This window comes from Pusillimonas sp. (assembly GCF_029263785.1).
Taxonomy (GTDB): Bacteria; Pseudomonadota; Gammaproteobacteria; order Burkholderiales; family Burkholderiaceae_B; genus Pusillimonas.
In genome coordinates this window covers 1-44,361 of sequence record NZ_JAJUFE010000017.1, presented here as the reverse complement: position 1 = coordinate 44,361, position 44,361 = coordinate 1, and the positions used below count along the sequence as shown (strand labels likewise).

At 58.4% G+C, this 44,361-nt stretch carries 38 protein-coding genes; 27 read left to right on the top strand and 11 right to left on the bottom strand.

The window, feature by feature from the left end; all coding sequences use genetic code 11:
• From Q1J88_RS06645 to Q1J88_RS06630, 4 genes are all read left to right on the top strand, one after another.
• Positions 1-231 (top strand): hypothetical protein (locus Q1J88_RS06645; protein ID WP_301116802.1); only part of this gene is annotated, 231 nt, incomplete at its 5' end.
• A 12-nt stretch (positions 232-243) separates the two neighbouring features.
• Positions 244-447, top strand: coding sequence for a hypothetical protein (locus Q1J88_RS06640; RefSeq protein ID WP_301116801.1), 204 nt, complete (start codon positions 244-246; stop codon positions 445-447).
• A 225-nt stretch (positions 448-672) separates the two neighbouring features.
• Positions 673-1,059: a 50S ribosomal protein L19 gene (gene rplS / locus Q1J88_RS06635; protein WP_301116800.1), complete on the top strand. Its 387-nt coding sequence runs from the start codon at positions 673-675 to the stop codon at positions 1,057-1,059.
• A gap of 129 nt (positions 1,060-1,188) precedes the next feature.
• Complete coding sequence (locus Q1J88_RS06630) at positions 1,189-1,926, top strand: CoA pyrophosphatase (protein ID WP_301116799.1); 738 nt, start codon at positions 1,189-1,191, stop codon at positions 1,924-1,926.
• A 57-nt stretch (positions 1,927-1,983) separates the two neighbouring features.
• On the opposite strand, the gene rsgA is transcribed toward Q1J88_RS06630, so the two are convergent.
• Together rsgA and Q1J88_RS06620 are read right to left on the bottom strand one after the other, a co-directional pair.
• The gene (gene rsgA / locus Q1J88_RS06625; protein WP_301116798.1) at positions 1,984-2,901 is read right to left on the bottom strand and encodes a ribosome small subunit-dependent GTPase A; all 918 of its coding nucleotides are present in this window, start codon (positions 2,899-2,901) and stop codon (positions 1,984-1,986) included.
• Positions 2,891-4,138: a M48 family metallopeptidase gene (locus Q1J88_RS06620; protein WP_301116797.1), complete on the bottom strand. Its 1,248-nt coding sequence runs from the start codon at positions 4,136-4,138 to the stop codon at positions 2,891-2,893. Before Q1J88_RS06620 ends, rsgA begins: the two co-directional genes overlap by 11 nt.
• A gap of 49 nt (positions 4,139-4,187) precedes the next feature.
• Between Q1J88_RS06620 and orn the strand changes: the two genes are divergently transcribed.
• The 7 genes from orn to Q1J88_RS06585 are packed head-to-tail and all read left to right on the top strand — an operon-like array spanning position 4,188 to position 10,774.
• Positions 4,188-4,733 (top strand): oligoribonuclease, encoded by a 546-nt coding sequence (gene orn, locus Q1J88_RS06615; protein WP_301116796.1) that lies wholly within the window; start codon positions 4,188-4,190, stop codon positions 4,731-4,733.
• Complete coding sequence (gene paaG / locus Q1J88_RS06610) at positions 4,730-5,518, top strand: 2-(1,2-epoxy-1,2-dihydrophenyl)acetyl-CoA isomerase PaaG (protein WP_301116795.1); 789 nt, start codon at positions 4,730-4,732, stop codon at positions 5,516-5,518. The genes orn and paaG overlap by 4 nt, the downstream gene beginning before the upstream one ends.
• A 7-nt stretch (positions 5,519-5,525) precedes the next feature.
• A complete protein-coding gene (acpS, locus tag Q1J88_RS06605; protein ID WP_301116793.1) occupies positions 5,526-5,972 on the top strand; it encodes a holo-ACP synthase in 447 nt (148 codons plus the stop codon).
• An 8-nt stretch (positions 5,973-5,980) separates the two neighbouring features.
• Positions 5,981-7,042, top strand: coding sequence for a beta-N-acetylhexosaminidase (gene nagZ, locus Q1J88_RS06600; protein ID WP_301116792.1), 1,062 nt, complete (start codon positions 5,981-5,983; stop codon positions 7,040-7,042).
• Entirely contained in the window at positions 7,005-8,831 is a 1,827-nt protein-coding gene (gene uvrC / locus Q1J88_RS06595) for an excinuclease ABC subunit UvrC (protein WP_301116805.1), read from the top strand. The genes nagZ and uvrC overlap by 38 nt, the downstream gene beginning before the upstream one ends.
• 19 nt (positions 8,832-8,850) lie before the next feature.
• Positions 8,851-9,432: a CDP-diacylglycerol--glycerol-3-phosphate 3-phosphatidyltransferase gene (gene pgsA, locus Q1J88_RS06590; RefSeq protein ID WP_301116791.1), complete on the top strand. Its 582-nt coding sequence runs from the start codon at positions 8,851-8,853 to the stop codon at positions 9,430-9,432.
• 19 nt (positions 9,433-9,451) lie between these two features.
• Positions 9,452-10,774, top strand: a complete 1,323-nt coding sequence (locus Q1J88_RS06585; protein WP_301116789.1) for an MFS transporter — start codon at positions 9,452-9,454, stop codon at positions 10,772-10,774.
• A 160-nt stretch (positions 10,775-10,934) separates the two neighbouring features.
• Here the strand turns inward: Q1J88_RS06585 and queF are convergent, their stop codons facing one another.
• Positions 10,935-11,756: an NADPH-dependent 7-cyano-7-deazaguanine reductase QueF gene (queF, locus tag Q1J88_RS06580; RefSeq protein WP_301116788.1), complete on the bottom strand. Its 822-nt coding sequence runs from the start codon at positions 11,754-11,756 to the stop codon at positions 10,935-10,937.
• Between the two features lie 286 nt (positions 11,757-12,042).
• Here queF and aceA point away from each other — a divergent pair, with 286 nt between their 5' ends.
• The 10 genes from aceA (at position 12,043) to Q1J88_RS06530 (ending at position 20,111) form a co-directional block, all read left to right on the top strand.
• Positions 12,043-13,344 (top strand): isocitrate lyase, encoded by a 1,302-nt coding sequence (aceA, locus tag Q1J88_RS06575; RefSeq protein ID WP_301116787.1) that lies wholly within the window; start codon positions 12,043-12,045, stop codon positions 13,342-13,344.
• 190 nt (positions 13,345-13,534) lie between these two features.
• On the top strand, positions 13,535-14,494 hold the full coding sequence (locus tag Q1J88_RS06570; protein WP_301116804.1) for a hypothetical protein: 960 nt from the start codon (positions 13,535-13,537) through the stop codon (positions 14,492-14,494).
• 15 nt (positions 14,495-14,509) lie between these two features.
• Positions 14,510-14,686, top strand: coding sequence for a cbb3-type cytochrome oxidase assembly protein CcoS (gene ccoS, locus Q1J88_RS06565; RefSeq protein ID WP_324215698.1), 177 nt, complete (start codon positions 14,510-14,512; stop codon positions 14,684-14,686).
• A gap of 82 nt (positions 14,687-14,768) precedes the next feature.
• Positions 14,769-16,280: a cytochrome-c oxidase, cbb3-type subunit I gene (gene ccoN / locus Q1J88_RS06560; RefSeq protein WP_301116785.1), complete on the top strand. Its 1,512-nt coding sequence runs from the start codon at positions 14,769-14,771 to the stop codon at positions 16,278-16,280.
• A gap of 13 nt (positions 16,281-16,293) precedes the next feature.
• The gene (gene ccoO, locus Q1J88_RS06555; RefSeq protein ID WP_301116783.1) at positions 16,294-16,950 is read left to right on the top strand and encodes a cytochrome-c oxidase, cbb3-type subunit II; all 657 of its coding nucleotides are present in this window, start codon (positions 16,294-16,296) and stop codon (positions 16,948-16,950) included.
• Complete coding sequence (locus Q1J88_RS06550) at positions 16,950-17,168, top strand: cbb3-type cytochrome c oxidase subunit 3 (RefSeq protein WP_301116782.1); 219 nt, start codon at positions 16,950-16,952, stop codon at positions 17,166-17,168. The genes ccoO and Q1J88_RS06550 overlap by 1 nt, the downstream gene beginning before the upstream one ends.
• Positions 17,161-18,078 carry a cytochrome-c oxidase, cbb3-type subunit III gene (ccoP, locus tag Q1J88_RS06545; protein ID WP_301116780.1) on the top strand — a complete coding sequence of 306 codons (918 nt, stop codon included), beginning with the start codon at positions 17,161-17,163 and terminating at the stop codon, positions 18,076-18,078. The genes Q1J88_RS06550 and ccoP overlap by 8 nt, the downstream gene beginning before the upstream one ends.
• A 10-nt stretch (positions 18,079-18,088) precedes the next feature.
• Positions 18,089-19,597: a cytochrome c oxidase accessory protein CcoG gene (ccoG, locus tag Q1J88_RS06540; protein WP_301116779.1), complete on the top strand. Its 1,509-nt coding sequence runs from the start codon at positions 18,089-18,091 to the stop codon at positions 19,595-19,597.
• 47 nt (positions 19,598-19,644) lie between these two features.
• On the top strand, positions 19,645-19,869 hold the full coding sequence (locus Q1J88_RS06535) for a FixH family protein (protein WP_301116778.1): 225 nt from the start codon (positions 19,645-19,647) through the stop codon (positions 19,867-19,869).
• The gene (locus Q1J88_RS06530; RefSeq protein ID WP_301116777.1) at positions 19,866-20,111 is read left to right on the top strand and encodes a hypothetical protein; all 246 of its coding nucleotides are present in this window, start codon (positions 19,866-19,868) and stop codon (positions 20,109-20,111) included. Before Q1J88_RS06535 ends, Q1J88_RS06530 begins: the two co-directional genes overlap by 4 nt.
• Before the next feature lie 5 nt (positions 20,112-20,116).
• Here Q1J88_RS06530 and Q1J88_RS06525 read toward each other — a convergent pair whose 3' ends face one another.
• Both Q1J88_RS06525 and Q1J88_RS06520 read right to left on the bottom strand, forming a co-directional pair.
• Entirely contained in the window at positions 20,117-20,845 is a 729-nt protein-coding gene (locus tag Q1J88_RS06525; RefSeq protein ID WP_301116776.1) for a helix-turn-helix domain-containing protein, read from the bottom strand.
• A gap of 205 nt (positions 20,846-21,050) precedes the next feature.
• Positions 21,051-21,965, bottom strand: coding sequence for a LysR family transcriptional regulator (locus Q1J88_RS06520; protein ID WP_301116775.1), 915 nt, complete (start codon positions 21,963-21,965; stop codon positions 21,051-21,053).
• 234 nt (positions 21,966-22,199) lie between these two features.
• Here Q1J88_RS06520 and clpB point away from each other — a divergent pair, with 234 nt between their 5' ends.
• Entirely contained in the window at positions 22,200-24,791 is a 2,592-nt protein-coding gene (gene clpB / locus Q1J88_RS06515; protein WP_301116774.1) for an ATP-dependent chaperone ClpB, read from the top strand.
• Positions 24,792-25,253: 462 nt separating this feature from the next.
• Here the strand turns inward: clpB and Q1J88_RS06510 are convergent, their stop codons facing one another.
• The 3 genes from Q1J88_RS06510 to glnE all read right to left on the bottom strand — a co-directional run bounded on the left by Q1J88_RS06510 (position 25,254) and on the right by glnE (position 30,367).
• Complete coding sequence (locus Q1J88_RS06510) at positions 25,254-25,907, bottom strand: epoxyqueuosine reductase QueH (protein WP_301116773.1); 654 nt, start codon at positions 25,905-25,907, stop codon at positions 25,254-25,256.
• Between the two features lie 246 nt (positions 25,908-26,153).
• Entirely contained in the window at positions 26,154-27,503 is a 1,350-nt protein-coding gene (gene gorA, locus Q1J88_RS06505; RefSeq protein WP_301116772.1) for a glutathione-disulfide reductase, read from the bottom strand.
• 89 nt (positions 27,504-27,592) lie between these two features.
• On the bottom strand, positions 27,593-30,367 hold the full coding sequence (glnE, locus tag Q1J88_RS06500; RefSeq protein ID WP_301116771.1) for a bifunctional [glutamate--ammonia ligase]-adenylyl-L-tyrosine phosphorylase/[glutamate--ammonia-ligase] adenylyltransferase: 2,775 nt from the start codon (positions 30,365-30,367) through the stop codon (positions 27,593-27,595).
• A 90-nt stretch (positions 30,368-30,457) separates the two neighbouring features.
• Here glnE and Q1J88_RS06495 point away from each other — a divergent pair, with 90 nt between their 5' ends.
• On the top strand, positions 30,458-34,258 hold the full coding sequence (locus tag Q1J88_RS06495) for a YhdP family protein (RefSeq protein ID WP_301116770.1): 3,801 nt from the start codon (positions 30,458-30,460) through the stop codon (positions 34,256-34,258).
• A gap of 89 nt (positions 34,259-34,347) precedes the next feature.
• Here Q1J88_RS06495 and gdhA read toward each other — a convergent pair whose 3' ends face one another.
• The 3 genes from gdhA to trxA all read right to left on the bottom strand — a co-directional run bounded on the left by gdhA (position 34,348) and on the right by trxA (position 37,421).
• Positions 34,348-35,694, bottom strand: a complete 1,347-nt coding sequence (gene gdhA / locus Q1J88_RS06490; RefSeq protein WP_301116769.1) for an NADP-specific glutamate dehydrogenase — start codon at positions 35,692-35,694, stop codon at positions 34,348-34,350.
• Between the two features lie 68 nt (positions 35,695-35,762).
• Entirely contained in the window at positions 35,763-37,019 is a 1,257-nt protein-coding gene (rho, locus tag Q1J88_RS06485) for a transcription termination factor Rho (protein WP_301116768.1), read from the bottom strand.
• Between the two features lie 75 nt (positions 37,020-37,094).
• Positions 37,095-37,421 (bottom strand): thioredoxin TrxA, encoded by a 327-nt coding sequence (trxA, locus tag Q1J88_RS06480; RefSeq protein ID WP_301116767.1) that lies wholly within the window; start codon positions 37,419-37,421, stop codon positions 37,095-37,097.
• Positions 37,422-37,815: 394 nt separating this feature from the next.
• Here trxA and parE point away from each other — a divergent pair, with 394 nt between their 5' ends.
• The 4 genes from parE to Q1J88_RS06460 form a co-directional block, all read left to right on the top strand.
• A complete protein-coding gene (gene parE, locus Q1J88_RS06475) occupies positions 37,816-39,780 on the top strand; it encodes a DNA topoisomerase IV subunit B (protein WP_324215703.1) in 1,965 nt (654 codons plus the stop codon).
• A gap of 9 nt (positions 39,781-39,789) precedes the next feature.
• Positions 39,790-42,093, top strand: coding sequence for a DNA topoisomerase IV subunit A (parC, locus tag Q1J88_RS06470; RefSeq protein ID WP_301116765.1), 2,304 nt, complete (start codon positions 39,790-39,792; stop codon positions 42,091-42,093).
• Between the two features lie 62 nt (positions 42,094-42,155).
• Positions 42,156-43,190 carry a CDP-6-deoxy-delta-3,4-glucoseen reductase gene (locus Q1J88_RS06465; protein ID WP_301116764.1) on the top strand — a complete coding sequence of 345 codons (1,035 nt, stop codon included), beginning with the start codon at positions 42,156-42,158 and terminating at the stop codon, positions 43,188-43,190.
• Between the two features lie 100 nt (positions 43,191-43,290).
• The coding region (locus Q1J88_RS06460; RefSeq protein WP_301116763.1) for a D-amino acid dehydrogenase at positions 43,291-44,361 on the top strand (1,071 nt) is incomplete at its 3' end.

The following is a 44,361-nucleotide window of genomic DNA, read 5'->3' as shown; positions in this document are numbered from 1 at the left end:
GTTGGCGCACGATGCGAGCAGGGGTGCTGTTTATGCTTCCGGGGTGGCGTTCAGGGGCGCGGCGGGGATGTTGTTCTTGCAAATAAATGCTTGCCAAAAACACTGTTGTTTCGTACAGTATCGAATACAGCTGTTCAAATAAACAGTGGTTTTAAAAACAGTGGTGTGCCGGGTTTTTCAAGCGGCCTGTGTCATGCGGGCTACGGCTTTGCGCACACCATGCAATCATAGCGAGACGACACCATGAATTCACCGCAAACTCCTGCAAAATGGCCTTTTCCTCCCGTTCAGCAGCCGCGCCGGTCGCGCTCCGGCAAGGTCGGCTCATCGTCAAGCACCAAAAAAAGCCTTAGCCGTGGCGCCATGCTGGCCGATGTTTGTCTGGTGGCCATCTGGGGCGCGACAATCCCCGGGCTCATGTGGCTGGGTTCGGCTGGCGGGTTTTAGGCATTTTTTTCTGCCTTCACCCGGCGTGGTATCCAAGGCACAGGCAAGGGTGTATAATGCTGGGTTTTGCAACGTCATCTTCTGGCGACCTAAAGTAGTACTTTCCAAGCTTATAGCCTGCAACACAGGGGCTTTTCAGCTTGGGCAGAACAAAAGCAGGGCTTTATGTAAGGCCGCTTGCTTGCAGTAATAAAAGGTCGTTTTCGATGAAATCAGGAGCCCACCGTGGACTTAATCGCAACACTCGAGCAGGAAGAAATCAACCGCCTTACCGGCGGCGAGCCCAAGCCTGAATTTGGCCCCGGCGACACCGTCGTCGTCAACGTCAACGTAGTCGAAGGTACACGCAAGCGTGTCCAGGCATACGAAGGCGTCGTCATTGCCAAGCGCAATCGCGGTCTTAATTCGTCGTTCATCGTTCGCAAGATCTCTTCTGGCGAAGCTATCGAACGTACCTTCCAGCTTTACTCACCGCAAATCGCGTCTATCGAAGTCAAGCGCCGTGGCGATGTCCGCCGTGCTAAACTTTATTACCTGCGTAGCCGTTCGGGTAAATCTGCACGCATCAAAGAGAAACTGGTTCGCCGGGCCGACAAAAAAGCAGAAGCATAAGCTCTGTTTCGCCCGTATCCAGTCACAAAGGCACCCGAGCGGTGCCTTTGTTTTTGCCGCTTTCCGTATAAATGCGTTAAATGCGGCAAAATCAGGTAAGCGCAGTCAGGGGTACTTACGATTGGAGCTATGGAGCGAAACCTACCGCATTCCCGGTCCGTCAAACGCACGGTAGTAGTACCGGGGTTCGATCCTCAAACCCAGCCCATTGTGCCGCTGTCCGATATTTTGTTGCCTTTAAACAACGCAACGTTGGAGCTGGACTTTATCCAGAAAGCGTTTACAAGCCCGGTCGATTGGCAAGTCGAACCCGTTTTCACGGAAAGTTTTCAGGCAGACACCCTCGATCTCATTGGTATCGTCCAGGCGGCTGTGTTTGTTCCTCTGGTCCAGCGCCCTGACGGCTTGCATCTTCTGTTTACCCGGCGCGCCTCGCATCTGTACGACCATGCCGGTCAGATCTGTTTTCCGGGCGGTCGAATCGAATCCACTGACCAGGACGCTGTGGCTGCGGCCTTGCGAGAAACACAAGAAGAAATCGGCGTTACATCCGACTACATACAACTTATAGGTACACAGCCAGGCTTTTTGACTTCCACCCGCTTTACCATGAAGCCGGTAATAGGGTACGTGCGGCCCGGATTCACCATCAGGCCCGACCTGACCGAAGTGGCCGAGGTGTTCGAGGTACCCCTTTCTTTTCTGATGGATCCGGCGAACCATTTTCTGCATCGCGCTCATCTGCCTGACGGAGGCCATCGGTTTTATTTTTCGATGCCCTGGAAGAACTATTTCATCTGGGGCGCTACCGCCGCCCTGATCCGTAACTTCTACCACTTCCTGTCTGCCGCCCAAAGCAAACTGTAATGCTGCGCACAAGTGGCCCCGCTGCAGATCGATCGGCCATGCGGCAGTTCAAGCATGTCAATAGCGATCTTTCTCTTCGATTTCAGACAGAATGCGCTGGTACAGTTCATGCCTTTCCGCATGTATCGTGCCCTGCTTGAGTGCCGCCAGTACGGCGCATCCGGGCTCGTGCCTGTGCGAGCAGTTGTAGAAGCGACATTGCCCGGCGTGGCGTACAAACTCGGGAAATCCGCGCTCGATATCGGCCGGGGTCAGATGATACAGGCCGAAATTCTGGAAACCCGGCGAATCGATGATGGATCCGTCTGCATTGGGCAGGTGATACAAACGGGTTGAAGTTGTCGTGTGCCGGCCCGCATCCAGGGCAATCGAGTGTTCTTGCGTCGCTGCCTGGGCTTGGGGTACCAAAGCATTCAGCAAGCTTGATTTACCCATTCCACTTTGTCCCAGCAGCAAACTGCAACGGCCGCGCAGATAGGGCAACAGGGTTGAGGCGGTAGCCGCAGTGTCCAGGGCGTGAGTAGGAACAACCGGAATCGCCGGGTCGTAAACGACAGCCAACTGCTGCAGGCGATCCCGGGCCTGCTCGAAGCCCTGCTGAATGTCGGCCTTGTTAAGGATGATGATGGGTGAAATATCGGCGTGACTGGCAGCGACCAGGGCGCGACCGATAAGCTCCATGGAAAAGGCGGGCTCAACTGCCACGACAATCAGCAACTGATCAACGTTCGCCGCGAACTGCTTGGTGCGCATGTCGTCCGAGCGATAGACCAGATTCTTTCTTTCTTTAATTTCTTCGATGACGCCTTCGGTTTCGCCTTGTAGGCGAATCACTACATGGTCGCCTACGGCAGGGCCTGATTTTTTTCCACGAGGAAAGCATTGTCGGGTGGTGCCGTCGGCAAACTCGACCGTGTAATGACGTCCGTGGGCCGCAATGATCCGGCCTTGCTTCATCGATGGATCAGGCCTCATGCCGCAACTTCTGAATGCGCAAGGCGGCGGGTGGGTGGCTGTCGTAAAAGGCCGAATGCACAGGGTCGGGCGTAAGCGTGGCGGCGTTGTCGTCGTATAACTTGACCAAGGCCGATATCAGAGCGTCGGCGGATGATTGTCGAGCAGCATATTGATCGGCCTGGAACTCATCGCGTCGCGAAAACCAGCTTGCAAGCGGAGTCACCCAAAATGTGAAGACGGGCATCGCCAGGAAGAACAAGATAAGGGCAAGCGCATCGTTGGGGCGTCCCAGTTGGGGAATGACACCCAGCCCGGTGTAAAACCACACCTGCTGCGACAGCCATCCCAGCACAGCGAAGAAGATCAGCGCAACGCCAAAGCTCACGGCCATCCGCTTGATGATGTGCCGATGTTTAAAGTGACCCAGTTCATGTGCCAGCACGGCTTCGATCTCGACGGGATTGAGCCGCGACAGCAAGGTGTCGAAGAATACGATGCGGCGGTTGCGACCGAAGCCCGTAAAGTACGCGTTGCCATGCGCCGAACGTTTCGAGCCATCCATCACGAACAAGCCGTTTAGCTGAAAGCCGCATCGATGTGCCAACGCGTTGACCCGGTCGGCAACGGTCTGATCCTGTAATGGGGTGAACTTGTTGAACAGGGGTGCGATAACGGTAGGAAAAAGCCAGATCACCAGAAAATTGAACGCGACCCATACTGCCCACGCCCACCATACCCAGTGAGGCCCGGCATTGCCCATGACCCACAGCACCAAGGCTACCAGAGGCGTTCCAAGCACCAGGGTGAGAACCAGTCCCTTGAGCAGATCGCTGGCAAACAATCCAGGTGTTACACGATTGAAGCCGAAGCGTGCTTCGAGCTTGAATTTTCGCCAGATCGCAAAGGGCAGATTGACCAGGCTGATGATGGCTACCACAGAACCGATCAGAGCCAATTGACGCCAGATTTCCGAGTCGATGGTTCGTCCCCAATACAAGTCGAGCCATTGCAGTCCCCCCAGCAGGGTCAGCGCGACAAGGACACAGGCTTCGACTACGGTTTCGACCATGCCCAGTCGAACCTTGGCCAGTGTATAGTCGGCGGCACGTTGGTGACTGCGCAGGCTGATGCGGTCTGAAAACTCGGGGGGAACCTGGTCACGGTGCCGCAGCACATGGCGCATTTGGCGCGATGCCACCCAGGCACGGGTGGCCAGATCAGCGAACAGAAAAGCGATGAACCACAGTGTAAACATATAGGCTACCGGCAGGTATGAGAAAATCCCTCTTTTAAGGAAGGATTATATGGCGGTTAATGAACAGCGTTTGGTATGGCTCGACCTGGAAATGACAGGACTCGATCCAGAAAAGGAACGCATCATCGAAGCAGCGGTCGTGGTCACCGAACCCGACCTTACTTTTGTGGCGGAGGGGCCGGTTGTTGTCATTCACCAAAGCGACGAATTGCTCAATGCCATGGACAAATGGAATACATCCACACATGGCAAGAGCGGGTTGACCGACAAGGTGCGTGCCTCGACCATTACCGAAGAGCAGGCCGAAGAACAACTGCTAGAATTTCTGACCCAATATGTGCCCGCCGGAAAATCACCCCTGTGCGGCAATACGGTTGGACAAGACCGTCGTTTCCTGGTCAAGTACATGCCCAGGCTCGAAGCATTCTTCCATTATCGCAATCTGGATGTCAGTACATTGAAGGAGCTGGCCTTGCGCTGGAAGCCCGAGGTATACCGCAGCTTTGTCAAGCAAAGCCGACACGAGGCCCTTGCTGATATTTATGAATCCATCGAAGAGCTCAAGCACTATCGCGAGCATTTCATAAAACTATGACCTACAACAATATACTTTTCGAACTTGAAGGCGGCATTGCCCGCCTGACGCTCAACCGGCCCGAGAAACTCAACAGTTTCACCGCCGACATGCATGCCGAAGTCGCTGACGCCGTCGGCCGGGTCGAGAAAGAGGGCGCCCGGGTGCTGGTTCTTACCGGAGCGGGCAGGGGGTTCTGCGCAGGTCAGGATTTATCGCAGCGGGTCGTTAAAGAAGGTGATCCGCCGCTTGACCTGGGCATGAGCATCGAAAAGTATTACGGGCCACTGGTCAAGCGCTTGCGCGCTTTGCCGATGCCGGTCGTGGTGGGTGTAAATGGCGTGGCGGCAGGGGCAGGCGCCAATCTTGCGTTGGCCGGCGATATTGTCATCGCCAAGGCGTCAGCCAGTTTCATCGAGCCATTCTGCCGTCTTGGCCTCTTGCCCGATACGGGCGGCACCTACGCTTTGCCACGCCTTGTTGGTTCAGCCCGGGCCATGGGTCTGGCCATGTTGGGCGACAAGCTTAGCGCCGAGAAAGCCGCGCAGTGGGGCTTGATCTGGGAATGCGTACCCGACGACCAGTTCGATGCCCGCTTGCAAGAGCTGGCCGCGCACTTTTCTACCGCGCCCACCAAGGGTCTGGCCGCCACCAAGCTGGCGCTGAATCAAAGCCTTGACAACACACTCGAGCAGCAGCTCGATCTTGAGCGAGACCTGATACGCGAACTTGGAACCACCGAGGACTATCAGGAGGGTGTTCAGGCCTTCCTGGCCAAGCGCGCTCCGGTGTTCAAGGGCAGGTAACAGCGCCATGGAACTTCCTCCGTCCGTCGCCATTGCGGGTATCGGCACCGATATTGTCAAGGTCGATCGTGTGCGTGGCGTATTCGAGCGTCAGGGGTTCAAGTTTGCGAACCGTATCCTGGGTGACCAGGAGCTGGCCGTGTTTCAGCGCCGATTCCAGCGCGATCCGCCACGCGGTGTGCGATATCTGGCAACGCGGTTTGCTGCCAAGGAGGCGTTTTCCAAAGCGATAGGCCTGGGCATGCATGCTCCGATGTCATGGCGTCTGATGCAGGCCCTGAACGCCCCGGGGGGGCGCCCCGTTGTCAGGCTGGATGGCGCCCTGGCCGAATGGTATTGCACACGTTATGGCGCGGCCCACATCTCTTTAAGCGACGAAAGCGATCTGGCCATGGCCTTTGTCCTGCTCGAACCGCTAGCCGATCCATCCACCGGTACTCGTAACCCAATTTGACCATCGACATGACAGCTGCTGATTCTGCCAATCAATTTCTTCCCCTGGGCCCGGTTATTGTCGATGTCGAGGGTGCATCTCTCACTGACCACGAACGGCAGCGCCTGCGTCATCCCCTGGTGGGCGGCGTCATCCTGTTTTCTCGCAATTTTGTGGGCAGGCAGGAACTGATTGAGTTGTGTCGCGAAATTCATGCCTTGCGCGATGAACCCTTGCTGATCTGTGTGGATCACGAAGGCGGACGTGTGCAGCGTTTTCGCGACGACGGCTTCACGCTGTTGCCGCCGATGTCGGCGTTTGGCGAGATCTGGATGGATGATTCCCTGGCGGCCATGCGGCTGGCCACTGAAACCGGATATGTTTTGGGGGCAGAGCTGCGCGCTTGTGGGGTCGACTTGAGCTTTACTCCCGTGCTGGATCTGGATTATGGCGTCAGCCAGGTGATAGGAAATCGCGCCTTTCACCGCGAGTCTCAGGTGGTGGCAATGCTGGCCAGGGCACTGATTCAAGGTTTGATGTTCTCGGGCATGGCGGCTTGCGGCAAGCATTTTCCCGGTCATGGTTACGTGCAGGCCGATTCCCACCACGAAATACCGGTAGACGACCGCAGCTTCGAACAGATCATGCGCGAAGACGCGGCGCCATACGGCTGGCTGGGCGACATGGTGTTGCCATCGGTAATGCCGGCCCATGTCATCTATTCGCAGGTAGACCCGAACCCTGCCGGGTTTTCACCGTACTGGATACAGACCGTGCTGCGGGACAATCTCGCTTATGATGGGGTGGTGTTTTCTGACGATCTGACCATGGAAGGCGCGACGGTTGCAGGAGACATTCTGGCCCGCGCTCAAGCGGCCCTGAATGCGGGCTGCGACATGGTGCTGGTATGTAATCGTCCCGATCTTGCCGACGAACTGCTGGCCCGTCTGAAGCACACGCCTTCGCCGCAATCACTGGCACGCATCCGGCGTCTGGTGCCGCGTCAGGCGGCGCCCGACTGGGACACCCTGCAAAGCCTTGCCCGTTATCAGTATGCCCGACAGCTTCAATCTGAAATCATTTCTGGCTGACCTGCCAAACCTGCCGGGGGTGTACCGGCATATCGACGAGCGGGACGAGGTGCTTTACGTAGGCAAGGCCAGTAACCTCAAGAAGCGGGTTTCGTCGTATTTTCAGAAGAACCTGGCCAGTCCGCGTATTGCGCACATGGTGGCGCGCGTGGCCAGGGTCGAAGTGACCGTCACGCGCTCGGAGGCCGAAGCGCTGCTGCTTGAGAACAATCTTATCAAGCGGCTGCAGCCTCGCTACAACATCCTGTTTCGCGATGACAAGTCGTATCCTTTCCTACACATAACCGGTCATGAAGCACCGCGCATCGCGTACTATCGGGGCGCCACCAGCGGCAAGGGACGGTACTTCGGGCCGTATCCCAACGCCTGGGCGGTCCGCGAGACCATTCAGATCCTGCAGCGGGTGTTTCGACTGCGCACTTGCGAGGACAGCGTTTATGCCAACCGGTCACGCCCCTGTCTGCTGCATCAGATCGCACGGTGTTCCGCACCGTGTGTCGACCTGATCTCCGCCGAGGATTACCAAGCCGATGTCGAACGTGCCATCCGCTTTCTTGATGGCCGTGCCAAGGAGGTTCTGGAGGACATCGAGGCGCGTATGCTGCAGGCGTCCGAAGCACTTGATTTTGAGCAGGCCGCGGTGCTGCGCGATCAGATGGGTGCATTGGCAAGGGTCTTGCAGCAACAGACCATGGAGCAGGTAGGCACTGACGATGTCGACATCATCGCTGTGGCGGCGTCAGGCGGACGCGTATGCGTCAATCTGGCCATGGTGCGTGGCGGTCGCCATTTGGGAGACCGGGCCTTCTTTCCCACGCATACAGATGGCGACGACCCGGCTGACGTGCTTGCAGCCTTTGTGGCGCAGCATTATGTGGATGGAGGCCTGCCGCCAGTACTGGTGTGCTCGCACAAGTTGCCTGACGCGAGCCTGATGACGCTGCTGGCCGAACAGACGGGGGTCAAGGCGCGCGTTCTGGTCCGCCCGCAGGGTATGCGACGCAGCTGGCTTGAACAGGCTCAACGCAATGCCGAGATGGCGCTGGCACGCATGCTGACCGAATCCTCTGCGCGGTCGGCACGCACCCTGGCTTTGGCCGAAGCGTTGAACCTGGATACCGACGAGACGGCACTGGCTGCCATGCACATCGAATGCTTCGACATCAGTCATACGGCGGGTGAGGCGACTCAAGCGTCTTGTGTCGTCTACAAGAACCACGAGATGCAGCCTTCTTTGTATCGGCGATACAACATCGCCGGTGTGAAGGCGGGTGACGACTATGCAGCCATGCGACAGGTGCTGACCCGTCGCTTCAGTCGTGTGGCCGACGGCCTGGCCGAACTTCCTTCTCTGGTCCTTATCGACGGGGGCAAGGGCCAGGTCGAGGTTGCACGCCAGGTGTTTGCCGAGTTTGGCCTGGACATCCAGATCATCGTAGGGGTCGCGAAGGGGGAGGGGCGCAAGGTGGGCCTGGAGACCCTCGTCTTTGCGGACGGACGCCCGCCCGTATCGCTGGGGCCCGAATCTGCTGCCCTGATGCTGGTCGCCCAGATCCGTGACGAGGCGCACCGCTTCGCTATAACCGGCATGCGGGCGAAACGGGCCAAGGCGCGAACCGTATCGCGGCTTGAAGAGATAGAGGGCGTGGGCGCACGTCGCAGGCAAAAACTGCTTGCGCGCTTTGGCGGGTTCTCTGGAGTGGTTGCGGCCAGTGTCGACGACTTGAGAGAAGTCGAGGGAATTTCCGACGAACTGGCCGAGCGTATCTATCAGGCATTGCGTACGTAGCGATGGTAGTATTGACCCTATGCCTTTGAACTTTCCGATCGTGTTGACGTGGCTGCGCATCGCCATGATCCCGTTGCTCGTGGCGCTGTTTTACGTGCCCCACGATTGGTTGCCCGCGACCACCCGCGACACCATTGCAGCCTTGGCCTTCATCTTCGCTGCCCTGACCGACTGGTTCGACGGCTGGCTGGCCCGCAGATGGAACCAGACATCTTCGTTCGGCGCCTTTCTTGATCCGGTCGCAGACAAGCTGATGGTGTGTGCGGCCCTTCTGTTGCTGCTGGATCTGAACCGGGTCGATGCTGTCATTGCGCTGATTATCATTGGTCGTGAAATCACCATTTCGGCGCTGCGCGAATGGATGGCCAAGATCGGTGCAAGTGGCAGCGTTGCCGTGCATTGGCTGGGCAAGTTCAAGACGGCCGCCCAGATGGTTGCCATTCCCTGCCTGCTGTACTGGCAAGAGCTTTACGGCGTTTCCAGCGTATGGGTCGGTCAGGTACTTATTATTGTGGCGGCGGTTCTTACCATCTGGTCAATGTGCTATTATCTGCAGCGCGCCGCGCCCCAGATACGCGACCGGACCGGTCGCAGCCAATAAGGTTGTAGAAGGTTTTATCATGGTTTCAACCACTGTCGATCAGCTTGACGACACGCCTGCCGTCAAGCGGCGAGACTGGAAGATTATCGGGCTGATCGGTGCGGGCCACTCGTGTTCTCATTTCTTCCAGCTCGTCTTCCCCACACTTTTTCTGCCGCTGGCTGCCGAGTTCGGCTACGACTTTGTTCAGTTGGGGCTGCTGGTTTCAGTCTTTTTTGTCATATCCGGCCTGGGCCAGGCCTCGTCTGGTTTTATTGTCGACCGGATCGGGCCTACACCCGTCCTGCGGTTTGGACTGGCATGCTTTGTGGTGTCGGGCGTATTGATCGGCCTGTCGACCAATTACGCCATGCTGCTGCTTGCCGCCGTCATCGGGGGCGCAGGCAATTCAGTGTTTCACCCGGTCGACTTCTCGATCATTAACCATCGGGTAAGCTCCCGCCGCCTGGGGCATGCGTTCAGCACGCACGGCTTTACGGGCAACCTGGGCTGGGCACTGACACCCGTCTTCATGACTACACTCATCCATCTTGGCAACTGGCGGGTGGCGGCGTTTGGCGCTGCGGGCCTGGTGGCTGCCGTATTGCTGCTGGTGTGGGTCGGTCGAGACCTGCTGGCCGGCCGCAATGAAACGTCTGCCAAGTCCGTGGCCGGCCTGGGCGAATCGTCATCCCGGCAAGCGGGCTCGGCTGCTGTGGACTCCACTCCGGATCTCGCGCAACAGTCGGTGGGACGTACCTTGGTTACGCTGGTGACGCAACCTGCGCTCTGGGGAGCTTTCTTCTTCTTTGCCTGCACATCCATCGCTTTTTCGGCCGTGCAGAACTATACGATCCCCATGCTTGGCGACGTCTACGGTATTGACAAGGTCATGGCCGGTACGACGCTTTCGGGCTTTATGCTGGCATCGGCGCTGGGGATGATCGCGGGTGGATTCCTGGTTGGCGCGACCCCAAACAACGAGCGAACCGTTGCGCTTTCGCTGATTGTGGCCGGTGGCCTGCTGATCGTCCTGGCCTCGGGCATGTTGATTTCGCCCTTGGCCATGGTCGCTGTCGGGCTTGCCGGATTCTGCGCCGGGGTCAGCACACCGTCGCGAGACATGCTGATCCGCAAGATCACGCCCAAGGGTGCCACCGGCACCGTGTACGGGCTTGTGTATTCGGGAATGGACGTAGGGGCGTCGCTTGGCCCAGTAGGGTTCGGGCTGATGCTGGATGCCGGTCATGCCCAAGGGCCATGGGTCGGTGCCGCACTTGCTTTTGTAGCGGCATCTGCACTGGCCATGATCATTGCCCGGTCGGTCAATGCGCGCACCGGCCCTCAGGCGCTCGTCAGCTGAATATTGCCGATGGACCTGTTACTGACTCGTCCGTTACCGTTGAGATCTGTTTCTTGCGGGAGCTGTTGCCGATGCGTGTCAATGACGGCTGTCAGGGTCGGGTGTTAGCGACGGGTGTTAACGGAGGGTGTCAACGACGGGTGTTAACGACGAGGGCCTGTTACTGACGTACTGTTCTTGCCGTGTCTACCTGCGCTGCGTGACTTGCCCGCCATGGATTGATGTCCAGTCCTCCACGCCGCGTATAGCGCGCGTAGACCAGCAAAGAACGGGGTTTGCATACCCGCCAGATGTCGCAATACATTTTCTCGACGCAGTGCTCATGAAATTCATCGTGACGGCGAAGAGACACTATGTACTTCAATAGGGTGGACCGATCGATTTGCGGCCCCGCGTAGCGGATCTGGACGGTGGCCCAGTCGGGCTGGCCCGTTACCGGGCAATTGGACTTGAGAAGGTCGGAAACCAGGGTTTCCTCAATATCGTTTGCTCCGGGCACACACTGCAAGAGGTTGGGCGAGGGTGTGTAGACGTCTATTTCTACGTCAATGTCATCAATATTGATGCCGTCCATGGGCCGGTAAACGCTTCCGGTCTGTTCGGCAAGCGTCAGAAGCTCGACCTCGACCTGTGCGCCACACGCTGCTGAAATATCGCGACGCATCCGCGCAACGACTTCCGACTGGTCTTCAAATCGCTCTTCGTTGAACGAATTCAGATAGAGCTTGAACGACTTGGATTCAACCAGATTCGGGCTGTTCTGAGGCACGGTAAACGTGGCGGTGGCAACCACCGGCTTGCCCTTTGAATTCAGCCACGAAATTTCATATGCATTCCAGATGTCTGCGCCGATCCAGTCGGGCAGGGTTCCCAAAGCCAGCCGGTTCGGTGCCCGTTCTATGGGGTAGAGCAGTGCGGCATCATAAGCCGTGGGATACACCGTGTTTTGTCCAAGCGGCGCATTGTCGAGACGGGAGTTCATGGCGTCAACCAGCAAGAAAATCAGGCCTTATTGTACCGGCCACCATTTTTTCATATGGCGAAACGTAACAACCGTCATATGAAATGGCTCTGCTGCAGGGCAGCGCAACCGTTTTCATAGTGCCAAAAATGATTTCATAATACGAAAAGAATTTCATAGTTTAATGATTTTAAAAGGAAATATTTTTAGTCTTATATAAGACATAAGTGTGTTTTGCCCCGCACAAGAGGCGTAGAATTTTCTCCATACAAGGTCTATTTTCTTTCACTCTTCAGGAGGCAACATCATGTCTACACGCGAACAACAAGTCCGTGAATTGCAGAACCATTGGGCCGAGAGCCCCCGTTGGCAAGGCGTAAAACGCGGCTATACGGCTGACGAAGTCGTGCGACTTCGTGGGTCGGTCATGGTGGAACATACCCTGGCCAAGCGTGGCTCCGAAAAACTGTGGAACCTTCTGCAGACCGAAGACTTCGTCAATGCACTGGGTGCGCTGACCGGCAATCAGGCCATGCAGCAGGTCAAGGCAGGCTTGAAGGCCATCTATCTTTCGGGCTGGCAGGTCGCCGGCGACGCCAACCTTGCGGGTGAAATGTATCCCGATCAGTCGCTATACCCCGCCAATTCCGTGCCCCAGGTGGTTCGTCGCATCAATAATGCGCTGACTCGTTGTGACCAGATTCAATGGATGGAGGGTGTCGGCCCCGGCGACAAAGGCTATGTTGATTATTTCGCACCTATCGTTGCCGATGCCGAAGCCGGCTTTGGGGGTGTGTTGAACGCCTTTGAACTGATGAAGGCCATGATCGAAGCCGGCGCCGCCGGCGTACACTTCGAAGACCAGCTGGCTTCTGTCAAAAAGTGCGGCCACATGGGCGGCAAGGTGCTTGTACCCACCCGTGAAGCAGTTGCCAAACTTGTTGCCGCCCGCCTGGCCGCTGACGTTCTGGGTGTGCCCACCTTGTTGCTGGCGCGCACGGACGCCGACGCTGCCGACCTCATCACCAGCGACGTCGACGAGAACGATCACCCGTTCATCACGGGCGAGCGCACGTCTGAAGGCTTCTTCCGTACCCGCCCCGGTATTGAGCAGGGCATCTCGCGTGGCCTGGCCTACGCGCCCTATGCCGATCTGCTGTGGTGCGAAACCTCAACCCCCGATCTTGACTATGCCCGCAAGTTCGCCGAGGCCATCCACAAACAGTTCCCCGGCAAGATGCTCGCCTACAACTGCTCGCCTTCATTCAACTGGAAGAAGAACCTTGACGACGACACCATCGCCCGCTTCCAGCGTGAGTTGGGTGCCATGGGTTACAAGTTCCAGTTCATTACGCTGGCCGGCTTCCATGCCCTCAACTACGGCATGTTCGAATTGGCTCACGGTTACGCCCGCCGTCAGATGAGCGCCTTCGTCGAGCTTCAGCAAAAGGAATTTGCCGCAGCGGATCTGGGCTTCACCGCCGTCAAGCACCAGCGCGAAGTCGGCACCGGTTATTTCGATACCGTCACGCAAACCATCGAAGGTGGCGAGTCTTCTACTACCGCGCTGACCGGTTCCACAGAGGAAGCCCAGTTCGAAGCCGCCTAGTGTGTGTGATGTGCTGGCCGGTGTAACCCGGAGCTAAAAGGAAGATGCAAGCGGCCTCAGTAGAGGCCGCTTTTTTGTCTTGGACGGTCTGCGCAGCCCGGGCGTAGAATGGTGTTCGGTACAGGAACACCTCCGCCCTTGATCTAGATCAAGGCCTTTTGTGCGGCGCAACGTTATAGTTGCCTTCATCATGCGCGTGTTCTCCATCTTTACCATCCCCGATTCGCTTGCGCCGGCTCAGCGCCTGCGCCGGCGGCACATGCTTGCGCGCCTGGGCCTGGCCTGGCTCGTCATGATGCAGGTCATGATGTTCGCCTTTCCGGGCTACCTTCGCGGCGGCTACATGAACCCCGCAGATCGCAGCTTTCTCGACAGCGCCATTGTCTTCATGAACTGGGTCAGTCTTGCCATGACACTGCCCGTTGTCTTTTACTGCGCCTGGCCCGTCTGGCAGGGCGCCGTCAAACGCATCCGACAGGCCGAGGTCAGCATGGACGTCCCCGTGGCACTGGGTATTGCGGCGGCGTTCATCCCCAGCTCTTATGCCACATGGGCCCAGCACGGTGAGGTGTATTTCGACTCGGTCACCATGTTTGTTGCCTTTCTGCTTACTGCAAGATATTTCGAACTCTGTAGCCGTCAGGCCGTGGGCAGCGGCGGATTGCACGACATCATCGAGCAGCATCGCGCCATGCTTTCGGCCAAAGCCGACCGGGTCGCCATATGGTTTACAATCGTCCAGCTTGCGGTGGCCTTTGTTGCAGGCGCCTTCTGGTATTTTTACATGCCCGATCGCGCCATTGGCATCATGGTCGCCATGCTGGTCATCAGTTGCCCTTGCGCGATGGCCATGGCGGTTCCCACCTCGATCGCCGCTGCCCACGCCAGCTTGATGGCACGGCCAACCACCACCAAACAACAACTCGGCAGCCTGGTACAGGCCAGTGAACGCGTTGCGCGTCAAAGCCTGCTGGGCGCCATGTTATGGCACGTACTCATGATGCCTTTGGCCGCCATTGGCTGGGTTCAACCCTGGCTGGCGGCCATAACCATGCTCTTGTCTTCGCTAGCGGTCGCGGCCAACGCCTGGCGGTTGTATAAGCGTCAGACGGCGCCGGCGTCCGCTCACGCAGTCGCGGTCGCGGGCTAGGTCGGCATGGAGGCCATGTACCTGCTCATCGCCATATCGGTGGTGTTTGTCGTGGCTATTGGTGTTGCGTTCTGGTGGGCGATATTCGCCGGTCAGTTTGAAGGCAGCGATGAAGCGAGTGAATCCATATTGCGCGATGACGATTCGGGTGATCAGGGCGGAGCAGACCAGGACAAAGCAAGCCACGAATAGCGGCCACCAATTCAGGCCATCCCGGCAGATGCCGGTCAAAGCGACGTATTTACTATTTTGTAGTTTGTAATAGGGGAATTCCATGGGTACTTCGGGTACTTTGGCTGACCAGCCGGAAACCTTCAACTATGGCGTGGTCAGGCAGTTCACGATCATGACCATATTCTGGGGGATAGTGGGCATGGGTGTGGGCGTGCTCATCGCCGCACAACTCATCTGGCCCGAGCTTAACTTCAACACGCCCTGGCTCAGCTATGGCCGTCTGCGTCCTGTGCATACCAATACGGTGATCTTCGCCTTTGGCGGCACAGCGCTGTTTGCGACGTCGTACTACGTGGTACAGCGCACCTGTCAGGTTCGCCTGTTCTCGGACAAGCTTGCCTCGTTTACCTTCTGGGGTTGGCAGCTGGCATTGGTGCTGGGTTTCATCACCTTGCCCATGGGGTTTACCACCACCAAAGAATACGCCGAGTACGAATGGCCCATTGATATCCTGATTGCGCTCGTATGGGTGTCGTATGCCGTGGTGTTTTTTGGCACGATTGCCAAGCGTCGCGTAAAACATATCTACGTCGCCAACTGGTTCTACGGCTCTTACATCGTCACCATTGCCGTACTGCACATCTTCAACAACATCGAGATTCCAGTCTCGCTGTGGAAGTCGTACTCGGCCTACGCCGGCGTGCAAGATGCCATGGTGCAGTGGTGGTACGGACATAACGCCGTCGGGTTCTTCCTGACCACCAGCTTCCTGGGCATGATGTACTACTTTGTGCCGAAACAGGCAGATCGCCCCATCTATTCGTACCGTCTTTCCATCGTGCACTTCTGGGCGCTGGCATTCACGTACATGTGGGCCGGTCCGCACCACTTGCACTACACTTCGCTGCCCGACTGGACACAGGCACTGGGCATGGCGTTCTCGCTGATCCTGCTGGCACCGTCGTGGGGCGGCATGATCAACGGCATCATGACCCTGTCCGGCGCATGGCACAAGCTTCGCACCGACCCGATCCTCAAGTTCCTGGTCACGGCACTGTCGTTCTACGGCATGGCCACGTTCGAGGGTTCGATGATGTCCATCCGTACGGTGAACGCGCTGTCGCACTACACCGACTGGACTGTCGGCCACGTACACGTTGGCGCGCTTGGCTGGGTGGCCATGATCACCTTTGGTTCGCTGTACTACATGATTCCTCGACTGTACGGTCGCACCTCAATGGCCAGCGTCAAGCTCATTGAACTGCACTTCTGGCTCGCCACCATTGGCGTTGTGCTCTACATCAGTTCGATGTGGGTGGCCGGCGTGATGCAGGGTCTGATGTGGCGCGCCACGGGGGCGGACGGCACGCTTACCTACAGCTTTGTTGAAGGTGTCGCCGCCACGTATCCGCTTTATGCCATTCGTCTGCTGGGTGGCCTGTTCTTCCTGAGCGGTGTGTTCATCATGGCCTGGAACACCTATCGCACCATCAAGGGACAGCCCAAGCCCAACCCCGTGGTTTACAAGTACAACCCGGACAGCACCGACCCCGCTCTGGTGGGGCCCGCATTACCGCAGACGGCGCCCGCTACCGCCAAAGTGGTCGCTTAAAGGAAGTCTTGACATGGCAAGTAAACAGAAAAAACGCTTCAGTCACGAACTGCTCGAGACGAACATCGGCTTGTTGATCTTCTTCAGCGTGCTCGTGATCTCCATCGCGGGCCTGGCGCAAATCATCCCGTTGTTCTTCCAGCACTCCACCACTCAGCCGGTTGAGGGCGTCAAGCCATACGAGGCGCTGCAACTGGTGGGGCGCGACCTGTACATTCGCGAGGGTTGCGTCGGCTGCCACTCGCAGCAGATCCGCATGCTTCAGTCTGAAGTGCAGCGTTACGGTCCGTATTCGGTCGCCGGTGAATTCGTGTACGACCACCCCTTCCTGTGGGGGTCCAAACGTACCGGCCCCGATCTGGCCCGGGTTGGACAACGTTATTCCGACGATTGGCATCGCATCCACCTGCGCGACCCCCGCGCTGTGGTGGCCGAGTCCAATATGCCGGCTTACCCCTGGCTGCAGCACAACTCGGTCGAAGGTGTCGACGTGCAGGCGCGCATGCGAGCGCTACGTTACCTGGGCGTGCCGTACACCGACGAAGAAATCGAGGCAGCTCCCGAAGCCCTCAAGGGCAAAACCGAAGAAGACGCCATGGTTGCTTATCTGCAAAGCCTGGGTGTAGCAGGACGCCAGGCAGCAGCCGACATCATGGCCGGAGAACCCTGATGTCTACATTCAACGGTATCGCGACCCTCATCGCTTTGCTGACCTTCATCGGCATCGTGTGGTGGGCATTCTCGCGGGGTAGAAGCAAGGCAAACCGCGACGCGTCGATGCTGCCGTTTGCGCAGCCCGACGAAGTGGAGCAGGCCGCCAAGAAAGAGCAGGCCGAAGACCAGGCGCGCGAAGCAGAACAGAAGAAACAAGGGGAGTCTCATGAGTGACTTTTTCAACAGTGGCTGGAGCTATTACATTGCAGCCATTGCATTGGGCGGCATTATTTTTTGCGTGTGGCTGCTCTTTACGCAACGTGCCTGGCTGGGCAAGGAAGTCAAGCAGGTCGAGAACACAGGTCACGTCTGGGACGGCGACCTGTCCGAGCTCAATAACCCGGTGCCCCGCTGGTGGACCGTGTTCTATCTGGGCCTGTGTATTTTCGCCCTCGGTTATTTGCTGCTGTATCCCGGCCTGGGCAGTTTCCAGGGCCTGCTCAACTATTCATCCGCCGAGGCTGTACGCGAAGCACAGCGCGCCCAGGCCGAGCAGATCGCCCCGGTCTACGCCCGCTTCGAGGACATGAGCATCCCCCAGATTGCCGCCGATGCCGAAGCCCAGCAAATAGGTCAGCGCCTCTTTCTGAACAACTGCGCGCAATGTCACGGCTCGGACGCTCGCGGCGGCCCGAGTTTCCCCAACCTGGCTGACCGGGATTGGCTGTATGGTGGTTCACCCGAGCAAATCCAGCAGTCAATCACCAAAGGCCGTCATGGTGTCATGCCGCCGTGGCGCGGCACGATCAGCCCCGCCGAGGCATCCGACATTGCGCAGTATGTCCGGTCGCTGTCCGGCCTGGCTGCCGACCCCTTGCGGATCGTGCCAGGCAAACGCGGCTACGACTCTTACTGCGTGGCCTGTCATGGTGCCGAGGGCAAAGGCAATACCGCTTTGGGTGCGCCGAACCTCACTGACAACATCTGGCTGCATGGCAGCTCGGAAGCCACCATCGTCGACATTATCCTGAATGGGCGCGAGAACCAGATGCCCGCTCAGGAGCGCATCCTCACTCCGCAGCAGATTCGAATGCTGACAGCATGGGTGTGGGGCCTGACGAATGAGGGCGAACGCGCCGACTGAAGAGGACCACATGAACACCGAAAGCAGTAAACCTTCTCCCTCGGGCGGTTCGCAAGGCGGTCAGGCTTCTCCGGCCTGGCGTCCGCAGGTTGTTTCGCGCCGCCAGAAGGGCACGTCTCCCCAGGTTGAGCAAGCCCTGGCAGATGTCCGCAGCAAGGTTTATCCGCGTTCGGTATCTGGCATCTATGCGCGCTGGCGCGTCATCATGGTGTTTGTCACCCAGATCATTTTCTATGGCCTGCCGTGGCTGCAATGGCAGGGACGCCAGGCCGTGCTCTTCGATCTGGGCGCCCGAAAGTTCTATATTTTCGGCATGGTGCTCTGGCCGCAAGATGTCGTCTATCTTGCGGTCCTTCTGGTGTTGTCAGCATTTTCGCTGTTCCTGTTTACCGCGATGGCGGGGCGCCTGTTCTGCGGTTATGCCTGTCCACAAACGGTATACACAGAAATCTTCATGTGGGTCGAGCGCAAGATCGAAGGCGATCGCCTGGCTCGCATTCGTCTGGACGAGCAACCCTGGAATGCCCGCAAGCTGGGCCTCAAGGCTGCCAAGCACTCCATCTGGGTCCTGATCGCATTCTGGACGGGCTTTACCTTCATTGGTTACTTTGCTCCCATCCGCGAACTGGGTGCCGGTCTGCTTGCCTTGTCGCTGGGGCCGTGGCAGTGGTTCTGGATGGTGTTCTATGCCTTTGCAACCTGGGGCAACGCAGGTTTCATGCGCGAGGCCGTTTGCAAGTACATGTGTCCGTACGCACGCTTTCAAAGCGTGATGGTCGACGACGACACATTTGTCGTCACGTACGACTACAAGCGCGGTGAGCCGCGTGGCGGGCGTTCCAGGCGTATCGATCACAAAGAAGCAGGGATGGGCGACTGCGTCGATTGCACCTTGTGTGTTCAGGTATGCCCTACCGGCATCGATATCCGCGATGGTCTCCAGTACATGTGCATAGGCTGTGGTGCCTGTGTCGATGCGTGTGACCAGGTCATGGAGAAAATGGATTACCCCAAAGGGCTCATCCGGTATACCTCGGGCAGTGCCATTACCGAAGGTCTGACGCAAAGTCAGGTACGACGCCGCCTGCTGCGACCGCGAGTCATTGCGTATACCTTGTTGTTGTTGGTGATTGCCGTGGGCCTGGTTGTGTCGCTGGCGACGCGCAGCACGCTGCGCATGGACGTCATCCGCGACCGCGGAGCGCTGGGTCGTGAAGTGGCCGGGGGACAGATCGAGAACGTGTACCGCCTGCAAATCATCAACACGTCCGAGTCTCCACTGACGCTGACCCTGGATGCAGACGGCTTGCCGGGCATCGTGGTGATGCCGGCCGACCATCCCGAGCGCCAGTTGGTCGTCGAGGGCTCAGCAAACCGGCTCGTTCCCGTGGTGGTGCGGGCTCCGGCGGCTGAATCCGAACCTGGGCTGTATGATATCGAGCTGAAACTGACGGCGGTGTCTGATCAGGGGCGTGAAACCGTGGTTACCGAGGCCACGAGTTTCTATATTCCACGCTGATCGCATCTGCCCAAGGAAGGTCGTACGAAGCAATAACGAGGCAAAGCATGAGTGAGACAAAGAAAAGCAATCCATGGTGGCGTGAACCCTGGCCATGGATCCTGATGGCAGGCCCCGCCGCCGCCATCGTGGGATGCGTCATTACCATTGGGCTGGCAGTACAGAACTTTGCCGATCAGCCCATTACCGACGGTGGCAGCAAGCGCGGCCTGGTCATAGAACGCAGCGCGGCGCCGGCCGCAGGTGCTCCTGCTGTGGAGGATGCATCATGAAATGGCGTTCACTGATGTGGATACTCTGGCCGTCGTTTCTGGTTGGTGCAGCCACCAGTGCCACTGTTTTCGCCCTGGTCGATCCACTCGATATCCCCATTTTCGGTTCCATCGAACTCAGTCGCCAGCAGATGTATGCCGGCGGTTTCTTTTTATTCTGGCTCATGGCGGCATTGTCGAGTTCGCTAAGCCTGTACATGGCCCCCAGCGCACCCGAACCCGATCCGCTTGATACTTACTAGGCGAGCTATTCGCACTCGATGCCCGACACCTGCCGCAAGGTCGGCAGGTCGAGCAGTTGCACTTCGCGCTGATGGATCCGGATCAGGTTTTCGCGCGCAAACCGCGAAAAAAGCCGACTGACGGTTTCGAGTGTAAGCCCCAGGTAGTTGCCGATCTCTTCGCGGCTCATTCGAAGAACGAACTCGTTGGGTGAGTACCCCAGCGCGGAAAGGCGCTGCGACAGGTCGAGCAGAAATGCCGCCAGGCGTTGCTCGGAACGCAGAACCCCAAGTGCCACCACCAACTGCTGTGATCGCTTGATTTCTTCGCTGCTGAGGCGGCGCAGCTGGTGCTGCACGGCGGGCACGTGGGCTGCCACGCGATCCATGTCTTCGATGCGCGCCACGCATACTTCGGTGTCTTCCAGCGCAATGGCGTTCGACAACTGGGTGGTATTAAGAAAGCCGTCGATGCCGACCACTTCTCCCGGCAGCAGAAAGCCGGTGACCTGTACCTGACCGACGGCGTCTTCGAGCTGGGTCTTGATGGAGCCGGACCGGATGCCATAAATAGCGGTGGCAGGATCGCCTTGATGGAAGAGCGCGGCACCTTTGGGTATGCGGATACGTTCGCTTACAACTTCGTCGAATTTGACGATATCGTTGCTGTTTATGCCCAGAGGCAGGCACAAGCTGTTCAACATGCAAGTCGAACAGCGGGTCGACTCGGGCGAAAGCGATATTCTCTTTTGCATACGCATCCTGGTAACCGCTGAAGATTTTTATTCTTTTGGTACGGCCCTAGTCTGATTGTACTAGTTTTCCAAAAGAGACACGTTTTGTCGCGTTGTTTTGTCGGCCCCTGGGTATCTAATGTTGCACCCTTGAGCCTCTAATGTTTTCTCCTCGGGCCTCTAATGTCGCCCCCCCTTGGGTCTCTAATGTCGCCTCCTTGGGCCTCTAATGTGTCGCCCAATAGCTGTCCTGCGAATAGGTGGCCCGCAGCAAGTCAACCAGGGCGCGGACGCGCAGGGGCAGATGCTTTCGCTCGGGCAACATGGCAAAAATGCCGTTGGCCGGCGCGGCATATTCGTCCAGAACCGTCACCAGCCGGCCCGTTGCCAGATCTTCGCGGATCTCCCAAAGAGACCTCCAGGCCAGGCCGTGACCTTGCAATGTCCACTCGTGCAGCACCGATCCGTCGCTACAGGACATCGTGCCCTTGACCCGTACCGGCCTGACCTGGCCGTCAGCATGGCGAAACAACCATCCGCGCGCCTGGTTGTTGCCCTGGTCACCGAACGCCAGGCAGTTGTGGCGGGCCAGATCGTCGGGTGTGCGGGGCGAACCATGCAGTGCGAGGTAGGAGGGCGCCGCGACAACGACACGACGATTGTCGGCCAGTCGCAGGCCAATAATGCTGGAATCGTCGAGGTCTCCGATACGAATGGCGCAGTCATAACGCTCTTCGATCAGGTCGACGAGGCGGTCTGTCAGGTCGAGCGATACGGTAACTTTAGGATTGTTGCGCAGAAACTCAGGCAATAGCGGGGCTACGTGCCGACGACCGAAGCCCGCCGGGGCGCTGATGCGCAGATGGCCACTAGGCTGCTCACTGCCCTGGGCAACGCGATTTTCGGCGTCGGCCAGCTCTCGCAAAATGCGCTGCGCTTCGTTGAACAGCAACATGCCTTCTGCGGTAAGAGAAAGCCGCCGTGTTGAGCGAACCATCAGCTTGATGCCCAGTCTGGCCTCAAGGGCATTCATCCGGCGGGCCATCATGGCCGGCGCTACGCCTTCGGCGCGGGCTGCGGCCGATAAACTACCCAAGGTGGCAACAGATACAAAGCTTTCGAGCTGCCTGAATTTTCCCATTGAACTGCTGTCTCCCTACAAAAATTCTTTCCTGGTTATCCGAGTAATGTTCTTTCCTGGCTATCCGAGTGTAAAGTATGGAGAGTTTGGGTGGCTCTTTTTCTCGGTCAAGTGCATTTCGCATCTTGAAATTTCTTTCTCCAACCGCATCTAGTCAACATTACCAGGGGCTCAGCGTCTAATTTGGCTTATTGCGAACGCATGCCCCAGCAATTTTTAAAAAGTTGAGGGATCATGCGATTCGACAAGCTTACAACCAAACTTCAACAGGCTTTTGCAGATGCTCAAAGCCTGGCCATCAGAAACGACAACCCCTATATCGAGCCGGTTCATGTGCTGTCCGCCTTGCTGTCCGATACGGATAGTGGCGCAAGCAGCCTGCTCGCACGCGCCGGCGTGGCAGTGAACAGGGTCGTGGCCGATCTGAACACGGCGATATCCGCCTTGCCACAAGTGCAGGGCGTCGACCAGAACATTCAGGTCAGCCGGGACCTGCAATCGGTGCTCGCGCGTACCGACAAAGAGGCCGCCAGTCGTGGCGACACATACATCGCCAGCGAGCTGTTCCTGCTTGCCCTTGTCGACGACAAGGGTGAGGCAGGGCGGATACTGCGCGAAGCCGGTTTGCAGCGCAAGCCGCTGGAAGCCGCCATCGAAGCGATCCGCGGAGGCGAATCGGTATCCGACGCCGAAGGTGAATCCAATCGCGAAGCGCTCGATAAATACACCACCGACCTGACCGAGCGCGCCCGACGTGGCAAGCTCGACCCCGTCATTGGCCGGGACGACGAAATTCGTCGCACTATCCAGATCCTTCAGCGGCGTACCAAGAACAACCCCGTCCTCATCGGCGAGCCCGGGGTCGGTAAAACCGCAATTGTCGAGGGGCTGGCGCAGCGCATTGTGAACAACGAAGTTCCCGAAACGCTCAAGGGCAAGCGGGTGCTTTCGCTGGATCTTGCGGCATTGCTGGCCGGTGCGAAGTATCGTGGTGAATTCGAAGAACGTCTCAAGGCCGTGCTCAAGGAACTGGCCCAGGACGAAGGCGGCATCATCGTCTTTATCGACGAGCTGCACACCATGGTTGGTGCCGGCAAGGCTGAAGGCGCGATGGACGCCGGCAACATGCTCAAGCCGGCCCTGTCGCGCGGCGAGCTTCATTGCATCGGTGCCACCACGCTGGACGAGTACCGGAAGTACATCGAAAAAGATGCGGCGCTCGAGCGTCGTTTCCAGAAGGTGCAGGTCAACGAGCCCGACATCGAGTCCACGATTGCTATTTTGCGCGGGCTGCAGGAACGCTACGAGCTTCACCACGGCGTGGCCATTACTGACCCGGCGATTGTCGCCGCGGCCGAGCTGTCGCATCGCTACATTACCGATCGCTTCCTGCCTGACAAGGCCATCGACCTTATCGACGAGGCCGCAGCGCGCATACGCATGGAGATCGACTCCAAGCCAGAGGTGATGGACAAGCTTGATCGCCGCATCATTCAGCTGAAGATCGAGCGCGAAGCCGTCAAGAAGGACACGGACGATGCATCGGTGCGCCGCCTTCAGGCCATTGATGATGAGCTCGAGAAGTTGCAGCGCGAGTACAACGATTACGAGGAAATCTGGAAGGCTGAAAAAGCGGCCGTTCAGGGCTCGCAATCGATCAAGGAAGAAATCGAGCGGGTTCGCGCCGAAATGGCAGAGCTTCAGCGAAAGGGGCAGTTCGACAAACTGGCCGAGCTTCAATATGGAACCCTGCCCGAACTCGAAGCTCGCCTCGCGGCGGCTGAAGCGGGCAAAGACTCCCATCAGGCCGACAAGCCGAAGCTCTTGCGCACCGAAGTCGGCGCCGAAGAAATCGCCGAGGTGGTGTCTCGTGCCACAGGCATTCCTGTTTCCAAGATGATGCAGGGAGAACGCGAAAAGCTCCTTGGCATGGAAGAGCACCTGCACAAGCGCGTGGTCGGTCAGGACGAGGCCGTCAGTCTCGTGGCCGATGCGATCCGTCGTTCGCGCGCAGGGTTGTCCGACCCTTCACGGCCTTACGGTTCGTTCCTGTTTCTTGGGCCCACTGGCGTGGGTAAGACGGAACTCACCAAGGCGCTGGCCAACTTCCTGTTCGATTCTGACGACCACATGATTCGTGTCGACATGAGCGAGTTCATGGAGAAGCACTCGGTCGCCCGTTTGATCGGTGCGCCCCCAGGATACGTGGGCTACGAAGAGGGCGGCTATCTGACCGAAGCGGTGCGTCGCAATCCGTACAGCGTGATCTTGCTCGATGAGGTCGAAAAGGCACACCCGGATGTGTTCAATGTGCTCTTGCAAGTGCTGGATGACGGCCGACTCACGGACGGCCAGGGCCGCACAGTCGACTTCCGCAATACGGTGATTGTGATGACTTCAAACCTGGGGTCACAGCACATTCAAAGTATGGCGGGGCAGCCATACGAGGTGGTCAAGGAGGTAATCTGGGATGAGCTGAAAACGGCTTTCCGACCGGAGTTTCTTAACCGCATCGATGAGGTGGTGGTGTTCCACGGTCTCGAGTCCAAGCATATTGAATCGATTGCACGTATTCAGATCGAGCGCCTGGCTGAGCGTCTTGCCGCCCAGGACATGCAGTTGGAAGTGTCTGATGCAGCGTTGGCTCAGCTGGCTCGTGCCGGTTTCGACCCGGTCTTCGGAGCGCGTCCGCTCAAGCGTGCGATTCAGCAGCACATCGAGAACCCGGTTGCCCGTTTGTTGCTCGAGGGCAAGTTTGGGCCCAAGGACGTGATTCCCGTTGACTGGCGGGATGGCCAGTTCGTCTTTGAAAGGACGCTGCAGTAAGGGGGTGGGGTTTCTGCCTTCGGCAGTGTGTTTTTAGATCGATATCTCAGCTTGTTGCTGATAGGGGCCCCTTTGCTGGAAGGGGCCTTTTTGTTTTCTTGGGGCGCTGTGGGGTGGGTCTGGTGTATTTGAGCCGGAGATCTGCGGCCGGCTTCGCCGGCTTCCTTCGCATCTGCCAATTTCCGGGCGCCCGAAAAACTCGCGAGGCTGACAGTCCCCCGGACTGTCAGCAACCGTCGCGCTCAAACAGTTCCGGGCTTGCCTCCCGGAAATAGGCAGATGCTCGGCTTGCTCTACGGCTCAAATACACCAGACCCACCCCACAGCTCGCGATTTCGATAATAGCTCCCCGACCTGTGACGGCGCGCAACGATAAGCCACCCATCTGGATTCGGGATCTGCATAAATTTAAAGCAACAATACGGCACTGCGCCGCCAAAAGAACCCAACTGAGTTTGGAACTCAGTCGTCCTTTCCGTAAAACTTCACGCCGATCTCGATCGCTTCGCGGCCTCGCGCACGGCGGTGCCGGTTGGTGTCGCGCAGCGAATAGATGCACCCACAATATTCTTGCTGATAAAACTGCTCGCGCTTGGAGATCTCGATCATGCGCGCGGAGCCGCCGCCCTTGCGCCAGTTGTACGTCCAGTAGATCAGATTCGGATAACGGGCTGCCGCGCGTTCCCCGCAGCCATTGATCTGGTTCATGTCCTTCCAGCGCGAAATCCCCAGCGAACTGGTTATTGTGTCAAAACCGTGCTCATGGGCGTAAAGCGCAGTACGCTCGAACCGCATGTCGAAGCAGACCGTGCAGCGTTCGCCCCGTTCCGGTTCATTTTCAAGACCTTTGACACGCTCGAACCAGTTGTCGCGATCATAATCCGCGTCAATGAATTCGATGCCGTGTTCCTCCGCGAAACGGATGTTCTCGTTTTTGCGGATCTCGTACTCGCGGTCCGGGTGGATGTTCGGGTTATAGAAATAGATCGAATAATCAATGCCTGACGCAGTCATGGCCTCCATCACCTCGCCCGAACAGGGGGCGCAGCAGGAATGCAGCAAGACCTTCTTGCGGGAATCCGGCAACTTCAGAATGGGGCGTTTGAATTCAGTCATGGACAATGCACAGCAAAAATGTCTTCCAGCTACCCGGCAAGGGTGCTGGAAGAAGGGTAGATCAATAGATCCGTCAATTTTAGACCGCAGTGGAGATATTCCAAAACCCGCGCGGGTTTGCTAACCGCTGTCCGTGCCGCTTCGCAGCTGCCGGCCCGTACCCGTTCGGAAAAGTCCAAGTACGGCTCGTTCAGAAATGGCGACTGTGCTGCCGGCCCGTACCCGTTCGCAAAAGCCTGTCGCCTTTTATCGCATCGTGACGAATTCTTCGGCTGCCGTTGGGTGGATGGCAATCGTATTGTCGAAGTCTTTTTTCGTTGCCCCCATCTTGAGTGCCACCGCGAAGCCCTGAAGCATCTCGTCCATTCCGAAGCCGATCCCGTGGATTCCGACGATCTTCTCTTCTGGTCCGACGCACACGAGCTTCATGCGGCAAGGCTGCCGATGTTGAGTCACCGCCGTGTACATGGCCGTAAATGCCGACGTATACACCTTGACTGCATCGTCGCCATGAATGGCCCTGGCTTCGGGCTCGCTCAGGCCGACCGTGCCGATGGGCGGGTGGCTGAACACGACAGTGGGCACGTTGGTGTAATCCAGGTGCTCTTGCGGCTTGTTGTTGAACAGACGTTCGGACAGGCGTCGTCCCGCCGCGACCGCGACCGGGGTCAGTTCGATCTGGCCAGTGATGTCGCCGACAGCATAAATGCCGGGAACGTTGGTGTTTTGATACTTGTCGACTGAAATATAGCCGCCGGCATTCACCTCGACGCCGGCGGCCTCAAGATCAAGGTGCGACGTGTAGGGCTCTCGGCCAATCGCCCAGATCAGGCAATCGACCGTGTGGCTGTCGCCGTTTTCAAGATGCAGGGTAATGCTGCCATCGGCGTTCTTTTCGACAGACTTGGGGACCGCCTGGGTGTGAAGCGTGGGGCCTTCATCCCGCATCACCTGGACCAACGTTTCGCTGATGAGGGGGTCGAAGTTACGTAGTGGAGCATGGCGCCTTACAAACAGGTGAGTCTGGCTGCCCAGGGCATTGAGTACACCTGCAAGTTCCACGGCGATATAGCCGGCGCCCACCACAGCAGCGCGTGCCGGGGGGGCCGTCAGTTCGAAGAAGCCGTCAGAGTCAATGCCATGTTCGGCCCCAGGGATGTCGGGCCATGATGGGCGGCCGCCGGTAGCGATCAGGATGTGATCGGCGGTGTAGCGCTTGCCGTCGACATCGATGGTGTGCGCATCTGCAAAACGCCCTGTGCCGCGGATGATGTCGACGCGGTTCTTGTCCAGGACAGTGTTGTACGAAGTGTGGATGCGGTTAATGTATGCGCTTCGGTTCTTGACCAGAGTTTCCCAGTCGAAACGGTTCACTGTGGTGTCAAAGCCGTAGTCAGGGCCGTAGCGATGGATCGCCTCGGCGATTTGTGCTGCATGCCACATGACTTTTTTCGGTACACAGCCCACATTGACGCATGTGCCACCGAGTTCCTTTGCCTCGATCAGTGCGCATTTCTTGCCGTACATGGCGGCTCGGTTGACCGAGGCGATTCCGCCGCTGCCGCCGCCAATGGCGATGTAATCGTAATGTGTCACGTCCTGCCTGCTACAAAAGTTGTTCAATTGGCCCGATGCACATGGCCTCGGGGCCACCTGATTGTAATGCCTGGCTGGGTGCAGCCTGCTTATTCGCCGATGACGGTGTTCCAGAGCAGGCGCACACAGGCCCGTTCGGATACGAGCAGGCTTTGCGATACGCGTGCTTTTTCTGCTCCCTGCAATCGCAGCGAATGTTGCATGCGACGGTACACGCGGTAGGCATCCGAGACCTCGATGGCCAGCTGCATGGGAATCAGTCCGTGTTCGCCTGCCAGCTTCAGTAAGGTGATGTTGCCAAGGTTGTCGATCAGTACGGGGTATTGGCGTGCATGAGCCAAGACGAGATACTGCGTGACAAACTCGACATCGACCATCCCGCCACGATCATGCTTGAGGTCGAAATCCTCGGAGTTGTTGGGGTGGCCGGCGCTGATCTTGTCGCGCATCTCGCGCACATCTTCCTTGAGTTTTTCGGGGTCGCGCCGGGCAAGCAGGATTTCGCGCCGGACCGCTTCAAAGCGCTCACCCACCGACTTGTCGCCCGCCGCGAATCGGGCGCGGGTGATGGCCTGGTGTTCCCACGGCCAGGCGTGGTTCAACTGGTATTGGGCGAATGCGTCCACCGAAACGGCCAGCATGCCGGCGTCACCGTCGGGTCGTAGCCGCAGGTCGACATCGTACAAGCGGCCGGATGAGGTCATGGTCGATAGCCATGAGGTCATGCGCCGGCCCAGCTTGGCGTAGATCTCGGGCGCGTCCTCGCGCTCGTCGTCGTACAGGAACACCAGGTCAAGGTCAGAGGCATAACCCAACTCTTTGCCGCCCAGCTTGCCATACGCGATGATGGCGAATCTTGGCGGCGCCAGGGCCTCGGAGGCGGTGGTGCTTTTGGGCTGGATCAGCGGCCACACGCGATACAGGGTTTCTTCCAGCAGCATGTCGGCCAGCGCAGAGAGCTGGTCAGCCAGTTGTTCGACGGTGAGCACGCCGGCCAGATCCTGCGCCAGCAGTTGGAAGCTGATCTGGCGCTGAATGTCCCGCATCAGGTTCATCTGCTGTTCCACGTCGGGGCTGCCGTCGGGCAGCGTAGTGGCATCGAGTTCGTCGTGCAGATGCTTGGCGTAAGAGCTTAAGTCGAGGGGAGACATCAGCGAATTCCACTCGATCAGGCTATCCAGCAGCAGCGGGTACCGGCAAAGGTACTGGGCCGCCCAGGGACTGGCGCCCACAATGCGCGATACGCGGGCCAGTATCTCGGGGTATTCGGCCATCAACGCCAGGTAAGCGCTGCGCTGTGCTACCTGTTCCACCAGGTCGAGCAACCGTATGGCAGTCTGCTCGGGTTCCGGCGTGTTGGCGGCGGCATCGACAATGGCGGGCAACAGGGCATCAAGGCGTTTGCGACTATTGGCCGGAAGACTGCGGATGCGGTGGGTTCCCAGCAGGGTCTCGATACGTTCTGCAAGTGTGCCTGCCTGGTCGCCAAGCCGGTCGGCCACGTAATCGCCGAGGCTGCCTTCGCGCGAGCTGGGGGCAGAAGAGTCTTCGTCTGATTCGCCCATGCCGGCCAGCCGGAATGCATTGCGAAAGGTCTGGTTGACGAATTTGCGATGTTCGGCAAGGGTTGATTCAAACTCTGCGGGTTCCATGCCCATGGCAACAGCCAGTTGCCGGCGCAGGCCGGGGTCGACGGGCAGTAAATGAGTCTGCTCGTCTTCCCGATACTGCAGCATGTGCTCGGTACGGCGCAAAAAACAGTAGGCGTCATGCAGCTTGTCGGCGATGTCTGTGGGGATGACTCCGGCGTCCTTCTGGCGACGCAGGGCCGGCAACAGGCCGCGCTTCTGAAGCGAGGGCATGCGTCCGCCGCGAATGAGCTGGTTCAACTGAACGATGAACTCGACTTCGCGTATGCCCCCATCACCCAACTTGATGTTGTGTGTGGCATCGACCCCGGTACGAGCCTGGGCGCGGCGCTGCCAGTCCTGACGAATCCGTTCTCGCAGTTGACGCAGGGCAGACAGTGCATCGAAATCGAAATACTTGCGGTAAACGAAGGGAACCCGAAGCGATTCCAGTTGGGAAATCTGCGTCTGGATGTTGCTGCCCTCAAAGGCGGTGACCGGGATGGCGCGTGCTTTCAACCAGGCATAGCGTTCCCATTCGCGGCCCTGGGCCACCAGGTAATGTTCGAGCGCGTCCAGGCTCCAGGCCAGTGGTCCGGAGTCTCCATCGGGCCGCAGACGCAAGTCGGTTCGGAACACCTGGCCATCGGCGTCCGGTTCTGACAGCACGGGCATCATGCGCTGGGTGACTTTGCCGTAAAACTCATGATTGCTGATTTTTCGCCGACCGTCGGTCTCGCCTTCTTCACCGTACAGCATGACCAGGTCAATGTCGGAGGACACGTTGAGCTCTTTGCCTCCCAGTTTGCCCATGCCGATGATCAGCATTTCCTGCGGTTGGCCGGTATGTGGGTCGCGAGGTACGCCGTGAACGTCGGCAAGCTCGGCGGCCACGCTTTGATAGGCCTGGGTGACCGCCAGGTCGGCAAGCAGGCTGGTAGCTTCGGTGACTTCGGCCAAAGAGGCAGTGCCATTGATGTCGCGGACCATGAGTGTAAAAAACACACGCTCACGCAATCGGCGCAGTATCCGCCGTGCATCGACACAGGGCATGGCCGGGCCAGCGGGCGATTCTTGACGCAACTCGTTGAACCACTGTCGAATCAGGCTGTTGTCGACGGTGTTTGTGGCGGCCTGATCAAGCCATTCAGCGAATTCTTTGTTTGATCCGGTCTTGCGACGCAGTGCGCCGGACCATTCCAGGGCTTTGTTTATCTGTTGGTAGGAGCTTGTCATGGATTGCGCTGGAGGTCGCGACGATAGTTCATTTTTCAGGTATAAGTCTGAAAAGATACTGCATATCCCTCCGAATTGGCTACCTCAACCGTGTTTCGACCCTCCGCGCTGCTTCGACGACTGGGCCGCCTGGCCCTGGTCCTGTACCTGCTGGCAGGCGCACTGTTCCTTGTGGTCCGGCACGGACTCCTTCCCCATATTGATCATTGGCGGCCACGTATCCAGGCAGAGCTTTCGCAGGCCCTGAAAACACCGGTGACGCTTGGCCGCATCGAAGCAGGCTGGAAAGGCTGGCATCCGCATTTTGAATTCAATGACGTTCACGTGCTGGATGATCGCGGCATCGAGGTTCTGCAGCTTCCACGCATTCGGGCGACGCTTGCATGGAAAGGCCTGTTTAGTGGCATGCCTGGCTTCTCTTACATAGAAGCCGTGGGCCTGAACATTGAAGCGCGACGCGACGCACAGGAACGCATCTGGATTCTGGGTCGGGATATCGAGGTCGAGCAAGATGGCGATTCGCCCCAGCTGGCTCTGGATCATCCCATGGTGCAGTGGCTGGCGAAGCAGCCCCGCATTGCCCTTCGTGATGCCGTTCTCAGCTGGCGTGACGAGACGCGGGACGGACGCGTGCTGCGGCTTCAGGAGGTCACGCTGGGCGTGGTGTCGGGCATTAATGGTCATCGCATGGCATTAAGCGCCGTTCCGCCCGGCGACCTGGGTCGACGCTTTGAAATGCGTGCAGACGTGAATTTCGTGCGTCCGCAACTGGAGCGCACAGACCCCGCTGCCTGGAAGGGCAGTGTCTATATCAATGTGGACGGGATGACCCCGCTTCAGTGGCGATCCTGGATGGATATCCCCGGCCACATGCGTTCCGGAGATGTATCGGCCCAATGGTGGCTGACATTTGCCGAGGCGGAGCCACAACGGGTGGCAGCGCACGTAAAGGTGGAGCACGGGCATTGGATGCTTGGCGATCAGGCAGAAGTGGCGGGCAGGCATGTGGAAGCCTTTATCGACGGATCGTGGCCGGCCTACGAAGGGGCTCTTGAAGCGTTTGAACGGTTGGTCATGCCTTCAGGGCAGAGGGAGTCCGAATACGTCCCCGTGCGACCCTCCGAAGACGGCCCACCCGTGAAATTTGCATTCACGGTCAAGGGCCTGGACCTGAATACGCCCGGTCTGTTCGAGCATGTTCTGCATTTTGGGCACGTCTCGATGCAGGGCGGCGTATTTCGACAGGCGGGCGGCGGCCTGGCAGCACTGTTCGACCCGAGCCGTGTCGTCAATGCCGATATGGATCTGGCATGGCAGGGTAGCTGGCGGGAAGGCGGCGACGGAGCGGCTGGATTGGCCGACATTCAGGGTCTGTTCGACCGCGCCACGCTCGATGGCATTGACCTGTTCATGCCGACCAGCGTCAATCTTGATGCGCGGGAGTGGCTGACGAACGGACTATTGGCCGGCGAAATTCATGATGCCAGGGTAGTGCTGAAGGGTGATCTCGAGCATTTCCCGTTTGGCAGTTCCGACGGGACCTTTCTGATTGACGGACGGTTCGAAGGGGGCATTATTGATTACGCGCCCGGCAGGACCCCTGATGAAAGCTGGCCCAGCCTGCACGAGGTCTCCGGACGCGCGGTGCTTGACCGTGTAGATCTGCAACTGTCAGCGGACACGGCCATTGTGCGCCCGGCTGAAGGCCATAGTATCCAGCTGCGCGATATTAACGCCCGGATTCCCAACATCGAGCAGAACTCCGTCCTGACCATTCAAGGACAAACCTTCGCTCCTGCCCCATCGTATCTGGCGCTTGCCCACCACTCGCCCTTGCGTCGACTGCTGGATGGTTTTCTTGATCCGGCAACCGCGGAAGGAGACTGGTCCGTGCCGCTCAGCCTGACCATTCCCCTTCTGAATGTTGACGATGCAAAGGTGCAGGGGGCGGTGAATTTCAACGGAGGCACGGTGTCGCTCGACCCTGACGCCCCGCCGTTTGAACAGGTTGAAGGCAGACTTGAGTTCTCGGAAACCGGGTTCAGTGCTGACGGCCTGAAGGCCAGGTTTCTTGGGGATGTGGCCGAGTTCAGTGGTGGCGTAGGTGGTGAACGAAAGGGTCTGGAACTCAAGGGCCGCATCTCTGCCGACGCGTTGCGCGACTATGTGGGCGTGCAGGGCATGGAGCGCCTGAAAGGAAGCCTTGCGTATCACGCGTCCCTTCGTCGGCAATCCTCGGGGCGCTATGCGATGACGGCGCAAAGCGATTTGCAGGGCCTGGCTATAGACCTGCCCGAGCCAGCCGGAAAGTCGGCCGATGCAAAGAGTCGGCTCGATGTTCAGTGGGTGCCGGCGCCTGCAGCCGGCCAGATGTACTTGAAGGTGGGATTGGGGTCCGAGCTAAAGGCATGGTTTCTGCGTCGGGAAAGCGACAAGACCGGCCCTTATTTTGTCTCCGGAGCCGTCGGCACCACGCTGCCCGACAAACTGCCTGCCAAAGGCCTGGTCATCGATGTGCGCCAGTCACGTTTGGGCGTGAATGCCTGGGAGTCGGCCGTCGACGAATTTGGCGTGCCCGCCCGGTCGACTGCCCAGGCGCAGGTGTCACCTGTGCGCGAATTGTTTCCTGAATTGCAATGGGTACGTCTGCAGGCGGACACCATAGAGCTCTACGGCATCGAGCTCGAAACGGCTACTGTCACGGCCCAGCGAGAACAGGCGCAACAGTGGCGTTTTGATATTGCCTCGACTGAAACAGCCGGCACAGTGCGTTGGCGTGAAGCTGATGCGGGTTCGACCGGATGGGTGGATGCCCACTTTGACAGGCTTGCGGTAGGTGCCGAAGCCGACAAGACTCAATCGTCAGCCGAGCCGGGTGCCCAAAAAGCTGGAGGCGCGACAGAAGAGGCATCGTGGGAGGGCGAAGTGGATGTGCCCGCCGTTTCACTCAAGGTGGACAACCTTCGCCTGTATGGCCGCCAGGTGGGCGCCTTGCAAGTCAAAGGAGTCAGCGAACAAAGAGGCCGCTTCTGGCGATTGAATGAACTGAGCCTGGCCAGTCCCTCGGCTGCCTTGCATGGCTCAGGCATTTGGCGGTTGAGCGGTGCCGAGCGGGGTCTGACACTGGATGCTGAAGTAGACATAAAGGATCTGGGCGCCTTTCTGGACCAGATCGACGTCAAGGATGTCATGGACAAGGGGCATGGCACATTAAAGGGCCGCTTCGAATGGCGCAATATGCCGTGGCAATACAAGCGATCCGACCTTAATGGCCAGTTGCGTCTTGAGCTTGAGAAGGGGCGGTTCAGCACTGTCAATTCGCGCACTGCGCGCCTGCTTGAACTGTTGTCGCTGCAGTCCATTCGCAGGCTGGCCACCCTGAGCCTTGACCCCGCCTCCGTTTTCAAGGGCGGCTTTCCGTTTGACCGGATTGCCGGCACCTTGCATATTCAGGACGGCGTCATGACGACCAATGATTATCAGGTGACAAGTCCCGTGGCCACGATCAGCATTGGTGGCGATGTTGATCTGACGAGCGAAAAACTTGATCTTCAGGCCATGGTCGTGCCCAAGCTGGACGTCAGTGGCGCGACGGTGGCCGCCGGTATCGCCATCAATCCCATCGTGGGTCTTGGAGCCTTTGTCACGCAATGGTTGCTCAGCAAACCGCTTTCTCAGGCCATGACAGTGCACTATGACGTGGACGGAGATTTGAACTCGCCGCAACTGCATGAGGTCTCGGCGCCTGCATCAAAGCCTGCCAAGGTTCCCCCTGCCAGTCATATCGAAGGCGGCGATGTCGAGCTGGATGACGATTCTGCCAATGGCCTGCACGATGCCGCCGAGCTCAAGACGGCCCCTGCCGGAAAGGGACTTCGGGCACAGCGCTGACCCGCGATTTCCGGACGGCCCCGGCGCCCAAAACAAAATCGGCGGCCGTACCGCGGTACGCCGCCGATTTCAGCAAGGCCAGTACGAGCTCAGTACACGCCTTGCTGAAGCATGGCATCAGCCACTTTGACGAATCCGGCAATGTTGGCGCCGTTCAGGTAGTTGACCTGCTCACCGGGCTTCTGACCACTGTAGCGCACACAGGCTTCGTGGATGTCGCGCATGATGATGTGGAGTCGGGTTTCGACTTCTTCGCGCGTCCAGTTCAGACGCAATGCGTTCTGGCTCATTTCCAGGCCCGAGACGGCCACGCCACCAGCGTTGCTTGCCTTGCCCGGCGCGTACAGTACACCCGCCTGGATGAAGGCGTGAGCCGCATCGAGGCTGGTGGGCATGTTGGCACCTTCGGCAACGCAGCGTACGCCGTTCTTGATCAAGGTGCGTGCGTCTTCGATCTCGAGTTCGTTTTGCGTGGCGCAGGGCAGGGCAACGTCGACGGGAACATGCCAGGGACGCTTGCCGGCCTCGTACACCAGACCCTGCTCGCGTGCGTAGGTTTCAAGCCGCTCACGACGGTTGTTCTTGATGTCGCTCAGCGCCGCCAGCTTGTCGGGTGTGAAGCCCGCCATGTCGACCACACAGCCGTGTGAATCGGACACCGTCACAACCTTGGCGCCCATCTGCATGCATTTTTCAATGGCGTATTGCGCCACATTGCCCGAGCCCGATACCGAGACCGTCAGACCATCCAGAGACTGTCGCTGGTGCTTCAGCATTTCTTCTGCGAAAAACACGGTGCCATAGCCCGTGGCTTCCGGACGAATCAGGCTGCCGCCGAAATTCACGCCCTTGCCGGTAAATACGCTGGCAGAAGAATTGGAAAGCTTCTTCATCATGCCTGCCATGAAGCCGACTTCACGGCTGCCTACGCCGATATCGCCTGCGGGGACGTCGGTGTCCGGGCCCAGATGGCGGAACAGTTCGATCATCAGAGCCTGGCAAAAGCGCATGACTTCGCCATCCGACTTGCCCTTGGGGTCGAAGTCGGAACCGCCCTTGCCGCCGCCCATGGGCAGGGTGGTGAGTGCGTTCTTGAAGGTTTGCTCGAAAGCCAGGAATTTGAGGATGGAGAGGTTGACCGAGGGGTGGAAGCGCATGCCGCCCTTGAAGGGGCCGATGGCAGAGTTGTGCTGAATTCGGAATGCCCGATTGACTTGCACTTGCCCCTTGTCGTCAACCCAGGAAACCCGGAACTGAATCACTCGCTCGGGTTCTACCAGTCTCTCGAGCAAGGCCATTTCAGCGTAGCGCGGGTTCTTTTCGATGAATGGCCATAAACAGCCCATGACTTCCTGCACGGCCTGCATGAATTCAGGCTGGTGCGGGTCGCGTGCCTGGACCTTTTCGAGAAATTGATTCAGTGTTGGTAGTTTCATCAATTAGGTGCTCGTGGTTCGTAGCCGAACCACCCGGCTCGGCCAGATTGTCGGAGTATTCGCTTGGATTATTTCTTCATCATCTCGAAGAACTCTGCGTTGGTCTTGGTGGCGCGTATCTTGTCCAGGATGAATTCCATGGCAGCGACATCGTCCATGTCGTGTATGAATTTGCGCAATACCCAGATCTTTTGCAGCAGTTCGGGCTTGATGAGAAGCTCTTCGCGGCGTGTGCCGGATTTGTTCAGATTGATGGCGGGGTAAATGCGTTTTTCCGCCAGGCGACGTTCAAGGTGAACTTCGGAGTTGCCGGTACCCTTGAATTCTTCGTAAATCACTTCGTCCATACGGCTGCCGGTCTCGATCAGAGCCGTGCCGATAATGGTCAGCGAACCGCCTTCCTCGATATTGCGTGCAGCACCGAAGAAGCGCTTGGGCCGCTGCAGGGCGTTGGCGTCAACACCGCCCGTCAGCACCTTGCCCGATGCGGGGACCACAGTGTTGTAGGCGCGGGCCAGACGTGTGATGGAATCCAGAAGAATGACAACGTCTTTCTTGAGCTCGACCAGGCGCTTGGCTTTTTCGATGACCATCTCGGCGACCTGCACGTGACGGGTGGCCGGTTCGTCGAAGGTTGATGCAACCACTTCGCCGCGCACGGTGCGCTGCATTTCTGTCACTTCTTCGGGGCGTTCATCGACCAGAAGCACAATCATGGTCGCGTCGGGATAGTTGGTGGTGATGGCATGCGCAATGTGCTGCATCATCACTGTCTTGCCCGACTTGGGGCTGGCCACGATAAGGGCACGCTGGCCCTTGCCTAAAGGCGCAAAGATATCCAGAATCCGGCCGGTGATGTTTTCTTCGCTCTTGATGTCGCGTTCGAGAGTCATCACCTGGTCGGGATGCAGCGGCGTCAGGTTCTCAAACATGATGCGATGTTTGATGGCCTCGGGCTGCATGCCGTTGACCTTGTCCACCTTCACCAGCGCAAAGTAGCGTTCGCCGTCTTTTGGCACCCGTACTTCACCTTCGATGGAATCCCCCGTATGCAGGTTGAATCGACGTATCTGTGAGGGCGAGATGTAGATGTCGTCCGTGCTGGCCAGATACGACGTTTCGGGTGAACGCAGGAAACCGAAACCGTCGGGCAACACTTCGAGCACGCCGTCGCCGAAGATCTGCTCGCCTTGCTTGGCGCGTTTCTTCATGATGGCGAACATGATTTCTTGCTTGCGCAAACGACTCGCGTTGTCGATGTCCAGACTCGCGGCCATTTCGAGCAACTGCGAAACGTGCAGCGCTTTTAGTTCTGTGAGGTGCATGAGAAAAAAGAAGGGGGGTTGTGCAATGTGGGTGGCGGGCTCAAGACGAGCCCGCGCGCAAGACGTTGAATGCGATTAAACGGATTCGTCGAGAAAGGCGGCCAACTGGGATTTGGACAGTGCTCCCACCTTGGTTGCTGCGGCTTTGCCGTCTTTGAACAACATAAGGGTCGGGATGCCGCGAACACCGAACCGGGCAGCGGTCTCGGGATTTTCGTCGACGTTAAGTTTTGCAATTGTAACACGGCCTTCGTACTGCTTGGCCGCTTCGTCGAGCAGCGGGGCAATCATTTTGCAGGGGCCGCACCAGGCAGCCCAATAGTCGACCAGGACAGGGCCATCGGCCTGCAATACCTCGGCGTCGAAGCTGGCGTCGCTTACGTTTCGGATCAATTCGCTCATAGTGAAAAAAGGAAGGATTTTGGATGCAGAAGAATGCTGAATAATCGGTGCATGCGCCAGGCGCTTGCCGTACCGGAACACCGTAAGATTTTATTAATAGGAGGTGCCGGTTTCTAAAAATTTTTTCTAGCATACCACTGTCAGGCCGCCCATGTACATGGCTCGGGAGGTTTGAGGCCATGTTTTCAGCGGGGCCGGAATACTTTGTGAAGCCCTGGCCGTGTTTGTTGGTGATGCCCTGACCGTGTTGTTGGTGATGCCCCGGCCGTGTTTGTTTGTGGTGCTTGGCCCTGTTTGTGGTGGCCTGGCCGTGAAGGGCTGGCAGGGGTCGGTTGACGTTATCAGCCGCCTTGTCCGTAAAATACTGTTTTTTCATCCACCGAAACTTGGGGAAATCTTGGCTATTTCACGTTACGACGAAGCGTCCATCCGGGTGCTCAAGGGACTGGAGCCGGTGCGCCAGCGGCCCGGCATGTACACGCGTACGGATAACCCCCTGCATATCGTGCAAGAGGTCATCGACAATGCCGCAGACGAAGCGCTGGCGGGCTATGGCAAACAGATCAAGGTAACCCTGCATGCCGACGGCAGCATATCTGTCGAAGATGACGGGCGCGGAATCCCGGTGGGCCTGCACCCTGAAGAGAAGGTTCCGGTGGTTGAAATTGTCTATACGCGGCTTCATGCGGGCGGAAAGTTCGACAAGAAAAGCGGCGGAGCCTATGCATTTTCGGGCGGTCTGCACGGTGTGGGGGTATCAGTGACCAACGCCTTGTCCAAGCGACTGGAGGTCACCGTATGGCGCGACGGAAAAGAGCATCAACTGGTGTTTGCCGACGGTTTCGTTGCGCAGCCACTTACCCAGACTGACACGGTCGGCCGGCGCAAGACGGGCACACGAGTCCGTATCTGGCCCGATCCCAAATATTTTGACAGCGCCGCCATACCGTCTGCTGAGCTTATCCATTCCCTGCGCAGCAAGGCTGTGCTGCTTGAAGGCATCAAGGTGGTGCTGGTCAACGAGAAATCCGGCCAGACCCAGCAGTGGCAATACGAAGACGGGCTAAAAGGCTATCTGAACGAAGCGCTTGCCGATGCCGAGAAAATCGTGCCCTTGTTTGAAGGGCGCCAGTATGCGGATGACGACGATGAAAACTATTCTGAAGGCGAAGGCGCGCATTGGGCGGTAGCCTGGACAACAGAAGGCAATGTGGTTCGCGAATCGTACGTCAACCTCATTCCGACGCCTGCCGGCGGCACGCACGAAGCCGGCCTGCGCGAGGGCTTGTTCAACGCGGTCAAATCGTTTGCCGAGCTGCACGGCCTCATTCCGAAAGGCGTAAAGCTGTTGCCGGAAGACGTCTTCGCGCGGGCCAGCTTCGTGCTCTCGGCCAAGGTGCTCGACCCGCAGTTTCAGGGCCAGATCAAAGAGCGTCTGAACAGCCGGGATGCAGTCCGTCTGGTGGGCGGGTATGTCAAGAACGCTCTCGAACTTGCCATGCATGCGAATGTGGACCTGGGCAAGAAGCTGGCCGAGACGGCCATTCGTCAGGCGCAAGACCGCGCGCGGTCGGCCAAGAAAGTTGAGAAGCGGAAAAGCTCGGGAGTCGCCGTGCTGCCCGGCAAGCTTACCGATTGCGAATCGTCTGATCCATCGCGTACCGAGCTGTTCCTCGTTGAGGGCGATTCGGCCGGCGGCTCCGCCAAAATGGGACGCGACAAGGAATTCCAGGCCGTGCTGCCCTTGCGCGGCAAAGTGCTTAACTCCTGGGAGGTCGAGCGCGATCGCCTGTTTGCCAACAACGAGATTCACGACATTTCCGTGGCGATTGGCGTCGATCCGCACGGCCTGGACGACGAGGTCGATTTATCCAATCTTCGCTACGGTCGCATCTGCATCCTCTCGGACGCGGATGTCGATGGCTCACATATTCAGGTTTTGCTCTTGACACTTTTCTTCCGGCATTTTCCCAAGCTGGTCGAGGCGGGTCATGTGTTCATTGCACGGCCTCCCCTGTTCCGGGTTGATGTACCGGCATTGGGCAAGCGTCCGGCCCGCAAGCTGTATTGTCTGGACCAGGGCGAACTCGAGGCCGTGCTTGACAAGCTTCGCAAAGAGAATGTGCGCGAGGGCTCCTGGAGCATCAGCCGGTTCAAGGGTCTGGGTGAAATGAGCGCCGAGCAATTGTGGGACACCACCATGAACCCCGACACCCGCCGGCTGATGATGGTGCGGTGTGGCGAACTGGGCATGGAAGCCACGATACGCATGTTCGATATGTTGATGGGCAAGGGCGAAGCAAGTCAGCGTCGCAGCTGGCTCGAAGAAAAAGGCAATCTGGCCGACGTCGATATTTAAGAGAGCAACATGGACACCACTCAAGCAGGACTTTTCGATAGCGACGACGACGGCGAAAGCCTGGTTCTGGGCTATTACGCCGAGCAGGCGTACCTGGATTACGCCGTCTCGGTCGTGCGTGGTCGCGCCTTGCCCGATGTCACCGATGGCCAAAAGCCTGTTCAGCGACGCATTCTGTATGCGATGGACGCAATGGGGCTGGGGCCCGGTGCCAAGCCTGTCAAATCGGCCCGTGTGGTCGGCGACGTACTGGGCAAGTACCATCCCCACGGAGACCAGGCCGCCTATGATGCAATGGTGCGCATGGCGCAAGACTTTACCTTGCGCTACCCGTTGATCGATGGTCAGGGCAACTTCGGGTCTCGCGACGGCGATAACGCGGCGGCAATGCGCTATACCGAGGCGCGGCTGACGCCATTTTCGCGCATATTGCTCGACGAGCTGAACGAGGGCACGGTCGAGTTCATTCCCAATTACGATGGCAGTCAGGAAGAGCCGTTGTTGCTGCCCGCGCGCCTGCCGGTCATGTTGCTCAACGGCGCCTCGGGTATTGCCGTGGGGATGGCTACCGAGATTCCTTCACACAACCTGCGCGAAGTTGCGCAAGCCTGCGTGGCGCTGCTCAAAAACCCCAAATTGCCAGACGAGACGTTGCACGAGCTGTTGCCCGGGCCTGACTTCGCCGGTGGCGGGCAGATTATTTCTTCGCCTGAAGACATCGCCCAGATCTATCAGACCGGTCGTGGCACGATCAAGGCCCGGGCGCGCTGGCGCTTCGAGGAGATGGCTCGCGGACAATGGCAGCTTGTGGTCTATGAGCTGCCACCGGGCACCTCTGCGCAGAAGATTCTCGAGGAAATCGAAGACCGCACCAATCCCAAGGTCAAGGCCGGCAAGAAAAGCCTTACCGCCGAACAACAGCAGACGAAGGCACTTGTATTGGGCATGCTGGACGCCGTTCGGGACGAGTCCGGCAAGGAAGACGCCGTGCGTCTGGTGTTCGAGCCCAAGACCAGTCGCATCGACCGTGACGAGTTCGTCAATCTTCTGCTGGCGCAGACCAGCATGGAGGGCAGCGTTTCGATCAATCTGGTCTGCATTGGAACCGATGCGCGTCCGGCCCAGAGGCCATTGCGGCGCATCCTTACCGAGTGGCTCAGCTTCCGCACCGAGACGGTAACGCGGCGCACCCGATTCCGACTGGATAAAGTCACCGACCGCATTCATGTCCTCGAAGGACGAATGGTGGTCTACCTGAATGTCGATGAGGTGATCCAGACCATACGCGAATCCGACGAGCCGCGTCAGGCATTGATGGAACGCTTTGACCTGTCGGAACGTCAGGCTGAAGACATCCTTGAGATGCGCTTGCGTCAGCTGGCCCGGCTGGAAGGCTTCAAGATCGAGAAAGAGCTGGCCGAGCAAAGGGATCAGCAACAGAAATTGCAAGAGCTGCTGGATAACCCCTCGTCGCTCAAGCGTCTGATCATCAAAGAGATTGAAGCCGATGCCAAGCAGTACGGCGATGATCGGCGCACGCTGATTGAAACCGCCGAGCGCGCGGTGCTTGAAACCAAGGTGGTGGACGAACCGGTAACCGTCATCATTTCCCAGAAAGGCTGGCTGCGCTCGCGACAGGGTCATGGACATGACGCGACACAGTTCAGCTTCAAGTCGGGCGACGCGATGTACGACGCGATTGAATGCCGCAGTACCGACAGCCTGGTGGCGATTTCAAACACTGGCCGGGTGTATACCGTAGCGGTATCGAGCTTGCCCTCGGCCCGGGGCGACGGGCAACCGATTACCTCGATGATTGACCTTGAGCCCGGTGCTCGCATCGTGCAGATGGTGGCGGGTGATGAAAGTGGCCGATATGTGCTGGGCACTCAACAAGGTTACGGCTTCATCACCACGCTCAAGGACATGACCACGCGTCAACGAGCGGGCAAGCAGTTCGTCAACCTTGAAAAAGACGACAAGCTTCTGAAGCCGCTTGCACTGGCCGGCGACGATAGTCACGTGGGCATGTTGACCGGCAAGGGGCGTTTCCTGGCAATTGAGCTGGCAGAGCTGAAAGTGCTGTCCGGAGGAGGGCGTGGAACGGTCCTGATGGGGCTTGATGCGGGCGACACCATTTCGCAATGGCTTGCGTTTGGTAAAGCCGGCCTTGTTGCCGAAGGCGTGTACAGAAACAAGCAGATCGAACAGGTATTGGACAGCGAAGAATTGACGCCTTACATGGGCAAGAGGGCTCGCAAGGGCAAGGCTCTATCGGTGAAGGTCAAGCAGCCGGTGCTGCGGCGCGCTTAAAATGGTTGAATTAGCGGTGTGCTGACCTGCGTCGCGCTTTTATTCAAGGATGATCACGCGGTATGAGTTTTAAGGTAAAGGTCTTGCCCAGCGGGCATGAGTTTTCGGTAGCACAGGGGCAATCTGTGCTGGATGCCGCCATGGAGGCGGGCATCGTGCTGCCATACAGCTGTCGTACCGGGGCGTGTTCGACCTGCAAGGGAAAGGTGCTCGAGGGTGAATTCGAGGCGGGCTCAAGTCCCGCGCAAATTCTGTCGCCGGAAGAGCTTGCGGCTGGCTATACGTTATTTTGTCAGGCCAGACCCGGCTCGGACATGGTGATCGAGGCGCACGAGATTCGCATGGCCAGCGACATCCAGATCCGCAAGATGCCCGCGCGCGTGATGGGTCTCGAAGATCTGGCGCACGACGTCAAGCTTATCCGGTTGCAGTTGCCACCGTCTGAGCCATTCCGCTTTTATGCGGGCCAGTACATCGAGTTCATCCTCAAAGACGGCAGCCGGCGCAGCTATTCGATGGCGTGTCCGCCCAACGAAAAGAATCTGGTTGAGCTGCATCTGCGTCACATGCCCGGCGGAGTATTTACCGATCATGTGTTTGGTGCCGGCCAGACCCAGATGAAGCTGCGCGAAATATTGCGTGTAGAAGGGCCGCTAGGGTCGTTCTTTTTGCGCGACGACAGTGACAAACCCATTGTCTTCCTGGCCAGCGGTACCGGGTTTGCGCCAATCAAGGCAATTGTGGAACAAATGATTGCACAGGGGATAAGTCGGCCCGCGGTGCTGTACTGGGGGGGGCGCAGGCCGCGCGACCTTTACATGCACGAGCTTGCGCAGCAGTGGGCTCAAACCCTGCCATGGTTCAGTTATGTGCCGGTGGTGTCCGAGCCCTTGCCCGACGACGCCTGGACGGGGCGAACCGGATTCGTGCATCACGCAGTCATGGAAGATCTGCCCGATCTTTCCGGGCATCAGGTCTACGCGTGTGGTGCACCCATTATGGTCGAAAGTGCTCGACGCGATTTCGCACAGCATTGCGGCCTTCCAGACGAAGAATTCTTTGCCGATGCGTTCACCTCGCAGGCAGACGTGAATTAGGGCTTGTCAACGCTTTGAGCGCCAAGCCGGCCGTCCATGAGCAGCGGGCAAAGGCGCCCGGACATAATGACAGCGGCTTGACGTATAAAAGGTAAGAGCCATGAAAGTAGCGGTACTAGGAAGCGGAATCATCGGAACAGCGACGGCCTGGTGGCTGGCGCAGGCGGGACACGAGGTCGTGGTTGTCGACCGCGAAAGCGGTCCGGCGCAAGAAACCAGCCGCGCAAACGGCGGCCAGATTTCGGTGTCGTACTCTGAGCCGTGGGCCAATCCGCGCATGCCGCTGCGCTTGTTGAAATGGCTGCTTTCCGATAATGCCCCCATTTCCTTCCGGCCCCGCATGGACATGCGGCAATGGGCCTGGGGTTTTGCCTTTTTGCGCGAATGCCTGCCGTCGCGCCTGGCGCCCAATATTCGCGCAATGGTGGCGCTTTCCGAATACAGCCTGGCCACCCTGAAGCAGATGCGGGCCGAGCTGGGAATCGAATATCACCATCTCGAGCGAGGAATCCTTAATTTCTATCAGGATCCGGCCGAGTTTGACCTGTCCCAGGATGCCGCCGACCTGATGCGTGATTTCGGGGTTGACCGCCGGGTGCTGACGGCTGACGAAGTCATCCAGATTGAGCCGGCCCTTGCTCCGGCCCGAGCGTCCATCGTTGGTGGCGACTATACCGCCGAAGACGAGTCCGGTGATGTCTATATGTTTACGTCAGCACTGGCGCAACTGGCGCAGCAGGCGGGCGTGCAGTTTCGATTTTCAACCCAGGTCAGTCGCCTGCTGGCGGCCGGCGGCGAAGTACAGGCAGTCGAGCTGATCAACTCCGAAGGCATGTACGAAACCCTAAGGGCCGATGCCTATGTGGCGGCATTGGGAAGCTGGACGCCTCATCTTGTTGCGCCTTTGGGAGTGCGCTGCCCGGTTTACCCTGCAAAGGGATACTCGGCTACCTTTGATGTCATTGACGCGATGGCTGCGCCTACTGTCAGCCTTACGGACAGTGCCCGAAAAGTGGTGTATTCTCGATTGGGCAACCAGTTGCGCATGGCCGGTGTGGCAGAAATCGGCGGCTATTCCCGAGGCTTGAATACAACTCGTTGCCAAAATATGCGCGAGCAGGCCCGCGCCTTGTTCCCAACGGCGCTTGATTTTGATAATGTTCGCTTCTGG

Bases quoted from the DNA above. Each gene is read 5' to 3' on its own strand.
- Q1J88_RS06640 (WP_301116801.1), top strand. From the start codon at position 244: ATGAATTCACCGCAAACTCCTGCAAAATGGCCTTTTCCTCCCGTTCAG.
- Q1J88_RS06630 (WP_301116799.1), top strand. From the start codon at position 1,189: ATGGAGCGAAACCTACCGCATTCCCGGTCCGTCAAACGCACGGTAGTA.
- rsgA (WP_301116798.1), bottom strand. From the start codon at position 2,901: ATGAGGCCTGATCCATCGATGAAGCAAGGCCGGATCATTGCGGCCCAC.
- Q1J88_RS06620 (WP_301116797.1), bottom strand. From the start codon at position 4,138: ATGTTTACACTGTGGTTCATCGCTTTTCTGTTCGCTGATCTGGCCACC.
- orn (WP_301116796.1), top strand. From the start codon at position 4,188: ATGGCGGTTAATGAACAGCGTTTGGTATGGCTCGACCTGGAAATGACA.
- paaG (WP_301116795.1), top strand. From the start codon at position 4,730: ATGACCTACAACAATATACTTTTCGAACTTGAAGGCGGCATTGCCCGC.
- acpS (WP_301116793.1), top strand. From the start codon at position 5,526: ATGGAACTTCCTCCGTCCGTCGCCATTGCGGGTATCGGCACCGATATT.
- nagZ (WP_301116792.1), top strand. From the start codon at position 5,981: ATGACAGCTGCTGATTCTGCCAATCAATTTCTTCCCCTGGGCCCGGTT.
- uvrC (WP_301116805.1), top strand. From the start codon at position 7,005: ATGCCCGACAGCTTCAATCTGAAATCATTTCTGGCTGACCTGCCAAAC.
- pgsA (WP_301116791.1), top strand. From the start codon at position 8,851: ATGCCTTTGAACTTTCCGATCGTGTTGACGTGGCTGCGCATCGCCATG.
- Q1J88_RS06585 (WP_301116789.1), top strand. From the start codon at position 9,452: ATGGTTTCAACCACTGTCGATCAGCTTGACGACACGCCTGCCGTCAAG.
- queF (WP_301116788.1), bottom strand. From the start codon at position 11,756: ATGAACTCCCGTCTCGACAATGCGCCGCTTGGACAAAACACGGTGTAT.
- aceA (WP_301116787.1), top strand. From the start codon at position 12,043: ATGTCTACACGCGAACAACAAGTCCGTGAATTGCAGAACCATTGGGCC.
- Q1J88_RS06570 (WP_301116804.1), top strand. From the start codon at position 13,535: ATGCGCGTGTTCTCCATCTTTACCATCCCCGATTCGCTTGCGCCGGCT.
- ccoS (WP_324215698.1), top strand. From the start codon at position 14,510: ATGTACCTGCTCATCGCCATATCGGTGGTGTTTGTCGTGGCTATTGGT.
- ccoN (WP_301116785.1), top strand. From the start codon at position 14,769: ATGGGTACTTCGGGTACTTTGGCTGACCAGCCGGAAACCTTCAACTAT.
- ccoO (WP_301116783.1), top strand. From the start codon at position 16,294: ATGGCAAGTAAACAGAAAAAACGCTTCAGTCACGAACTGCTCGAGACG.
- Q1J88_RS06550 (WP_301116782.1), top strand. From the start codon at position 16,950: ATGTCTACATTCAACGGTATCGCGACCCTCATCGCTTTGCTGACCTTC.
- ccoP (WP_301116780.1), top strand. From the start codon at position 17,161: ATGAGTGACTTTTTCAACAGTGGCTGGAGCTATTACATTGCAGCCATT.
- ccoG (WP_301116779.1), top strand. From the start codon at position 18,089: ATGAACACCGAAAGCAGTAAACCTTCTCCCTCGGGCGGTTCGCAAGGC.
- Q1J88_RS06535 (WP_301116778.1), top strand. From the start codon at position 19,645: ATGAGTGAGACAAAGAAAAGCAATCCATGGTGGCGTGAACCCTGGCCA.
- Q1J88_RS06530 (WP_301116777.1), top strand. From the start codon at position 19,866: ATGAAATGGCGTTCACTGATGTGGATACTCTGGCCGTCGTTTCTGGTT.
- Q1J88_RS06525 (WP_301116776.1), bottom strand. From the start codon at position 20,845: ATGCAAAAGAGAATATCGCTTTCGCCCGAGTCGACCCGCTGTTCGACT.
- Q1J88_RS06520 (WP_301116775.1), bottom strand. From the start codon at position 21,965: ATGGGAAAATTCAGGCAGCTCGAAAGCTTTGTATCTGTTGCCACCTTG.
- clpB (WP_301116774.1), top strand. From the start codon at position 22,200: ATGCGATTCGACAAGCTTACAACCAAACTTCAACAGGCTTTTGCAGAT.
- Q1J88_RS06510 (WP_301116773.1), bottom strand. From the start codon at position 25,907: ATGACTGAATTCAAACGCCCCATTCTGAAGTTGCCGGATTCCCGCAAG.
- glnE (WP_301116771.1), bottom strand. From the start codon at position 30,367: ATGACAAGCTCCTACCAACAGATAAACAAAGCCCTGGAATGGTCCGGC.
- gdhA (WP_301116769.1), bottom strand. From the start codon at position 35,694: ATGAAACTACCAACACTGAATCAATTTCTCGAAAAGGTCCAGGCACGC.
- rho (WP_301116768.1), bottom strand. From the start codon at position 37,019: ATGCACCTCACAGAACTAAAAGCGCTGCACGTTTCGCAGTTGCTCGAA.
- trxA (WP_301116767.1), bottom strand. From the start codon at position 37,421: ATGAGCGAATTGATCCGAAACGTAAGCGACGCCAGCTTCGACGCCGAG.
- parC (WP_301116765.1), top strand. From the start codon at position 39,790: ATGGACACCACTCAAGCAGGACTTTTCGATAGCGACGACGACGGCGAA.
- Q1J88_RS06465 (WP_301116764.1), top strand. From the start codon at position 42,156: ATGAGTTTTAAGGTAAAGGTCTTGCCCAGCGGGCATGAGTTTTCGGTA.